Genomic DNA, 55,017 nt, shown 5'->3' on the forward strand with positions numbered 1-55,017 from the left:
GCGGGCTCGAGCAGGCCGGCGTCGTGGTAGCGGCGCAGCGTGCGCACGCTCAGGTGGCTCAGCCGGGAGAACTCGCCGATCGCCAGCACGGGCGCACTCTGCACCCTCCCCCCGGGGGAGGGTCCAGCGCTGGACCCTCCCGGGCGGGGACGCCGCACCGTGGCGGCATGAGCGCACCGACCGTCATCGACCCCGCCGAGCTCCCCGCCCCCGTCCGCGGCTACCTCGCCGCGCACACCGCCCGCGACGTCGGGACCGCCGTCCGGGCCTTCACCCCCGACGCCGTCGTCACCGACGAGGGCCGCACCCACCGCGGCACCGAGGAGGTCCGCCGGTGGCTGACCGAGGCCGGCACCGCCTTCTCGTACACGACCGAGCTGGTCGGCGCCCGGCGCGTCGACGCGACACGGTGGATCGCCGTCCAGCGGCTGGAGGGCGACTTCCCCGGCGGCGTCGCCGAGCTCCAGTACCGCTTCAGGATGGCCGGCGACCTGGTCGCCGAGCTCGTCATCGCCCCCTGACGCCCGGTCGCCGGGGGTCACGGCCCCTCGCTCGGCAGGCTGTGCCAGGTGTCGTAGGCGACGCCGGCGGCGCCCTCGGCGTCACCGGTGGCGCACAGCCGGATCAGCTCGTCGTGCCGGGTGACCGACGTCCGCCCGCGCAGTGAGCCGAAGCGCAGCCGCTCCGCGCGGCGGACGGTGGGCGTGAACTGCTCGAGGACCGTCGCGAGCGCGCGGTTGCCGCAGACGCGCACCGGCACGTCGTGGAGCTCGTCGTCGATCCGGAGGGCGGCCTCGACGTCGCCGGCCGCGACGGCGTCGGCGAACCTGCGGTTGGCGTCGCGCATGGCCGCCAGGTCGGCCTCGGTGAGGACCGGCACGGCCTCCCGGACGGCGACCTCGTGCATCGCGGCGACGACGTCGCGGGCGTCACGCACGTCCCGGGCGTCGAGCGTGCTGACCACGGTGGACCGTCCCGGCTGCGCGGAGACCAGGCCCGCGTGCGCGAGGCGCAGCAGCGCCTCGCGCACCGGCGTCCGGCTGACGCCGAGCCAGGCCGCGAGCTCGAGGTCCCGCAGCTGCTCGCCGGGGGCGAACGTGCCGTCGACGATGGCGTCGCGGAGGCGGCGGTAGACGTCGTCGCGCAGCAGGCTGCGGTCGACGCCGGGGGACGTCGGGGGGATCGGCACGGGCGGACCTCGTCAGCGGCACGGGCACCGGGTGGTGCGGGACTCTGGACGACGGGGGCTTCCCGGCCCGCATCGCATCATGCAATATATCGCATATCGGGGGCGTTGGTCGGTGGACGACGGACGGGTGACAGAGGTCGCCCGCGTGATCGAGAGGGAGAACCGATGACCGAGAGCACGCAGCAGACCCGCACCGACGCCACCCCCACGGTGGTGCTGGTGCACGGTGCCTTCGCCGACTCGTCGAGCTGGAACGGCGTCGTCGCCCGGCTCCGCCGCGACGGCCACCCGGTGCTGGCGGTGGCCAACCCGCTGCGCTCGCTGTCCGGCGACGCCGAGCTCCTGCGGGCCGTCCTCGACGGTGTGGACGGTCCGGTGGTCCTCGCCGGCCACTCCTACGGCGGCAGTGTCATGAGCGAGGCGGCCGAGGGGCACCCGCGGGTGCGGGCGCTGGTGTACGTCGCCAGCTTCCTGCTGGAGGAGGGCGAGAGCACCGGCGAGCTGGCCGGCCGCTTCCCGGGCAACGAGCTCGGGTCGGCGCTGCGCCCGGTGCCCGTCCCCGGGCCCGACGGGCAGCCCGTCGACGACCTCTACATCGAGCAGGAGCGCTTCGGGCCGGTCTTCGCCGCGGACGTGCCGGCCGACGTCGCCGAGCTGATGGCCGTCACGCAGCGGCCGATCATCGGCGACGCGCTGGCCGACAAGGCGACGCGGGCGGCCTGGCGGACCATCCCGTCGTGGACCCTCGTCACGCGCCAGGACCTCGCGGTGCCGGCCGAGGCCCAGCGGTTCATGGCCGAGCGGGCCGGGTCGCACGTCGTCGAGGTCGACGCGTCGCACGCCGTGACCGTGTCCCAGCCCGACGCCGTCGCCGAGCTGATCGAGGAGGCCGTGCGCGCCACCGCCGGCTGACGGCGGCACACCGGTCAGGCCGCCCCGGCGGCGTACCAGGCGGCCAGGCGGGCGAAGCCCTCCTCCAGGCGCACCCGCGGGGCCCAGCCCAGGGCCTCGCGGGTGCGGCGCTGGTCGAACCAGTGCGCGGTGGCGAGCTGCTCGGCGAGGAAGCGGGTCACCGGCGGGGTCGAGCGGCGGCCGGTGACCGCCCACGCCCCCTCGACGACGGCCCCGGCGAGCCACGCCGCCCGGAAGGGGACCCGCCGCCGCGGGCCGGGCGTGCCGGCCGCCCGGCACAGCCGGTCGATGACCTCGCCGACGGGGCGCGGCTCGCCGTTGGACACGACCAGCGCCTCGCCGTGCACGGGCCCGCACGCGTCCACCGCGGCGACGAGCGCGGCCGCGGCGTTGTCGACGTAGGTGGTGTCGACCAGGGCCGCGCCGGAGCCGATGGTGGGCAGCCGCCCCGCGCGGGCGCGCGCGACGATCCGCCCGACGAGCTGGGTGTCGCCCGGGCCCCACACGAGGTGCGGGCGGACGGCGAGCACCGCGAGGGACGCGGAGTCGGCGGACAGCGCGTCGAGCTCGGCGACGGCCTTGGTCCGCGAGTAGTGCCCGCGGGCGTGCACCGGGTCGGCCGGCTCGGCGCCGACCCCGGCCAGCGCCGCCCCGGCGTGGGCGACCGACGGCGACGAGACGTGCACCAGCCGGCCGACGCCCGCCGCGCGGCAGGCGCCGACGACCGCGCGGGTGCCCGCGACGTTGGCCCGCTCGTACTCGGCCCGGGGGCCGGTGACGTCGACCTTGGCCGCCAGGTGCACCACGGCGTCCTGCCCGCGGGCGGCCCGCGCGACGGCGTCCGGGTCGGCGACGTCGCCCAGCACCTCGGCGCAGGGCAGGCCCGACGGCCGGCGCTGCAGCACGGTGACGTCGTCCCCGCGGGCGAGCAGGGCCTCCGCCGTCGCGCGCCCGAGCATGCCGCTGGCCCCGGTGACCAGGACCCTCACGACCGGCGCCCGCCCGCCCGCCCCGCGAGGAACCGGGCCGCACGGGCGGCCACCTGCCGGCGGTCGACCTTGGACTGGTGGCGGATGTCGACGGGGAGCCGGGGAGCGGTGAGCACCGCGGCCACGTCGACGCCGGCCGCGGCCCGGACGGCGTCGGCCAGGTCCGGCCCCGCCACCCGCAGGCGCCGCGACCGGCGCCCGGCGGCCGCCTCCGGGACGACGACCACGACGACGACCTGCCCGCCGGCCGGCCCGACGCCGACGGCCGCGGCGGCCGCCACGCCGGGCAGCCGCTCGGCCCGCTGCTCGATGCCGACCGGCGTGACCGGCCCGGCCGCGGTGGTGACCACGTGCGGCAGCCGGCCCTCGATCCACAGCCGCCCCTCGGCGTCGAGGTGCCCGACGTCGCCGGTCCGGTGCCAGCCGGGCGGGCGGGAGGCCGCGCGGTCGGTGGCCCAGAGGGCGTCGTAGCGGTCCCGGACGTGGGCGGCGCGCACGCACACCTCGCCGGTCACGCCGGGGGCGCCGGTCAGGTCGCCGTCGGCGGTGCCGTCCGCGCGCAGCGGGGCGACCCGCACGTCCACCCCGGGCAGCGGCCGTCCCACGCAGACGCCCTCGCCCTCGCCGGCGGCGGCCACCTCGGCGGCCGAGACGTCGGTGACCGGGAGCGCCTCGGTCATGCCGTAGGGCGTGTGGGCCTCCGCCGACGGCAGGACCTCGCGCAGCGACTCGAGCAGCGCGGCGGGCACGGGGGCGCCGGCCGACATGAGCAGCCGGACGCCGCCGAGCGCGGCTCGCTGTCCGTCGGCCAGGCCGGACGCGGTGGCCACCACCCGGCGCAGCGCGGCGGGGGAGGCGAACACCACCGTGGCACCGACGGCGGAGACCGCCTCCGCCAGGTCCCGCGCCGTGAGCGAGCCGGGGGCGGTGATGTCGATGTCGGGGACGGCCGTGCCGATGCCCAGCGCCGGGCCGAGCAGCGCGAAGGGAGCGAACGCGGCGACCAGCCGGTCCCCGGGGGTGAGCCGGTAGGTGGCGCGCACCAGCGCGAGCTGGGCGGCGGCCTGGCGCCGGGTGTAGACGACCCCCTTCGCCGGGCCGGTGGCGCCGGAGGTGAACAGGACCGCGCAGTCGGCGTCGCCGGGCGGGACCCGCGGCGCAGGGGCGTCGCGGCCGGCGTCCTCGACCTCGGCGAGCGTGCGGACGGCGCCCAGTGCCCGCCGGGGGAGCGCCGGCACCGACCCCGTGGCGATGCGGGAGGCGGGCAGCCCCATGAGGCGCGCGGCGGCGAGCCCGGCGGTGCTGCAGACGACGTGGTCGACGGCGGCGCTGCGCAGTGCGCGCCGCATGCCGCGCAGGCCCAGGCCCTTGTCGGCGACGACGATGACCGCGCCCGCTCGCCAGACGGCGTAGACGGCGGCCGTGAGGTCGGCGGAGGGCTCGACGAGCAGGCCGACCCGCTGGCCCGGCCGCACGCCGGACGCCGCGAGGCCCGCGGCCAGGCGCTCGACCCGCCGGTGCAGCTGCGCCCAGCTCACCGTCGTCCCGCCGACCTCCACCACGGCGGGGGAGTCGTCGCCGGCGCGCTCGGTGAGCGACGCCCACAGCGGCGGCGGGTCGTCGTCGGCGAGATCCGGCGCGGGCTCCGGCGGGGTGGCGCCGGAGCCGGGCAGCTCGGTCACCCACTCCGCGACGGCGTCGGCGTACTGCGGGGCGTCCTCGGGGAGCAGGTGCGAGGCGCCCTCGTAGCGGTGCAGCGAGGCCTGCGGCAGCCGCTCGCGCAGGTCGGCGAGGTACCGCTCCCCGAACACCGGGTCCCGGGGCCCCCACAGCAGCAGCGCCGGGACGTCGAGCGTGCGGATGCCCTCCGCGATCGCCTCCTGCGCCGGCCGCGAGGGGTGGCCGGGGGAGAAGGGGATGTCGGCGACGAAGTCGCCGACCGAGCGGCGGCGCGCCGCCGTGGCATAGGGGGCGGCGAAGGCGTCGCGCACCGCGCGGGGCAGCGGCGGGCGCGAGAGCGCCGTCGTCGCCCGCACGAAGACCGGGGTGCCCACGGTGACGGCCGTGCGGACGCCGGGGGCGTCGGCGGCGCGGATGAGCACCGGGCCCCAGTCGCCCTCGGGCATGGCGACGGCGGTGTTGCACAGCACGACCCCGCGCAGGTCCGCCCGGTGCCGCAGCGCCCAGCCCAGGGAGATGACGCCGCCCCAGTCGTGGCCCACGGTCACGACCGGGCCGGTGACGCCCAGCGCCGCGGTCAGGTCGCCGAGGTCGGCGACCCGCTGCTCCAGCGTGCGCGGCGCGTCCAGCCGCTGCGACCAGCCCATGCCGAGCTGGTCGGGGGCGATCACCCGCCAGCCCGGCGGCGCGGCGGCGACCAGCCGGCGCCACAGGTAGGACCACGTGGGGTTGCCGTGGACGCACAGCAGCGTGCCGACGGGGTCGGCGACGCCGTTGTCGAGGACGTGCCACTCGTGCTGCGCGCCGGTGGAGTCGGTGACGATGAGGGTGCGCGACCACGCCGGGTCCAGGCCGGGGAACGCCGGCCCGGCCGCCGCGCCGGTCGCCGTGCCGGTCGCCGTGTGGTCGGCGGTGCCCGGGGCCTCGTCGAGCGCGGTCACCAGGCGATCTCGAGGCACGAGACGTTCAGGCCGGAGCCGATGCCCATGAGCAGGACCCGGTCGCCGTCGGCGAGGGTGTCCTGCTGGCCGGCGAGGGTGAACGGGACCGACGCCGGCCCCAGGTTGCCGCGGGTCGGGAAGGTCGTCGGCACCAGGGCGGGGTCGATCGAGAAGCGGTCGCACATCGCCTTGGTGTGGACCTTGGACACCTGGTGGACGATGTAGCGGTCCATGCCGCCGGCCCAGTCGAACTCCTCGGCGGCGTCGGCCCACATGTCCTCCGACAGGGCGAGGCCCGCGTCCAGGAGGCCCTTGAGGTCGGTGCGCATCATGTCGTTGTCGCCGACGCACAGCTCGTGGTGCTCGGAGCCCGAGCGGCTCACCGACCCGACGAGGCGGTGGCCCTCCGGGTGCAGGTCGGTGCGGCCCAGCACCATCGCGACGGCGCCGGACCCCAGGGTCAGCGTGGCGAACTGCGCGAGCACGTCCTTCGATCCCGTCTCGGGCCGGTTGAGCTGGTCGATCGTCCGCTCCTGGACGATCCGGGAGTCCTCCCCGTTGACGACCAGGGCGTGGTCGACCATCCCCGAGTCGATCATCGCGGCGGCCAGCTCCATGCCGTTGACGAAGCCCAGGCAGGCGTTGGTCACGTCGAAGTTCTGGCAGGACCGCGGCAGGCCGAGCTCGTGGTGCACCGCCACCGCGGTCGAGGGCTCCAGGTAGCGGCGGCTGACCGAGGTGTTGATCATGACGCCGATGCGCGCGGGGTCGACCCCGCTCTCGCTGATCGCCTTGGCCCCGGCGGTGGCGGCGCCGTTGACGAACGTCGTCCCCTCGGCCCACCAGCGGCGCTCGCGGATGCCGGCGAGCCGCTCGAGCAGGCCGGTGCGCAGGCCCACCCGCTGGTAGGTCTCGCGCAGCCGCTCGTCGATCTCGTCGGAGGTGACGACCTGGGACGCGTCCGCCGTCTCGACGGCCAGCACGGACGTGTTGGCGAAGCGGTGTGTGGTGTTGCCCGTCATGTGCGCCGTACCCAGCCGTGAGTCGGGCCGACGCTCCACTGGCCGCCCGGTTCCGGTCGCCCTACCCCGGACCCGCGTCGCCCTACCCATGCGTGACGGGCGGCACCTCCCGGGGCGCGGCCGGGGAGGCGCTGGCAGGGTGGGGGCATGGCCGCATCTCCTCCCGTCGTCGTGGTGACCGGTGCCAACGGGCTGGTGGGCGCCGCGGTCTGCCGGGCGCTCGCCGAGCGCGCGGCGCGGGTGCGCGCCGTCGTCCGCCGGGCCGGCAGCGCGCCCGCGCTCGACGGGGTCACCGAGCACGTCGGCGGGTTCGGCGAGGAGCCCCTCGCCCGCGAGGTCACCGCCGGCGCCGACGCGGTGGTGACCACGGTCCACCCGATGGGCTCGCCGCGCGAGGCCCAGCTCCGGGTGGCCGTCGAGGAGACCCCGGCCCTCGCCCGCGCCGCGCGCGACGCCGGCGTCGCCCGGTTCGTGCACCTGTCCACGGCCGGGGTCTACGACCGCTCGCCCGGCGTCGGGGACATCGCCGAGGACGGCGCCCTCCTGCCCGAGGGCAGCGGCGCCTACCCCGACACCAAGAACGCCGCCGACGCCGCGCTGGCCGAGGTCGGCGGGCTCACGACCGTGCTGGTCCGCCCGCCGGCGGTCCTGGGCGCCGGGGAGACCTCGGTCTGGAACACGCTGCGTCCCCGCGCGATCCGGGACGGCGACCGCGCGGCCAACCCCGCGCAGACCTGGGCCTGGGTGCACGTCGACGACCTGGCGGCCTTCGTGGCCGACGTCGCCACCGGCGCGTTCGCGACCGCCGACGACCCGGAGCGGGGTCCCGTCCCCGGCCGCGCGACCCCGGTCAACGTGGCCGGCGAGCCGGCGACGTTGCGGGACTACCTCGGCACGGTCACCGGCGCGCTGGGCGTCGAGCCGGAGTGGACCGACGAGCCCGTGTGGACCGGCCGGCTGCTCACCGACCGCGCGCGCCGGTGGGGCTGGACGCCGCGGGTGGGCCTGGCGCAGGCGCTCGAGGAGCTCCGGGCGGGCCTGGCCCCGCGCGCCTGACCCGCCGCCGGCCTCACACCTGCAGGACCCGCGCGGCGGACAGGTGGGCCGCGGCGACCGCGGCCCGGAAGCGGGCGAGCAGCAGGTCCCGCGCCAGGTGGGGCACGTCGGCGGCCGGGCCCGCGACGGCCGTGGTCCGTCCGGTCCCGGCGGTCCCGCTCCCGGTCGGCACGCGCGGACCCGCGGTCCCGCCGCGCCGCGACCCGGTCCCGCTCGGCCGCGAGCCGGTCGGCGGCGTCGGCCTCGCTCAGCAGCCCGAGCGCGTCCTCCAGGCGCCCCTCCTGCAGCGCCCGCTCGGCCAGGGTCAGGTGCGTGGCCGCGACGCCGCTCCCCGTGCCGGCCACCGCCTCGGCGTCCCGGCCCAGCCGGCGCCGGAGGTGCGCGACGCTGCGCCGCAGCCGCTCGGAGGTCCGCTCGGCGCGGCGGCGCTGGAGCCGGCGCAGCGACCCACCGGCCGGGGCACCACCGCCGGCGTCCTGGTCACCGGTCCGGTCCGTGCGGCGAGCGTCCCGCCGGCGGGACCGGCGGACGAGGGCCGTCCGGCCGCCGCGGGGACCGTGTCCGCGCCGTGCCGGTCCGGGGCGCCGCGCGCCGTGGTGCCCCGGACCGGACCGCCGTCAGAAGGGCGGCTCCTCGTCACGGCCGCCGACGGCGGCCGCCGCCCACGGGTCGGGCGCGGCGTCCCGCCCCGCGCCGGCGGGACCGCTCCGGCTCCCGGAGCCGTTCGCGGAGCCGGAGCCGCCGGACCCGTTCCCCGCGCGGGAGACCTTCGCGACCGTCGCGGTCGCGTAGCGCAGCGACGCCCCGATCTCGTCGACGTCCAGCTCGACGACGGTGCGCTTCTCGCCCTCCTTCGTCTCGAAGGAACGCTGCTTGAGGCGGCCCTGCGCCACCACCCGCGAGCCCCGCGTCAGCGACTCCGCGACGTTCTCCGCCGCCTCCCGCCAGACGCTGCAGCGCAGGAACAGCGACTCGCCGTCCTTCCACTCCTGGGTCTGGCGGTCCAGCGTGCGCGGCGTGGACGCGATGGTGAAGGTGGCAACCGCAGCGCCCGAGGGCGTCCAGCGCAGCTCGGGCTCGCTGGTCAGGTTGCCGATGACGGTGATGACAGTGTCGCCGGCCATGATCCGGTCCTCCGTGTTGTCGGTGCATCGCTCAGGTGAGCACCCGGAGGCTAGGGAGACCCGCCGACAGTTCCCGGGTCCGCGGCCGGGAACGGCGGACTGTCCCCGGCGGCTGGGACGCTCGGTCGTCGGAGGACCGACGACGGGCGAGCGGGGGGACGGCAGGTGGGGGAGACCCGGGCGGGGCAGGTCCTGGAGGCCACGCTGGAGCGGATCACCTACGCCAACCCGCAGACCGGCTACACGGTGGCCCGCGTGGACACCGGCCGGGGCGGCGACCTGGTCACGGTCGTCGGACCGCTGGTCGGCGCCCAGCCGGGGGAGACGCTGCGGCTGCGCGGGCGCTGGGGCGCGCACCCGCAGCACGGCCGGCAGTTCCACGTCGAGGACCACACGACCGTGCTCCCGGCGACGGTGCAGGGCATCCGCCGCTACCTCGGCTCGGGCCTGGTGCGGGGGATCGGCCCGCGCCTGGCCGAGCGGATCGTCGACCACTTCGGCGCCGACACGCTGCGGGTCGTCGACGAGGAGCCGGGGCGGCTGACCGAGGTGCCGGGCCTCGGGCGGCAGCGGGCCGCTCTGGTCACCGCCGCCTGGGAGGAGCAGCGGGCGGTCCAGGAGGTGGTGGTCCTCCTGCAGGAGCTGGGCGTCTCGACCTCGCTGGCGGTGCGCGTCCACCGCGAGTACGGCGACGCCTCGACCGGCGTCGTCCGCTCCGAGCCGTACCGCCTGGCCGCCGAGGTCCGGGGCATCGGGTTCCGGACGGCCGACGCCATCGCCGCCGCCGTCGGCATCCCGCACGACAGCACCGAACGGGTCGAGGCCGGCCTGCTGCACGTCCTGTCCGAGGCCACCGGGCAGGGCCACTGCTTCCTGCCCGAGGCCGACCTCGTGGCCCGGGCCGTCGAGCTGCTGGAGGTCCCCGCCCGGCTGGTCACCATCTGCCTCACGCTGCTGGTCGCCGACGGCAACGTGGTGCGGGAGGAGTACCCCGCCGCGGACGGCGGGCCGCGCACGGTGGGCTACCACCTCGTGCCCCTGCACCGCGCGGAGGTCTCGCTCGCCGCGGGCGTACGGAGGCTCGCGGATGCCGACACCGACCGGCTCCCGGCCTTCGCCGACGCCGACTGGGACGACGCGATGTCCTGGCTGCAGCGGCACACCGGGATGGCGCTCGCGCCCGGCCAGCGCGAGGCCGTCCGCCTGGCGCTGACCGAGAAGGTCGCCGTCCTCACCGGCGGCCCGGGGTGCGGCAAGAGCTCCACCGTCCGCTCGATCGTCGCGCTGGCCGCGTCGCAGGGCGCCCGCGTCGTCCTGGCCGCACCCACCGGCCGGGCGGCCAAGCGGCTCACCGAGCTGACCGGCGCCCAGGCGGTCACCGTGCACCGCCTCCTGCAGCTGCGGCCCGGCGGCGACGCCGCCTTCGACCGCGAGCGGCCGCTGGACGCCGACCTGGTCGTCGTCGACGAGGCGTCGATGCTGGACCTGCTGCTGGCCAACAAGCTGGTGCGCGCGGTGCCGCCGGGCGCGCACCTGCTGCTGGTGGGTGACGCCGACCAGCTGCCGTCGGTCGGCCCGGGCGAGGTGCTGCGCGACCTGCTCGCCGAGGGCTCCCCGGTGCCCTCCGTGCGCCTGACCCAGGTCTTCCGCCAGGCCGGCGCGTCGGGCGTCGTGAGCAACGCCCACCGGATCAACGCCGGCACGCCGCCGCAGCTGCAGGGCCTCGACGACTTCTTCCTCTTCGCCACCGAGGACGCCGAGGAGACCGCGCGGCTCACCGTCGACGTCGTCGCCCGCCGGATCCCCGCCCGGTTCGGGCTCGACCCCCGCCGCGACGTCCAGGTGCTCACGCCCGTGCACCGCGGGCCGGCCGGCGCCGCCGCGCTCAACGAGCTGCTGCAGGAGGCGCTCACGCCGGCCCGTCCCGATCGCGCGGAGAAGCGGTACGGCGGCCGGGTGTTCCGCGTCGGGGACAGGGTCAGCCAGGTCCGCAACGACTACGACAAGGGCCGCGCCGGCGTCTTCAACGGCACCCAGGGCGTCGTCACCGCCGTCGACCCGGCCGGGCAGGTGCTCACCGTGGTCACCGAGGAGGACGAGACCATCGCCTACGACTTCGGCGAGCTCGACGAGCTCGTGCACGCCTACGCCGTCACCGTGCACCGCTCCCAGGGCAGCGAGTACCCCTGCGTCGTCGTCCCGCTGACCACCGGGGCCTGGTCGATGCTGCAGCGGAACCTGCTCTACACCGCGGTCACCCGCGCCGAGCGGCTCGTCGTCCTCGTCGGATCCCCGCGGGCGCTGGGCCAGGCCGTGCGCACCACGGGGTCCGGACGGCGGCACACGGGCCTCGCCGCCCGGCTCCGCGGCCGGCCGGCCCAGCGGGACGGTTACGCCGACGGCGAACACCGACACGCCGAACCGGCCGCCTGACCTGCGCTCTCCCACCGAGTGGGTGGAGGGCTTGCAGAACGGCCCCGGATGTGTCAGACCCCGCTCGTAGCGTCCGGGTCGACATCTTCCCCGTGTCGGCAAGGAGCACACCATGGCCATCTCCGGCCTCCCCACCCGCAAGCCCACCGGCCGCGTCCCGTGGCCGTGCGTCCTCCTCGAGGGCGAGGAGAAGGCGGGCAAGAGCTGGGCGCTGGCCCAGCTGAGCACCAGCGACCGGATCGGTCCGCTGTACTGGATCGACCTCAACGAGGGCGCCGGCGACGAGTACGGCGCCATCCCCGGCGCCCGCTACGAGCTCGTCGAGCACGACGGGTCCTACGCCCAGGTGCTGGCCGCCGTCCAGGCGGTCAAGGCCGAGGCCCGCCGCGCGGCCGACGCCGGCGAGAAGCCCGTCGTCCTCGGCATCGACACCGGCTCGGCGATCTGGGACGGGCTCAAGGACTGGGCGAGCGCGCGCGCCGCGCGGTCCGCCCGCAACCGCGAGCTGCTCAAGCGCGACCCCAACGCCGAGATCACCATCAGCCAGAACCTGTGGAACGACGCCGGCTCCCGCTGGCGCAAGCTGCAGACCGAGCTGCTGACCTTCCCGGGCATCGTCGTGGTGACCGCCCGCGGCAAGGAGGTCACCGAGGTCGACGCCAACGGCCGTCCCATCGAGGGCCAGAAGACCTGGTCGGTGCAGATGCACCGCGAGTTCCCCTACGCCGCCAGCGTGTGGGTGCGGCTGCGGCGCGGGCGCCGCCCGCTGATCGTCGGCGCGCGCAGCGTGCACGTGGGCATCAAGCCCAACGACGACCCGGCCCGCGAGGTCACCGACGAGAGGGCCGACGGGCGGCTGCTCGAGTGGCTGGTCTTCGACGCCCTCCGGTGCGACCCGGGCACCGCGCACGTCCGCGATCTCGTCGCCTTCCACGGCGGCGGGCTGCTCGAGCACGAGCGGGAGGACGAGGCGCGCACCGCGCGGGCCGAGCGCCGCACCGAGCACGACGCCGCCACGCCCGACGTCGCCGCGCTGGTGTCCCGGATCGAGGACGCCGAGGACGACGACGCCCTGCGCGACGTGTGGGGCGAGGCCAACCGGGGCGCCCTGCTCGGCGTCGAGGTCCCGACCCCCGGCGGCTCCTACACCGTCGCCGAGCTGATCCAGGCCCGTCACGAGCAGTTCCTCGAGGCGTCGGTGGCCAAGCACCCCGCCGGTCGCCGCCGGGCCGCCGCCCAGGCGCCCACGACGCCGGCCCCCACGACGCCGGCCGCGGTGGTCGAGGCCGCCCGCGCCGCCGCCGCGGCGGCGGCGCCGCGCACCGAGGAGGCCCCCGCCCCGGTCAACCCGCTGCTCGAGCCCTCGCCGACCCCCGACGAGCCGGGCGAGCGCCGGCTCACCGCCGCCCGCCGCGGCGTGCTCGCCAGCCTGGAGAGCCTGGGCGTCACCGACGCGCAGATCGCCGAGCGGTTCGGCCGGCCGGTCGAGCACGTGGCCACCAAGCGGCTGACCGCGCTGGTCCGCGACGTCATCGCCACCCAGCGCAGCGGCCGGTCGGTGGGGCAGCAGGAGATCCCCGCGTGACGGCGGTCCTGCCCGCCCGCCCGAGCGCGGCCGAGCGGCGGGCGGCCCCGAGCCTGGCGGCGGCGGTCCGCGACCTCGACCGCCGCCGGGCCCGGTCCCGGCAGCGGATGATCGGCGCCTCCGAGCTCGGCGAGTGCCGGCGCCGGGCGGCCTACCGGGTCGCCCGGCGCCGGCCCACCAACACCCGCACGGGCCTGCAGGCGTTCCTCGGCACCGAGCTGCACCGCGGGGTGCTGCGGGCGCTGCGCCGCCAGTACGGCGGGCTCACGGAGGTCGCGCTGCGCGGCGAGCAGGTCAAGGGCCGCTGCGACTGGTGGCACGCCCCGGTGGTCGAGGACCTCAAGACCACGTCCCGCTTCGGCTTCGAGCGGGTGCTCACCCGGGGCGTGCCGGCCAAGCACTGGTTCCAGGTCGCCGTCTACGCCTGGCTGCTGCGCACCGGCCAGACCGCCGACAAGCGGCTCGAGGCCGGCACGGCGCAGGACGTCGACGGGCTGCGCGTGCGGTACCTGTCCCGCGACTCGGGCGAGGACGTCGTCTTCGAGGCCGAGCACGACCCGACGCTCACCGCCGAGGCGATCGTGTGGCTCAGCGACGTCTACGCCACCGTCGAGGAGGAGGGCGTCGAGGCGGTCCCGCGCGACGGGTTCGGCCCGGGCGTGGACACCATGTGCGACTGGTGCCCGTTCCTCGACCTCTGCTGGGGCCCGCCGGTGGACCCGGAGACCGAGGGCGAGGTCTCCCGCCAGTCCCGCCTGACGGTCACCGACCGGGACTACGTCGAGGCCGTGCACGACTACGACGCCTGGCGCGCGGCCGAGAACGAGGCCCGCCGCCACAAGGAGTACGCGCGCGAGCGGCTGCGGGGCCGCTCCGGCCCGGCCGACGACCTGCACTGCGAGTGGTCCGGTGGCGTCCTGCGCGAGCAGGTCGACAAGGACGCCGCGGTCGAGCGGCTGGCCGAGCTCGGCGAGGTCGTGCCCACGCGGCGGGTCCGCAGCCCGCGGACGATCCGCGTCACCCGCGACCCCGCCCGGCCGGACTGAGCCCGCACCCGGTCCCCGATCCCCCCGGCCGGTCGCGCGACCGGCCCAGTCCCGGAGGCACCCCGTGACCACCGTCCCGACGAACGCCCTCGCCGCCGGCGAGGCGGTCCTCACCGGCGACGTCGTCGGCACCGACTTCGGCCTGCCCCTCGTCCGGCCGTCCCGGACCGGCCGCGACGGCCGCGTCCGCGTCGTGCGGGCGCGCTGCCGCACCTCCGGCGGCGTCGTCGTCTGGTTCACCGACGGCACCAAGACACCGCCGCTGCACGGCCGCACCGGCTGGCACACGGCCGGACCAGGAGCCGGCCCGGCCGCCGGCACCCGCCCCGGCGCGTGACCCCGCCGGGTCAGGACGCCCCGCGGCGCTCCTGCCGGTCCTCCTCGGCCACGGCGCGGAGGACCTCCTCCGCCGCCTGGGCCTCCATGTCCAGCCCGTCGAGCGTCGCCTCGACCTCCTCCAGCCGCTCCCACCAGACGCGCACCGCGTCGAGGTCGGCCAGGTCCGGCGGCTCCAGGGCCAGCAGCCCCCGGATCGACACGTCGGCCGCCTGCAGCACTCCCGAGTCGTCGTCGGGCGAGCGGGCCCGCGACGCCCAGAAGACCTCGGCCCACAGCGAGGCGATGCCGGAGGCGCCGGACGGCGGCACCTGGAGCGGGAACGCCCGGCGCCGGGCCCGCGCGACGGCGACCAGGCGCAGGGTGAGCAGCTGCCGCATCGGCCGCAGGAACCCGGGCGCGAGGGCCACCCGGTCCCGCGCCGAGCGGGCGGCGACCAGGCGCTCGCCGGCCGCGGTCACCTCCTGACCCGCGCGCCGGGTGCGCTCCCACAGGTCGTACGCCGTCAGCCGCTCCGGAGCGCGCGGCGGATCCTCCGCGTCGAACCCGTCGCTCACGCTGCCGGAGCCTAGAGCGTCCCGCCGACAGGTCCCGGCTGCCCCGCGGGCGCGGGCACGCGGCTGCGACCGGGGACGCCCGCGCGCCGCACCCCTTGCCGCGGACCGCGGACGGCCCCACCATGCTCTCCCGGACCTCGGACGAGATCGAGTCGGAATGGACCTGCACCGCACGGTCGTCCACGGAAGGCACCGCCGGAGGCGCACCCGCCTCCGGGGCGCCGCGGTCGGACTCGGCCTCGCGCTCCTCGCCGGGGTCGTCGTCGCCGTGTTCCTGTGGCCCGGCGGGTCCGCCTCGCCGGGACAGGCGGACGCGGCCCCCGCGTCGGCCGGTACGGAGGACGCCGCGCACGAGGGGCACACCCCCTCCGCGCCGAGCCGGGCCGCGCCGGCCGGCGCCCCGTCGTCGGCGCCGAGCGTCGCGGTCCCCGGTACGGGTCCCGCGGTCGCCGTCGGCCGGGCGCCGCACCACATGGCGCTCGCGCCCGACGGCCGCTCCGCCTACATCGCGGACCCCGTCGCCGGTGCGGTCATCCGGTTCGACCCCGCCCGGGGCGAGGCCGTGCGGACGATCCCCGTCCCGGAGGCGCCGCCGCAGCTGGTGACGTTCTCCCCGGACGGCACGCGGGCCTACGTCTCCGCCTACGACGAGGGCTTCACCGTCAACGTCCTCGTCACCCTCGACACCGCCAGCGACACCAGGATCGCCGCCGTGCCGGTCGGGCGGGGCCCGTACGCCGCGGCCACCACCCTCGACGGGCGCCTCCTGTACGTGCCCTACTTCGACGAGGACCACCTCGACGTGTTCGACACGACGTCGGGCGCGCTCGTCGACCGGGTCGAGGTCCCGCCGTCGCCGCACTGGGTCGCCTTCACGCCGGACCGGCGGTCCGTCTACGTCACCAACCACTTCTCCGACGTGGTGACGGTCCTGGAGCTCGAGGGCAACCGGGTGGAGGCGACGATCCCGGTGGGGGACGGCCCGCACAGCCTGGAGGTCTCGCCGGACGGGACGCGGATCGCGCTGGTCGACTACATCAGCGACGACGTCGTGCTGATCGACCCCACCACGAACACCGTGGTCGGCACCGTCCCGGGGGTGGGCGCCGGGCCGCAGGACGTCACCTGGTCCCCGGACGGCCGCCACCTCTACACGGCCAACGTGGACGACGGGACCGTCGCGGTGGTCGACGTGCGGTCCGGCGCCGTCACGGCGCGGATCCCCACCGGTGTCGACCCGACGAGCGTGTCGGTCACCCCCGACGGGCGCCGGCTGCTCGTCACCAACTTCGGCGACGGGACCGTCCGGCTGCTCGACGCGGCGGGCTGACCCGGGCGCCGTGCCCGCGCCGCGCGCCTACGCGGGACCGCCCCGGCCGAACACCGGGTCGCGCTTCTCGACGAACGCCCGCGCGGCCTCCGCGTGGTCGGCGGTGGCGAACGTGGCGAGGTGGTGGGTCACCTCGACGTCCATGTACTCGTCAAGCGGGGCGGTCAGCGCCAGCGCGACGTTCTCCTTCATCGACGCCAGCGCCGCGCGCGGCCCGTCGGCCAGCCGGCGCGCCACCGCCAGCGCCTCGCGCTCGAGCGCCTCCGACGGGAGGACCGCCGTGACCAGCCCGAGCCGCAGCGCCTCGTCGGCCGACAGCCGCGGCGAGAGGTACAGCAGCTCGCGGGCGCGCGCCGGGCCCACGAGGCGCACGAGGAACCACGCGCTGCCGTAGTCGCCGGCCAGCGCGACCCTGGCGAAGGCCGTGGTGAGCACGGCCGACGACGCCGCGTAGCGCAGGTCGCAGGCCAGCGCGAGCGACAGGCCCGCCCCCGCGGCGGGCCCGGGCAGCACCGCCACGGTGGGCTTGGGCATCCGCCACAGGCGCCCGCTGGTGGCGCGCTGGCTGGTCCGCTGCCGCCGCTCCGCGGCCGCGCCGGGCGCCCCGGGGGTCCGCTCGGCGAAGCCCTTGACGTCGCCGCCCGCGCAGAACGCGCCGCCCGCACCGGTCAGCACCACCGCGCCGACCGCGTCGTCCTCCTCGACCCGCGCGAGCGTCGCGCCCAGGGCGGTGAGCATCTCCTCGGACAGCGCGTTCCGGCGCTCGGGCCGGTTGAGCGTGAGCACGGCGACGCCGTCCTCGACGCGGGCCAGCAGCTGCTCGGTGCCGGTCTCGAGCTCGGTCACGTCTCCTCCTCCAGCGGGACGACCTCGAGGCGGACGCCGCCGAGGTCGGTGGTGCGGCGCGCGGCGCCCGGCAGCGCCAGCCGCGCGGCCGTCACGGCGGCGACGTCGCCCGTCCCGGCGGCGAAGGCCAGGTGCTGCCGGCCGCCGTCGAGCAGGAGCCGGGTCCCGTCGTCCTGCACCGGCACGTCCAGCACCGCGGCCCAGCGCCGGGCCACCGGGCCCGGGTCGGGGACGGCGACGGTGACCGCGCGCAACCCGCCGGCGCAGTCCGGGGCGCGCCCGGTCCAGGCGGGGCCCGCCCACCGCCACGAGCCGGCCGGGTCGACGGTGTCGAGGGCGAGCAGCACGCCGCCGGTGTCGCGCGGGTGCAGGTGCACGTCGACGACGTCGGGCAGCTCGACGCGGTGCACCTCGCGCACGCCGAGCGCGGCCAGGCGCCCGGCGTCCGGCAGCTCCGGCGGGCCGTCGGCCATGAGCATGTAGCCGCCGTCGCCGCCGTGCCGTGCCAGCCATCGGCCGGCCGCCGTGCCGGGCTCCGCGGGTGACACCACCTCGACGAAGTCGCAGCCCGCGGCGAGGACGGCGTTGGTGAGCCCGAACCGGCCGACGTCGGGGTCGTGGTGCGGCGCGGGCGCGGCGAGGAGCTCGCGCAGCGCCCGCTCGACCGGTGCCCGCTCCTCCGCGGCGAGCACGAGCTGGCGAAGGCGGACCACGCGGCCAGTCCAGCACGTGGGCAGACGGGGGACAACGCGGCGACGGGCAGCGACGACGCGGAGGCCCCTCCCGGTGTGCCGGGTGGTTGGCTGGGCGCCCACCTGCCAGAAGGGTCCGCGATGTCGCTCCTGTCCAGCTTCGCCGAGGCACTGGCCTCCGGCTCCCTCGAGGTCGTCGACCTCACCGCGCCGCTGTCGTCGTCGACGCCGGTCATCCAGCTGCCGCCGCCGTTCGCCCAGACGGCGCGCTTCGAGCTGGAGGAGCTCAGCCGCTACGACGACCGGGGCCCGGCCTGGTACTGGAACAACTTCCGCACCGGCGAGCACACCGGCACCCACTTCGACGCGCCGAACCACTGGGTCACCGGCCGCGACGGCGACGACGTCGCCTCGGTGCCGGCGGGCCGGCTGGTGGCGCCCGCCGTCGTCCTCGACTTCTCCGCTCAGGTGGCGGAGGACCCCGACTTCCTCCTCGAGGTCGAGCACGTGCAGGAGTGGGAGGCGGCGCACGGGCCGCTGCCCGAGGGCGGCTGGCTGCTGTACCGGACGGGCTGGGACACCCGTGCGTTCTCCCAGGAGGACTTCCTCAACGCCGACGAGAACGGCCCGCACACCCCCGGGATCTCGCCCGCCTGCGCGCGGTGGCTGGCCGAGGAGGCTCCGGTGATCGGCCTGGGGGTGGAGACGGTGGGCACCGACGCCGGCGCCGCGCACTCCTTCGACCCGCCGTTCCCCTGCCACGCGGCGCTCATGGGCAGTGGCAAGTACGGGCTGACCCAGCTGCAGAACCTCGACCGGCTGCCCCCGACCGGGGCGCTGCTGGTGGCCGCGCCGCTGCCGATCGTGTCGGGGTCCGGCTCGCCGGCGCGGGTGCTGGCGCTGGTCGAGCGCGGGTGAACGTCGCGCAGGCGGTCGGCGGGGCGCTCGTCCGCTGCGGCGTCGGCACGGTCTTCGGCGTGGTGGGGTCGGGCAACTTCCACGCCACCAACGCGATGGTCGCCGCCGGCGCCCGCTTCGTCGCGGCCCGGCACGAGGGCGGCGCGGCCACGATGGCCGATGCCTACGCCCGCACGAGCGGGACCGTGGCGGCGCTGACCCTGCACCAGGGGTGCGGGCTCACCAACGCGCTGACCGGCATCACGGAGGCGGCCAAGAGCCGCACGCCGCTGGTGGTGGTGACGGCGGAGGCGACCTCGCCGCGGTCGAACTTCGCGGTCGACCAGGCCGCGCTCGCCGGGGCGGTCGGGGCGGTGCCGATGCGGGTGGCGTCGGCGCGGGACGCGGTGGCGGTCGCCACCCGGGCGTTCGCCACCGCGCGCGACGGCCGCCGCGTCGTCGTGCTCAACCTGCCGCTGGACGTGCAGGCGGAGGAGGCCCCGACCGCGGAGGTCACCGCGCCGGAGGCCCCGACCGCGCCCGCGCCGGCGCCGGCCGACGTCGCGGCCCTGACCGAGGCGCTCGGGCGGGCGCGGCGCCCGGTGTTCGTCGCCGGCCGCGGGGCGCGCGCGTACCGGGCGGAGCTGGTCGAGCTGGCCGACCGGTGCGGCGCCCTGCTGGCCACCTCCGCGGTGGCGCGGGGGCTGTTCCGCGGCGACCCCTGGGACCTCGACGTCTCCGGCGGGTTCGCCACGCCGCTGGCCGCCGAGCTGATCGCCGGCTCCGACCTCGTCGTCGGCTGGGGGTGCGCGCTGAACATGTGGACGATGCGCCACGGCCGGCTGATCGCCGACGGCGCCGTCGTCGTCCAGGTGGACCTCGAGGCCGGGGCGCTGGGGGCGCAGCGTCCCGTCGACCTCGGGGTCGTGGGCGACGTCGGGGCGGTGGCCCGGGCCGTGAGCGCCGCCGTCGACGGCGGGGCGACCGGGCACCGCACCGACGAGGTCCGCCGGGCGCTGGCCGCGCGCCGGCGGTGGCGCGACGAGCCCTACGACGACGCCGGGGGCGACGGCCTGGTCGACCCGCGGACGCTGACCGTCGCCCTGGACGACCTGCTGCCGGCCGAGCGCGTCGTGGCGGTCGACTCCGGCAACTTCATGGGGTACCCGAGCATGTTCCTCGACGTCCCGGACGAGTCCGGGTTCTGCTTCACCCAGGCGTTCCAGTCGGTGGGGCTGGGCCTGGCCACCGCGATCGGCGCGGCGCTGGCCCGGCCCGACCGGCTGCCGGTCGCCGCCCTCGGCGACGGCGGCGCGCTGATGGGCGCCTCGGAGCTGGAGACCGTCGTCCGGCTCGGCCTGCCCATGGTGGTCGTCGTCTACGACGACGCCGCCTACGGCGCCGAGGTGCACCACTTCGGCCCGGACGGGCACCCGCTGGACACCGTGCGGTTCCCGGAGACCGACTTCGCGGGGATCGCCCGCGGACACGGGTTCTCGGCGGTGACCGTCCGCGAGCCCGGCGAGCTCGCGGCGGTGGGGAAGTGGCTCGCCGGGCCGCGGGACACCCCGCTGCTGGTCGACGCGAAGGTGACCCGCGACCGGCCGTCGTGGTGGCTCGAGGAGGCCTTCCGCGGCCACTGACCCCGGCGGCGTCAGGCGGGGAGGGGCTCCGGCCGCGGCGCCCGCCGCGCCGCCGCGGCGGAGGCCAGCGCGCTGCCGAGGACGACGGCGGCGGCGAGGGCGGGCAGCGCCAGTGCGGCCTGCGCGCCGAACCGCTCGACGACGCCGCCGGTGAGCGCCGAGGCGGTGGCCTGCCCGACGACGACCGCGGACCCGAGCATCGTCATCGTGGTGGTCGACCGGCCGGCCGGGCTCAGCTGCGCGGCGAGGCTGTACTGGCTGACCAGGGTCGGGCCGACGCCGAGGCCGAGCACCGCCAGCGCGACGAGCAGCACGGGCACCGACCCGGCGGACGCGTAGAGCAGCGTCCCGGCCAGCAGCAGTCCGCCGAACACGATCCACCGGGCCCGCAGCGAGAAGAGCGCGGGGAGGGCGGCGGAGCCGAGGGCCAGCGCGGCCGAGCCGATGCCCATGACGCCGTAGAGCAGGCCGGCGCGGTCGCCGTCGCCGTCGGCGGCGAGGAAGCCGGTGAGCGAGGTGAGCGTCGCGCCGAAGAACAGGCCGATCCCGAGCGCACCGGCGACGACGGTGACCAGCGGGACCCGGGCCAGCTCGCGGGCGGGCGCCGGGGGGACGGCGGTCTCCCGCGCGGCGTCGTCGACCCGGCCCGTGGGGTGCAGCGCGAACCAGGTGACGAAGACGAGCGTCAGCACGGCGGCGGCGGTCACGGCCAGCGACGGCGCGACCGCGGTGGCCAGCAGCCCGACGACGAAGGGACCGACGATGAAGACCACCTCGTCGGCCGCGGACTCGTAGGCCATCGTGCCGGTGAGCACCTTCTCGCGGCGGCTCGCGGCGACGGCCCTCCGGATGATGGCGACCAGGCGGGTGCGGGACATCGGCGCGACCTGCGGAGCGGAGACGCCGATCAGCAGCGCGAGCGCGAGGACGGCGGCGTCCGGGGCGCTGCCGCCGACGACCGGCGGGAGGGCCGCGAGCAGGGCCGCGTTGACCACCCCGACCGGGACGAGCACCCGGCGCTGCCCGAGGCGGTCGGCGGCCGCGCCCAGCAGCGGGCCGGCCAGCGCGGTGCCGAGGCCGGCGACCGCGGAGGTGAGGCCGCCGAGGACGACGGAACCGCGCTCGGCGACGACCAGGGTGAGGACACCGACGGTGATCATCGCGAACGGCAGCCGGGCGGCGAACGCGACGGGGAAGTAGGAGACGCCGGCGTGCTGGAGGAGCGCGCTGCCGGGGCGGCGGGTGTGGAACATGACCTCTGCTGTCGTGATCGAGCGCGCCGCCTTGCTCGGAACAGCAGGTAGTTGCACGGGTTCCCCTGGGGAACCCGACCATGGTACCCGCCGGCCCCCGCGGGTCCCCGCCCGTCAGAAGACCGCGTACCCGCCGTCGACCAGGACCGTCGTGCCGGTCTGGTAGCTGGATGCGTCCGCGGCGAGGTACACGGCGATCCCGCCGAACTCCTCGGGCCGGCCCCAGCGGCCCATCGGCACGCGGCGGATGACCCGGTCGGTGAAGACCTGCGAGGACTGCGCGGCGGCGGTCATGTCGGTGGCGGTCCAGCCGGGCAGCACGCCGTTGACGCGGATGCCGTGCCGGGCCAGCTCCACGGCGGCCGAGCGCACGAACGCCGTCAGCCCCGCCTTGCTCGCGCCGTAGGCGTGGTTGCGGGCGGCGCCGCTCAGGGCCGCCAGGCTCGCCACCGCGATCACCGAGCCGCCGGTGCCCTGCTCGACGAGCACCCGGGCGGTCTCGCGCAGCGTCCAGAAGGCGCCGTCGAGGTTGGTGTCCATGACGGTCCGGTAGTCGGCGGCCGTCGTCTCGACCAGCGGCGTGAGGGGGACGCCGAGCCCGGCGTTGACCACGACGACGTCGAGGCCGCCGAGGAGCGCCACCGTCTCCCGCACGCCCTCGGCGACCGCCGCCTCGTCGGAGACGTCGACCTGCCGGGCGTGCGCCACCGCGCCGGCGGCGGTGAGCTCGCCGGCCGCGGCCCGCACCCGCTCGGCCCGCCGTCCCCACAACGCCACCGACGCCCCGTGGTCGGTGAGCGCCCGGGCCATGGCCAGCCCGATGCCGGACCCGCCGCCGGTGACCAGGGCGCGGCGGCCGGTCAGGTCGAACAGGGCACTCACGCCAGCCGCCGCCGGACGACCGCGACCTGCTCGGGCGAGCCGATGAGCGCGCCGATCTCGTCCTGCTCGGCCTGCAGCCCCTCGGCCAGCGGCACGCGCCCGGCGAGGTCGAGCAGCCGCTTGGTGGCGCGGGTGGCGCCGCGGCTGTGCCCGGCGATCTCCGCCGCGAGGGCCTGCGCCCCGGCGAGCGGGTCGGCCGCCTCGCGGGTGGCCAGGCCCAGCCGCGCCGCCTCGCTGCCGCTCACCCGGCGCCCGGTGAGCGCGAGCTCCTTGGCGACGTCGCGGCCGACCAGCTCGGGCAGCAGCTGGCTGCCGCACATGTCGGGCACCAGGCCCCACTGCACCTCCATCACCGACAGCTGCGCGTCGGGCGCGACCAGCCGGATGTCGGCACCGAGAGCGACCTGGAGGCCGCCCCCGAAGGCGAACCCGTGCACCGCGGCGATCACCGGGGCGGGCACCAGCGACCAGACGTGCACGGCCTGCTGGCCCAGCGCCCGCGCGGCACCGAGCGGCTCCCGGGGGACGACGACGCGGCTGCCGTCGGCCATCGCGGCGAAGGAGGCGAGGTCCAGGCCCGCGCAGAACGCCCGTCCGGCGCCGGTGAGCACCACCGCGCCGACGTCGTCGCGGTCGACGAGCGAGGTGCCGACGGCGACCAGCGCCTCGAACATCGCCGGGTCCAGGGCGTTGAGCTTGTCCGGCCGGTCCAGCCGGACGGTCGCCACGCCGTCGGCCACCTCGAGCGCCACCCGGCGCGAGACGTCGTCCACGTCGCCTGTCTAGGGTCCGGGTGACACGGGTGTCAACGCGACGGGCGCGGACACGGGGGCGGGCAAGGACACCGACCGCCGGGTCCCCGGGCGCCGGGACCCCGGGCGGGCGACCCGGGTGCGGTTCGCCGGGGTCCGAGGTCTCTGGTCGGCCGCATGGCTCCGGTGGACGCTGTCGGTCCTCGACGGCTCGTCCCGAGGAGGCAGGCATGCACGTGTCGGTGTTCGAGTACCGGCTCAGGGGGATCGCGCCCGAGGAGTGGGCCGCGACCTGCGTCGAGCAGCTCGCCCCCGCCTTCGCCGCGGTCCCGGGCCTGCTGAGCAAGATCTGGCTGACGTCGGCCGACGGCCATCTCGGCGGCGTCTAGGTGTGGGCCGACGAGGAGGACCACCGGACCTTCCTGGCGGGCGACCTCGCCGCCGCCCTGGCCGCGGACCCCCGCATCGAGGACCTGACCATGCGGGACTGGTCGGTCGACGCAGCTCCCACGGCCATCACGCTGGGCCGGCTGCAACCCGCCTGACGGCGACCGCGGGATCGGGGACGTCCCGGTGGCGGGCGCCTCGGTGGAGCGGTCCGCACCGAGGCGCCGCGCGTCCTCCCGAGCGGCCGCGCCGGCGGCACGTCGCCGCCGGGAGGCCTCCACCTGCACCCACGCGCTGCGGGCGATCCCCGCCGTGGGTGAGCCGGCGCGGTGCTGGGAGGGTGCGGTGCTGAGAGGGTGCGGAGCGGCGCGTCACCGTGGCGTCACCGGCGTGGCGGGCCACGCCTGCCCGGTACCCGCCTCCTGCGCCGGGGCCGTGCCGGCCAGCGAGCCGGGTGCGGAGGCGTCCTCGTCCGTCGCCCCGACCACGAGCGGCAGCACCGACCGGTAGACCTCCGGGAACACGAGCACGACCACGGTCGGTGCCTCGAGACCCGCCGCGGCCGAGTCCGACGGCAGCTCGTCGAGGTACCGGCGCGCCGCGTCGTCGTCGCCCCACACCTCGACGCCGTGCAGGTCGGACCCCGATGGCCACGTGCGGCGGTGCAGGCACGGCCCCCCGGGCGCCAGGCGGACCGGTGGCAGCAGCCGCCGCAGCCGGGCCAGGTGCTCGGGTCCGGCGTCGGTCCAGCGGAGGTGGATGACGAGCAGCGACATGACGTCCTCCCGGGGGACCGCATCCGGCGTCGGCGTCCGAGACGCTAGGGAGGGCCGGCGACGAGCGTCTGTACGTACTCCTCCCCACGGACGGCGCCCTGCCGGCCGTGGAGGCGGGCGGGACCGCTCGCGGGCCCCGGCGCGGGGGTGCGGTGGCCCCCACGGCGCGGGGAGGGGACCGGTGGCGGGGGACGGGTGGCCCCGGTCCGTCCGCCGGGCTCGGGGGGCGCGGCGAGCAGGCCGGCGTCGCGGGCCCGCTGGACCGCCATCAACCGGTCCCGCACGCCCAGCTTCCGGTACAGGTGCTCGAGGTGCTTGTGCACCGTGCGGGGCGAGGTGTGCAGGCGGTGGGCGATCGCCTGTGCGGTGAGGCCCGCCCCGAGCAGGCGCAGGACGGCGAACTCGCGTTCGGTCAGGCCCAGGTCGCGGCCGTGGGCGCGGTGCTCCTCCGCTGCGCCGTGGAGGGCCCGGTGCTGGGCGAGCAGGACGGCGAGGGCGGGGAGGACCAGGCCGGCCAGCTCGACGTCGGCGTCGCCGTAGTCGTCGTCGGGGCGGCTGACCACGTACGCCTCGATCCCGTCGCCCACCCGCACCGGCAACGAGAGCTGGTGGGTGATCCCGAAGTGACGGGCGAACTCCGACCACTCGGCCGCCATCCCGGCGGGCGCCACCTCGCGGGGTACCCGGCTCAGGACCTGCGCCGCGGAACCGCCCGTCACGCGGTACCAGCGGATGAGCGGGTGCGTGGTCGCGTCCGGGAGCAGGCCGAGCGCCGGGACCTCCGGCAGGTAGTCGGCGGGCCAGCCACCGACGACGTGGTCGACCCAGCGGGAGTCGACGACGTTCCGTGAGCAGCAGGCCGCGTCGAAGGACTCGCGGAGCAGGCCCGCCACCCGCGCGTGGGGGAACTCCCGGGCGCGGGGCTGGCCTTGCAGGAGCTCCCCGACGAGGGCGAGCCATGCGGCGTGACACGTGGTGGTCCGCGACACCTCGCTGAGCGTATTGCGGTGGTCGCCGATCGTGGAGGGACCTTCGGCACCGTTCCGCTCGGCGTGCCCAGGTGCCGGATCGGCGACTACGCACACCTGCGTACGGCCTCAGCGCCGCCCACCCCCGGCGCCGCGCTCTCACTAGCGTTGCCCACCCGCAGCTGTCGTGCGTGCGTCCAGGGGGAGTCATGCCGGTCGGAGTGGTACACCCGCGTGTCAGGACCGCCAGCACCGACGAGGACGACCGGGCCGGTCCGGCGCGTCTCCTGCGCGACGCCTGACCCACCGGTACGTCCTCGGCACCGGGGAGGCGGTTCCCCTCGCCGGGCGGCCACCCGCCCACCTGCCGGCGCGCGCCCGCGGGACGTCCGGGCCCGGGCCGGACCTGGACGTCCCGTTCCCCCCTCCGGCGGTCCCGGGGCGGCCGCGCCCGACCGCCGGCGCGGTCCCGCGACGCGGAGCCGCCGTGCCGCATGCCCGCGTCGTGCCCGTCGGCCGCCCCGTCGGTCCTCCCCGGAGGAAGGAGGCCCCGTGGACAGCCCGTCCACTCCCCGCGTCACGCTGCTCGACGGCTTCGGCCTGCACCCAGCCGGATCCGGACGGCGATCCGTCACCGACCTGCCCCGCGCCGTGCAGCGGCTGGTGGCCCACCTGTGCCTGCAGCGCCGGGGAACGCGGTCGGCGACGGCCGCCCGCCTGTGGCCGGACGTGCCCGAGGACCACGCGCAGGGCAGTCTGCGGTCGGCGCTGTGGCGGCTGAACGGCGCGGTGCCCGGCCTCGTCGCGGCGTCGGGGGGTTCCCTGCACCTGACGGCCGACGTCCGGGTCGACGTGCGCGACCTCGACGCATGGGCACGGCGGGTCCTCGTACCGGGCACGGAGGCCGAGGGCCCGGCCCTGCCCGACCCGGTCCTCCTCGGGGACCTCCTGCCCGGTTGGTACGACGACTGGGTGCTCCTCGAGCGGGAGCGGCTGCGCCAGCTCCGCCTCCGGGCGCTCGAGGCGGTGGCCGTCCGGCTGGCCTCCGCCGGCCGCCATGCCGAGGCGCTGCAGGCGGCCCACGCGGCCGTCCGGGACGAGCCGCTGCGGGAGAGCGCCCACCGCGTGGTGGTCGGGGTCCACCTCGCCGAGGGGAACGTGGCGGAGGCGGTCCGCGCCTACGAGTTCTTCCGGGCCATGCTGGCGGACGAGCTGGGCGTCGCCCCGACCGAGCAGATGACCAGGCTCGTCCAGCACGTGCCACGGGTCCGCTGCACCGCACGTCCGGGACCGGAACGGCCTGACGCGTCGCGGCCCGGCCCGTGGTGGTGCGAGGCCCGGGCACCGGGAGACGTCCGGGGTGGCGCACACCCGTCGACGCGAGCGGCGCACCGTGGCCACGGTCCCGCCGCGCACGCCGGCGCGACCCGGTCCGGTGAGCACAGGTGCCCGCCGTTGACGTCCCGGTGACGGGGACGTGCGAGCGTCCGGCGGAGGGAGCGGCCAGGACGCCGCCCCGGGCAGCCGTGAGGAGGCGCCGTGACGGACACCCGGCCACGCCAGGACGGGCCGGCCGCCGGGCGACGAGGAGTCCCGACCCCGGGAGGCTGCTCCGCGCTGCGGGGAGCGGGCGGCGTCGTGAGCGGGGACGGGGGTCCGCGGTCATGACCGCCCGTGGGCCGGGGGCGGCCCGCCGCTGGAACGCCCCGCGGCGCCGCGTCCGGCCGGCGGGGACGTCGACGGGCGACCGGAGCGCCGCACTCGTCGTCCGGGTGTGGCTGGAGGACGGTGCCCGGGTCTTCCGCGGCCGCCTGACGACCATGGAGACCTCTCCCGGCGGGCGAGGCGGCGAGGAGGTGGGGGTGGCCGTCGTCGCCACCCCACGGGACGCCGCCGACGCCGTGCGCGCATGGCTGGACCAGTTCGTCGGCGACCCGGCGTCGGACGACGGCGACGGGTGACGTGCCGGTGCTCGTGAGCCGGCGGCACGTCGACTCTCCCGCCCACCTTCCCGACGGATGTCCGAGGGGGGATGTCCCGTGACCCGCGCACCGACCGCCCGGGTGACCCTGCTCGACGGCTTCACGCTCCGGATCGGTGACGACTCGCGGCCTCCGGTGCGGGACCTGCCGCGGGCGATCCAGCGGCTCGTCGCCCACCTCGCGCTGTCGCGGTGCCCGCACCGTGACGTCGTCGCCGGCGCCCTCTGGCCCGACGTGCCGGAGGGGCACGCCCACGGCAGCCTGCGGTCGGCCCTGTGGCGCCTGCGGCGGCTGGCGCCCGGGATGGTCGAGGTGTCCGGCGACGCGCTGGCCCTCGGGGCGGGTGTGCGCGTCGACGTCCGTGACCTCGAGACCTGGGCGGCACGGGTCCTCGGCCCCCGGGTCCCGGGCGGCGACCTCGCGCTGCCCGGTGAGGCACTCCGGGGCGAGTTCCTGCCCGGATGGCACGAGGAGTGGGTGTCGCTCGAGCGGGAGCGCCTGCGTCAACTGCGGGTGCACGCGCTGGAGGCGCTGGCCGACGAGCTCCTCCGCACCGGGCGGCCCGGCGAGGCGGTCGAGGCCGCCCGCGTCGCGGTCCACGGGGAACCGCTCCGCGAGAGCGGGCACCGGGTCGTGGTCCGCGCCCACCTGGCGGTGGGGGACGTCGTCGGGGCGCGCCGCGCCTACGAGTCGTTCCGCCGGGCGCTCGCGGACACGCTGGGGATCGCGCCCAGCCCGTCGATGACAGCGCTGCTCCCCGACCTCCGGCTGCGCCCCGACGGCGTCCGGCCGACACCGATGCCCGGCGTCCTCCGCGAGACGCCCGGGACCCACGGGAGCGGCTGACCCCCCGACCGGACCGTGTCCTCGTGCCCTCGGTCCGGTATCAGCGCCGTCGGCGCGCACCTCCTCCGGTCGACGACCTCACTCGTGATCGGGGAACGCGGATGGACCGGACACCGCGCGCTGCCGCGGCAAGCGGATCGCACGTCACGCTGCTCGACGGGTTCGCCGTCCGGGCCGGCCGGGCCACCGGCGGACCGGTTCCGGACGAGCTGCCCCGGTCGGTGCAGCGCCTCGTGGCCCACCTGTGCCTGACCGGCCGGCCCTCCCGCGCCGCGGCCGCCGGTTCCCTGTGGCCCGACGTCCCGGAGGACCGGGCACAGGCCAGCCTGCGCTCCGCGCTGTGGCGATTGCGCCGGTCCGCCCCGGGGCTCGTCGACGCGACGCACGACACCCTCCGCCTGGCCGCCGGCGTCCGCGTCGACGTGCACGACCTGTCGGGGTGGGCCGACCGGGTGTGCGACCCCCGTACCGGGACGGATCGGGTCACCCTGCCGCCCCCGGCTCTCCTCGGCGACCTGCTCCCCGGGTGGTACGACGACTGGGTGCTCCTCGAGCGCGACCGGCTGCACCAGGTCCGGCTGCACGCCCTGGAGACCGTCGCGACGCGCCTGTGCACCGCCGGCCGGCACGCCGAGGCGATCCAGGCCGCGTACGTGGCGATCCGGGCCGAGCCGCTGCGGGAGAGCGCCCACCGCACCGTCGTCCGGGCCCACCTCGCCGAGGGCAACCTCGCCGAGGCCATGCGGGCCCACGCGGCCTTCCGGGACCTGCTGTGGCGGGAGCTCGCCGTCCCGCCGTCCCGCCGGATGCAGGAATTGGTGTCCCGGTGGCAGGTACCCGCCGCGGCCCGGGACCTGCGCACGAGGCGCGTCCCGCATCCTCGGCCGGTGGTCGCCGCCGGGGCCGTCGGGGCGCAGCGTGCGTGACCGGACTGCCGTGGCTCCGGAACCCGCCGCCCGTTCCCCGTTGACGGGGCGGTGACGCCGCCCGCCCTACCGTGCGCCGCGACCGCGGAGAGGTCGCGGCCCGCACCGGAGGAGGTCGTCATGCCGAAACGCCTGGTGCTCTGCTGCGACGGCACGTGGAACACGGCCGGTCAGGAGCGCGACGGCCGCCCGTGCCCCACGAACGTCGCCAAGGTCGCCCTGGGGGTCGACCGCCGGGGCGGGGACGGCGTCGAGCAGCGGGTGTACTACCAGCAGGGGGTCGGCACCCGGCCCGGTGAGCGCCTCCTGGGCGGGGCCTTCGGCGTGGGCCTGTCGCGGAACGTGCAGGACGCCTACCGCTTCGTCGTCGAGCACTACGACCCCGGCGACGAGATCTTTCTCTTCGGGTTCAGCCGCGGGGCGTACACCGCGCGCAGCACCGTCGGGCTCATCCGCAACTGCGGGGTCCTCCGGCGCGAGCACGCGGGCCGGCTGGGGGAGGCGTACGCCCTGTACCGGTCGCGGGCCACGGGTCCGCGCGACCTCGAGGCGCAGCTGTTCCAGCGCGCCTACAGCTCCACCCCGCGGATCCGCTTCCTGGGGGTCTGGGACACCGTGGGCTCGCTCGGCATCCCGTCGGTCGGGCTCGGGCTCTCGAGGCTGCTCAACCGTCGCTGGGAGTTCCACGACACCCGGCTCAGCAGCACCGTCGACGCCGCCTTCCAGGCGCTCGCCATCGACGAGCGACGCGGACCCTTCGCGCCGACGCTCTGGGACCGGCGCTCGGTCGCCGGGCGCCCGGACGTCGAGCAGGTCTGGTTCAGCGGCGACCACTGCGACGTCGGCGGAGGGCACGCCCGGTCGGAGCTGGCCGACATCGCGCTCCTGTGGATGGTGGACCGCGCCCGCTCCTGCGGACTGGCGTTCCGCGAGGACGCCTACCGCTCGCCGGCCGACGGCGCCCCACCGGTCTACGACGGCCGGACCTTCCCCGTGGACCCGGATCCCCTGGGCGTCCTGCACGACTCGCGGACGTGGATCTTCCGCCTGCTGCGGGCCCACTCGCGGCCGATCGGTGCGGAGGACGCGTCCTCCGAGTCGGTGGCCTCGACCGCGGTCCGGCGGCACGAGGACCCCCGGGCGCGGTACGCCCCGCGCCAGCTCGTCGCCTACCTCGAGGGCAGCCCGCAGGTCACGCCGGTCCTCAGCACCGGGGCGCGCCAGGGCGCGCCCGCACTCACCGGCTGACCGGCCCGGTGAGGGACCCCACCGGACGGACCCACGAGAGGGAGGGCACCGTGACCGCCCCGGACCACCCGGCCCCCGTCCCGGTGTCCTGTGCCGGACCCGCCGCCGACCGGTCCGCACCGCCATGACGAGGGACACCCGACCGCGCACGGGCCGGGTCGACGCCCTCGCCGCGCACCTCGAGCCGGCCTTCCGCCTGCTCGCCCCGGCCGGTGACGCCTCCGGGGCCGACGACCTGCCCCGGCGGCTGGCCCGGGTGCTCGAGCAGCGGCCCGCGGACGTCGACGCCCTCTACGACCGCTACCTCGGCACCGCACCGCACGACGCCGAGGCCGGGCAGCAGCCGCCGACCGAGCCGTCGACCGTCCACTGGGTCCGCGAGCACGTCTGGAACGCACCGGGTTCGGTCTTCCTGGTCGTCACGGGGCTGGCGACCGCGACCTACGTCGCCTTCCGGACCCACCCGTCCTGGCAGGTCCCCGCCGCCCAGGCGTTCGCCGTGCTGCTGCTGGGGTTGCTGCCAGGCTTCCTCTACCTGCGGTTCATCCGCTTCCGCATCGGGCCCCTGTGCGACGAGTACGTCCAGGTCCTGCACCGGCTCGGCGTCGACGAGCCACGCTTCCTGCCCGAGCCCTCACGCTCCTCAGCGGCGTGGCGTCGGTGGTACGAGTCGGGCGGACCGGGCTACCGGGGCCGGCCGAGCAGCTACCGGAGCAGGTTCGTCGGGCAGTACGGGCGCTGGCCCGCCTCCGACGACGACGTGCACCGGGACACCCTCAGCCGGCTCGCCTCGGTCTACCTCTGTGTCGCCACCCTCACCGTGTGCTGGGCGTTCGTCGTCTGGTCCGCCCCCGTGGCCGACACGCTCCCCCGGCTGGTCGACGCGCTGCGGGCCGGCTTCCTCGGGGCCTACTTCTTCCTCCTCTCGCTGCTCATCCGCCGCTACTTCCAGAACGACCTCCGTCCCGGTGCCTACCTCGCCGGCGTCGTCCGGGTGGTGACGGTGCTGGTCCTCGTGGCCGGCATCGACCAGGTCTTCGCCCTGAGCGGTGCCCCGGCCGGGGGGCCGGACCCCCGGGAGAACGTCGTGGCCTTCGCCGTCGGCGTCTTCCCGACGGTGGGTGTGCAGCTGCTGCGCCGTGTGGTGGGGAAGCTGACCGGGCGCTTCCGGGGCGGCCTGGAGCCCCCGTTCCCGCTGTCCCAGCTGGACGGCATGGACATCTGGAGCGAGTCCCGTCTGGCCGAGGTGAGCATCGAGGACGTCGAGCACCTGGCCACGGCCGACCTGGCCGACATCGCGCTCGGCGCACGCATCCCGATGCAACGCATCGTGGACTGGGTGGACCAGTCCCTGCTCCTGCTCCGGACGGGACGGCCCCGGATCGACAACCTCGACGACCCGTGCACCACCTACGCCGAGCTGCGCGCCCTCGGCGTCCGGACGAGCACGGACCTGCTCGAGCTGGTCGACGCGCTCGACCTCGACCTGCGGCCGGGCGGCTGCTGGCCCGGTCCCGACTCGCCGGTCGCCCCGCTCGCCCTCGTGGCCGGGTGCCCTCCGCGGCCGGCGGGCGTCACGGCCGCGCCCGGGACACCGGGGCTGCCCCTGCTCACCCGCATGGCGCTGGCCGCCGTGACGCTTCAGCACGAGCCGAACCTCCGCCTGCTGGTGAACTGGCACCGCACGGCTCCGGAGGGTCAGCCGCCCGGGGGACCCCTCGGTGACCCACCGCCGGATACCGGGGAGCCGGAGGGCCGGCCGCTCGTCGGGACGGGTGGGGCTCCGGTGACGTCCCGGTGACGGCCGCCGCGTGAGGTGGGGCCATGACCGACGTGCTGCCAGGGGCGACGCCCGACGAGATGGTGCCGGGGGCCGCGGACGACGTGGCGCCCGGGGCCGTGCGTGCGGAGGCCGGGCTCCCGGCCCGGCTGCGCAGGATCCGGGCCGGGCGGAACACGGCCTTCGACCGGCTGGTCCTCGACCTCGACGGTCCAGTCCCGGGCGTGCGGGTGCAGTACGTCGACGTGCTGCGCCACCAGGGGAGAGGGGACGGGATCCCGCTGCGCGGCCGCGCCGTCGTCCAGGTCGACGTCCACCCGGCGACCGCGCACACCGACGACGGGCGCCCGACCCTCGAGGGCCCGCTCCCGGGGCTCGCCGGGTCAGCCGCCTTCCGGGACCTCGCGGACGCCGGGGACCTCGAGGCGCAGCTCACCTGGGGGATCGGCGTCGCGGCCCGCACGGGCATCCGGGCATCCACGCTCACCGGCCCGACCCGGGTCGTCGTCGACGTGTGGCACGCCGAACCGGGCACCGGCACCCGGCTGCTGCGCCGCGGGGACAGCGGCGCAGCCGTCGCCACCTGGCAGTGGCGGCTGGTGCTGGCGCTGAGCCGGGCTCTCGACGTCGATGAGCACTTCGGCCCCCGCACGGAGGCGTCGACCCGTGACTTCCAGCGGGCGCACGGCCTCGCCGCCGACGGCGTGGTCGGGCCCGCCTCCCGGGCGGCCATGCGGCACGCCCTCGGGCTCTGAGCCCTCGGCGCAGCACCCAGGACGGCCCGCGCCGCGGTGGCGACGGGCACCACGAACAGGAGGACCAGCCGTGGCCGACCACGAGACCCACCTCGCGCGCGCCGACGCCGGGCGCGCCCGGGCACTCGCGAAGACCGACTCCCCGTTCACCATCGAGGTCCGCTTCGTCGGCGGGCTCACCGACGCCCAGCGGGACGCGTTCGCCGCGGCGGCCGACCGCTGGGCGCGGGTCATCGTCGGTGACCTGCCCGACGTGCTGGTGGACGGCGAGGTGGTCGACGACCTGCTCGTCCTGGCGCAGGGCGTGCCGATCGACGGCCCGGGCCGGATCCTCGGGCAGGCCGGCCCCACGCACGTCCGCCCGGAGGCCGCCGGTGACGCGGCGTTCCTCCCGGTGAAGGGGATCATGTCCTTCGACACGGCCGACCTGGCCCGCATGGAGTCCGACGGCACGCTGCACGACGTCATCGCCCACGAGATGGGCCACGTGCTCGGCATCGGCACCATCTGGGACCTCAAGGGCCTCCTGCAGGGCGGCGGCACGGCCGACCCGACGTTCACCGGGCCGGGCGCCCAGGCGGAGTTCGGCGCGCTGCTGGGCAGCGGCCCGCAGCCGGTGCCCGTGGAGAACACCGGGGGCCCGGGCACGCGCGACGGCCACTGGCGGGAGAGCGTGTTCCGCGACGAGCTCATGACCGGCTTCGTCGGCGCCGCGGGCAACCCGCTCAGCCGCCTGACCGTGGCGAGCTTCGGCGACCTCGGCTACCAGGTCGACGTCGACGCCGCCGAGGCCTACGAGCTCCCGGACCTGATGGCCCTGGCCGTCAGCGGCGGGCTGGTGCCGCACGCCGCACCGATCGACGACGGGATCGTGCTGCCGTCGATCCCGGTCGTGCTGCCCGGCGGCAGCCTGCAGCCGGCCGGCTGACCGGACGGGGCGCGGTGAGCGACGGCGGGAGCCACGGGCGCGGGCGACCGGGGGACGGCGCCCGCGAGGAGCCCGCCGTCCGCCGGCCCGGGTTCGTCGTGCTCGGGGCGGAGGCGCTGCCCCCGGCCAGCAACGTCGTCCGGCCGGTGCCCGGGCGGCTGACCCACGAGCTGCTCGCCGAGCAGCCGTACCACCTCGACCGGCCCGGACGGGACCGCCCGCCCGACGGTGTGCTGCCCGCGGGGACGCGGGTCGCCCTGCTGCCGGGCGGGCGCGGGAACGACCCGTGCCGGGTCGTCACCGCCGGCGGCCTGGCCGTCGACGTGCCCCGTGCCGCCCTGCGGCAGCTACCCGAGGGGACCTGACGGCAGCCGCCTGCCGGGCCCGGCTCGTCGACGCGGAGGAGATCCCGGTGACCACGGACACGACCGGTGTGAGCGGGAACGGCAGCGGCGAGGTGGCGCGCCCGCCGACCCGGGGACTGCTCGGCGCGCTCGGGCGGTTCCTCCGGGCCGGCGAGCCGGCGTCCCTGGCCGACCTGGACGTGCGCTCCGTCGGGATCCAGTACGGGACCCTCGGCGGCCGGCAGGTGCCGGAGGTCTCCCTGCGGTTCGTCCTCGACCAGGGGCCCGAGGGGCTCGAGGGCCTCGCCTCGCGGGGGGACGGGCCCCGACCGGGCACCGCCGGCGGCTACGACCCCTCCTTCCTCGGCGTGGAGGTCCCGGCCCCCGTGCCGGGTGCCGCGCTCCTCGCGGACGTGGCGCCCACGTCCGACGGCGGCACCGTCGTCGCGCACGTGCACTTCTCCCTGCAGATGAGCGTGTCCCGCCGGTTCGCGCTCTGGGTCGCCTGGAACGTCGACGGCGGCGCGCTGAAGGCGCTGAGCCGGAGGGGCCTGCGGTTCGTCCGGGACCCGCAGGTCGCCGAGCACCTCCAGGTGGGCGACGAGCTGTACGCGGGCAACCGCCTGGACCGGGGGCACATCGCGCGCCGGGCCGACCTGGTCTGGGGGGACCTGCCCGTCGCCGAGGCGGCGAACCGCGACTCGTTCTACTTCACCAACGTCGCACCGCAGCTCGACGACTTCAACCAGAGCCGGCGGGACGGCGTCTGGGGCCGGCTCGAGGACGCCGTCTTCGCCGACGCCGACGTCGAGGACCTGCGGGTCAGCGTGTTCGGCGGGCCGGTGCTCGCCGCCGACGACCGCGTGTACCGGGGGGTGCGGGTGCCTCGGGAGTACTGGAAGGTGCTGGCCTTCCGCGAGGCCGGTGCGCTGCGGGCGCGGGCCTTCCTGCTGACCCAGGCACTCGACCACCTCGAGCTGCTCGACCTCGACGAGTTCCGGGTCTTCCAGGTGGCGCTCCCGGAGGTCGAGGACCGCACCGGCCTGCGCTTCCCGGACGTGCTGCGGGCGGCCGACACGGTCGTGCCGCCCGGCCTGGTGGGGGGACGCGAGCCGCTCCGGTCCCTCTCCGACATCCGGTGGTGACCGGCTGCCCGCGGCCGGCCCGGCGGTATCACCGGACCCCCGGCCGCCTCCTCCTGACGTCACCCGCCCCGGCCCGGGAGGACCGCGCGGGTGGGACCACGGTGCGACCAGTGTCCGGAGGCGGTCATGACCACGAGCGAGCACGGCCCGTCGACGCCGCTCCTGCGCGCCCTGGAGGTGGCCCTGGCCCTGGGGCGTGCCGACGGCCGCCTGGCGGCCGCGTTCGAGCCGGCCGACGAGCCGGCCGCCCTGGGCCCGTGGTGCCGTGGCCTCGACCCGGAGCGGTTCGCCGCCCTCGTGTGGGACGCGGCGTCGGGCGCCGCACCCGCGGGGGTCGTGCTCAACGCACCCCGCTGGTACGAGCAGGGCTTCCGCGAGGCCCTGGCACACGTCCGGAGCCCGCAGGACGACCGCGTGCCCGGACAGCCGGACGCCGCGGAGGCCGCGGAGGCCGCGGGGTCCCGGGCCGCCGGCCGGCCCTCCCGGGGGTCCTCGTGCCGGGCCCTGCCACCACGGCGGTCCCGGCCCGCGTGAGGGTCGAACCCCGTCCGGGGCGGGCTCGTCCCGCGGGATCAGCCCCGCTCGCCGCGGGCCCGCTGCTCGAGCGCGTCGACCAGCGGGACGAGCTCGGGTGGCAGCTCCAGCTCGCCGACGCGGAGGGAGACGACCTCCTCCTCGCCGCGGCGGACCGTGAGGTCGTAGCGGTAGCCGTCGGCCGTCCCGCCCGTCGCCGGAGGGACGAACGGGTGGGGACCGGCGAGCAGCCGGTCCAGCGCCGCGACTCCGGCCGGGCCGAGGTCCTCCCGGCCGGCGTCGACCTCGAGCCGGGCGCCTGCGAACAGGCCCCCGGTACGGCGCAGGTGCACGCGCACCGCCTCAGAGCCGGACCCCGACGCCATCCCAGGCCTCCTCGACCGCCGACACCTGCGGGCTGCCGGCGCCGAAGACGGTGGAGGCCACGGTGCGCGTGATGCGGGCGAACTGGCGGAACGTGGCGGTGGGCAGCAGCCGTTCGTGTCCCAGCGAGGCATACCAGATCCGCCCGGCGTCCTCCCAGGCCCGGCCGCCCAGCCGCTGGGCGAGGAGGACGAACGCGCGGTTGGGGATGCCCGAGTTGACGTGCACCCCACCGTTGTCCTCGTCGGTCTCGACGTAGTCGTCCATGTGGCCCGGCTGCGGGTCCCGGCCGAGCAGGTCGTCGTCGTAGGCGGTGCCCGGTTCCACGAGTGAGCGCAGCGCCTTGCCGGTGACCCCCGGGGCGAGGATCTCGCGGCCGACGAGCCAGTCCGCCTGCTCGACGGGCTGCCCGAGCGACCACTGCTCCACGAGGACGCCGAGCACGTCGGCCATGGACTCGTTGAGCGCACCGGACTGGCCCTGGTAGACGAGCGGGCCGTCGTACTGCACGACCCCGTGGCCGAGCTCGTGGGCGCACACCGTCAGCGAGTGGGCGAGTCGCGTGAACAGCCGCCCACTGCCGTCGCCGAAGATCATCTGCGAGCCGTTCCACAGCGCGTTGTCGTAGTCGCGTCGGTAGTGGACGACGCCCTCGATGGGCATCCCGGCCTTGTCGATCGAGTTGCGCCCGAAGACCTCGGAGAAGAAGTCCCAGGTGGCGCCGAGGCGCTCGAACGCCGCCTCGGCCGTCTCGTCGGCGCTCGCCGGGCCGGCCTCGGTGCGGATGATCGGGCCCCGCAGGTCCGGCGTGCTCCGGGCGTCCCGGATGAGCCGTTCCTTCGTCGGCGGCGCCAGCGCGGTGGTGATCTCCGGCATCGCGGACCGCGGGAGGACCGACCGGCGCGCCTCGGCCTGGGTGCGCAGGGAGCGCATCGTCCCCGAGGTGGCCAGGGCCCGGAGCGCCTCGCGGCGCTGCTCGGGACTCCCGCGCTCGGCGACGGAGCGGAGGACGTGGTCGGGGATGAACGAGCAGACGGCGGCCGGCGCCGCGGGCGTGCGAGTCATCGGGATCGGACTCCGGCGGAAGTGGTGGGCGACCCGCTCCGGGTCGCCGGTGAGCGTCGCCGGGGCACCGTCACCGGCCCGTCACCCGCGCGTCGTCGGCGCGGGCGTATCAGCGGCGGCGTCCCCGGCCTCTGGTCCGGAGAGCACGGATCGCCCGTCGACGCGGCCTCCCGGTTCCCGGCGGGCCGCCATCCCGAGGAGCCGCCATGGGCGCGCACCGGACCGCACCCGCCGCGCGGGTGCTCGCCACCGCGGAGGAGACCGCCGACCGGCCGGGGGAGGAAGGCCGTGGCCCGCTGTCGGCCGATCGCGGCTTCCTGCCCACCCGTGCGCCGCTCCTGGCCCTACCGGGCAGCCACGCCGCCTGGGACGAGGCGGCGGCGCGGTTGCCGGACCTCTTCCACGACCTCGCCGTCCGCGAGGTGCTGGACCGGATGCCGGTCCTGCCCGCCGGCCCGGACGCCCTGCCCGCCGCCGCCCTGCAGCGCGCGGCCACGGTGCTCGGCCTCCTCGGCCACAGCTACTGGCACTGCCGGGCACCCCGGCCCGCCGCGCTCCCCGCGGGCATCGCCGGGCCCTGGGCGGAGGTCCGCCGCCGCCTGGGGCGCGCACCGGACCCCGTCCTGGCCTATCCCGACCTCATCGTGCACAACTGGCGCTTCGCCGACGGCCGGGACGCCCTCCCGCTCGTGTCGGACGACCTCCGCCTGCTCGTCCCCGTCGCGGGCAACGAGGAGGAGCGCGTCTTCTACCTCGCGCAGGTGGAGATCCTGGCCCGCTGCGCGCCGGTGGTCGGGGCGGTGGCCGACGCCCAGCAGGCGGTGCTCGACGACGACGCCGAGGCGCTCCGCGACGCGCTGGACCGGGTGACCGCCGCCGTCCGCGCCGCGACCCGGTCGCTGCGGCTCATCGACCCGCGCCCGGACGGCCGCACCGCCGTCGACCCGGTCGTCTGGGCCAAGACGGTGGCCCCGCTGGCGGTGCCGCTCGCCCCCGGCGTCCTCGGGCCGAGCGGCACGGCGTCCCCGGTCTTCGCCCTGCTCGACGCGCTCCTCGGCAGGCGGCGCCACGACAGCCAGCTCGGCCGGGAGATCCTGCTCCACCGCCGGAGCTCCCCGCCGCGCTGGCGCACGTTCCTCGACGCCGTCGAGGAGGTGCCGGTGTCCGGGTACGTCGCCTCCCGCCCGACGCCGGACCTCGTGGCCTCGTTCGAGGCGGCGCGGGAGGCCTACGCCGGAGCGGACGGCTTCCTCGGCCGGCACCGGCGCCGGGTGTCGGGCTACCTCGCCGTCGCCTTCATGGTGGGGCGCGGCCTGACCATCGGCGGGTTCGCCGGGTCACCGCGGGAGCTGACCTGGCAGACCGTCGACGACGCCCTCACCGCGTCCCGTGGCGAGCGGGACCCGCGACCGGGAGCACGTCCGGTCGACGGGTCCCTGCGGGCGGAGGGCCGGGCGGTCTCGGTCGCGGATCTCGCCGAGCACAACGACGACGGGCACGGCTGGTGGCTCGCGGTCGGCGGCCGCGTGCACGACGTCACCGGCTTCGTACGGCGCCACCCGGGCGGCGCGGCGGTGCTGCGCGGTCATGCCGGCCTCGACGCCACCGCCGCCTTCGACCGGGCCCACGCCGGCCGCCCGGGGCTAACGCACCTGCTCGCGGCCACCGACGTCGGACCGCTCGTCCGTCCCGCCGTCCCCCGGGTCCGCGCACTCCACGACGCCTGGCTCGGCGCCCTCGCCGAGGTGGTCCACCTGCAGAACGCCTTCCGGCTCGACCGGTCGTTCGGGCGGGGCACCGACCTGTGCGGTGCCGGCGGCGGGCGGCCCTCCGCTCTCCAGGAGGACCGGGCCGCGGACACCGCGTCGCGCTTCGCGGACGAATACCTGCCCCGGTTCGCCGCCGAGGTCCTCGCGCCGCTGGCCGGCCGGGTCCTGCGTGAGCGGCGGATGCCCCTCGGCGGGATCAGGACGGCCCCGGCCCCTCGGGTGCTCCCACCCGCTCGACCGACCCGGCACCTGCTGGACCTGGTCGAGCAGCGGATCGCCGCCACGAAGGCGCTGCTCGTCGCCGGCGCCCGGGCCTTCGACGCCTGGGGGGACGCCGTCCTCGACCGGGGTGACCTGTGGTGCCTGGTGGCGGAGGCGGTCCCCCGGTGCGCCGGCGGGACGACCGTCGCCGTGCACCGGGTGCGGCCGGCGTGCTGAGGACCGGCCCCCGGGAGGTCCCCCGGGGGCCGGTCCTCCGGGAGCTCAGACCGGCAGGATCCGCAGCGGGACGCCGAATCCCTGGAGGATGGGCGTCCCGTTCGCCTTCTCGGAGTGCTCGCGCGCCTCGTCGAGGAGCACGTCGAGCGCCGCCCGGGCGGTGTCGGCCTTCCCGTCACGCACCATGCGGACGGCGGCTGCGGCCACCTGGGGGGCGGCGAAGGAGGTCCCGCTCCAGGTGGCCCACGAGTTGGGCCCGAAGGTGTCGGGGTCCAGCTCGTCCGACGCCGGCGACTCCCGGCCGACGACGTACGTGGACACGACCCCCTGGCCCAGGGTGGAGCAGGTCACCCAGTCGCCGTGCGTGGACCACTCCGCGCCCACGACCTGCTGCTCGTCCGTCCCGTCGAGGCGCAGCGCCGCCACGGAGACCACGTGCCGCTCGAACTCGGGGACGGCGGAGAACGCGGCGGGCCAGCACCGCCGTTGGTCGCCGTAGTTGCCGGCGGCGCAGACGACGACGAGGTGACGGTCCTGCGCGTCGGCGACCGCGATCGCCGTGCGGAGCGCCTCCTCGATCGCGAGCGGAGGGCGATCGCCCGCGGTGAGGAAGCCGAGGGAGAGGTTGATGACCTCCGCGCCGTCCTGGGCCGCGCGCACGATCTCCCGGGCGATGTCCACCTCGTCGCCGTCACCCTCGCTGTTGAGTGCCCGCACCACGACCACGTCGGCGCCGGGCGCGACCTGCTGCACGATCCCGGCGGCGAAGGTGCCGTGTCCGGCTGCGCGGTCGAGGTAGTCGTCCGCCGGGACGACGTCCAGCGGGTCCAGGTTGTCGGTGCGAGCGAGCCCCGTCAGCCAGCCGTCGGCGCGCTGCTCGCCGCTGACCCCGTTGTCGATGACCGCGATCCGTGGGCCGGCCCGTTCCGCCTCGGCGGGCAGGAGGTCCCACAGACCGGTTCCGCCGGGACCAGAGGGCTCCGGGCCGCCGACGGCCTTCCGGATGGCGCCGAGGAGCGAGACGTGACTGGGTGCCGCGCGGTCGCCCGCCACGGCCCGGGCCACGGCTCCCGACGCACGCAGGCTGCGTGCGCCCGCCCCGACGGTCGTGAGCACGCGGAGCCCGTCGAGCCCCGGGACGGACACCGTCTGCGGCGCGTAGTAGCGGTCCCGGAGCTCGGCGACGACCGCGGGTGCGTCGTCACGGCGCACGACCAACCGGTTCGGCGTGACGGCGATCCCGTCGTCGTCGAGCTGGATCCGTGCCGGCCGGAGGCCGCTGCTGCGCACCTGTAGATCGGTCAGCGCGCCCACCCGGTCGGCCCGGCGTGCGTCCTCGGTGGCCGTCTCGGCCAACCAGGCCGAGATCTGCGCCTCGACCGCGGTCCGCTGGGCGTCGATCTGTTCCGGGGAACGTCGTTCCGGGGGAGGCGGCTGGAACTGGTGGGCGTCCGCCATGGGGGATCTCCTCCTCACTCGGCCGGGTCCGGAGCAGAATCGTCCCGGTGACCGGCGTCACACGGGAAGAGCCGGGCGGCTCCCTCCTGATACGCGCAGAGCAGGCCTACGACGGCGTCGTCGGGGACCCGCGTCGCTTCGACCGGGCCGCGGCCGACGTCGTCGAGGCCGCCCGCCGCACCGCCGACGGCGAGGCGCTGGTGGTCGGCCTGCGGGCGCTCGCCTGGGCGGCCCGCGCCCGGCGGGAGAACCGGCGGGCGCTGCAGCTGCTCGACGAGGCCGTCCGGCTGGCCCGGCGGACCGGGCTCGCCCACCGGCTCCCCGGCCTGCTCGTCAGCCGCGCGGCGGTCGTCCTCGAGCTCGGCCAGGTCGCCGTCGCCCTGCGCGACCTGGACCGGGCCGTGGCCGGGGCGGACCGGTCGGTCCCCGAGGCGGAGTTCATGCGCGCCGTGCTGCTGCACAACCTCGGGCGCCTGGAGCCGGCGGCCGCGTCCTACCGCCGTGTCGTGGCCGACCCGGCCGCGACGCTGGACAACCGGGGCAGCGCGGCCAACAACCTCGCTCTGGTGGCCGCCTCCCGGGGACGGTTCGACGAGAGCCTGCGCCACCTCGACCGCGCCGAGGAGCTGGCCGCCGGCATCGGGCCCTCGATGTACGCGTTCGTGGCGCACAACCGCGGCCTCGTCCTGGCCCAGAGCGGACGGCTCGCGGAGGCGCTGTCCCAGCTCGACCGTGCCACGGAGCTGTTCACGGAGACCGGCGTGCCGCTGGGCGAGTACCACATGGAGTACGCCGACGTCCTCGCCGAGCTGCGGCTGCTGCCGGAGGCGCGGGAGCTGGCCGGGCGCGCCGCCGCGGACCTCGACGCCCAGGGCGTCCTGCTCCTCGCCGCCGAGGCCCGGCTGACCGTGGCGCAGACGGCGCTGCTCGCCGGGGACGCCGGGGTCGCGCGGGCGGCCGCCGACGAGGCCGAGCGGCAGTTCCGCCGGCAGCGCCGCACCGCCTGGGCCGCCCGGGCCACCGTCCTCGCCGCCGAGGCCGCCCTCCTCGACGGGACCGCCGACGTGCAGGTGGTGCGCCGCGCCGCCCGGGCCGCCGGGTACCTCGACCGGGCGGGCATGCCGTCGGCCGCGGCGGCCGCGCACCTGGCCGCCGGCCGGCTGGCCGCGCGGCTGGGACGGCCGCGGGTCGCCCGGCGCTGCCTGCAGACGGCGCGGGACCGCAGCCGGCGGGGTCCGGTGCTGTTGCGCCTGCGGGGGCACCTCGCCGCCGCCTCCGCCGAGCGGCTGGCCGGCCGGGACGACGCCGTCCTGCGGCACTGCCGGGCCGGGCTCGCCGACCTCGCCCGGCACCGCGCCGCGCTCGGGTCCACGGAGCTGCGGGCGCTCGCCTCCGGTCACGGGGTCGAGCTCGGGCGCCTCGGGCTGGAGGCGCTGCTGCACACCGGCTCACCGCTGCGCGTGCTGGGCTGGATGGAGCGGACCCGCGCCGCGGCCCTGCTCGGCGTCGAGCCGCCGGCACCGGACGGGCTGCAGGACGAGCTCGCCGAGCTCCGGCTCGTCCACGCCGAGCTGGCACAGGCGCTGCGCGACACCGGCGAGGAGCCGGCGGAGCTCCGCGCCCGACAGGCCGCCGCGGAGGCCCGGGTGCGGCGCGGCGCCTGGCAGCGGTCCGGCTCCGGAGCCGGGCGGGCGACCGTCTGCACGCCCGGCGAGCTGCGCCGGCGGCTCGACGGCCGCGCGCTGGCGTCGTTCGCCACGGTGGGGGAGGAGCTGGTCGCCGTCGTGCTGCACGACCGCCGCGGCCACCTGGTCCACCTCGGGCCGGCCCGCGCCGTGCGGGCCGAGTGCGACGGCCTGCTGTTCGCGCTGCGGCGCCTCGTCCGCCCCGGCCGGCCGGCCGCGGTCGCTGCCGCGCGGGCGAGCGCCGACCAGGGGCTGCGGCGGCTGGCGGCCCTGCTGCTGCACCCGCTGGAGGTGCCCGCGGACGTCCCGCTGGTCGTCGTCCCCGACGGGCGGACCCACCGCGTGCCCTGGGCGGCGCTGCACGGCGCCCCGGTGACCACCGCGCCCTCGGCCGCCCTGTGGGCGCGCACCCGGGCGGCCGCGCCGCCGGACGCCGGCGCGGTGGTGCTCGTCGCCGGCCCCCGGCTGCCCGGCGCGGTCGCCGAGGTGGAGGCCGTGCGCCGGTGCCACGAGCGGCCCGCCGTCCTCACCGGGGAGGCCGCCACGGTGGCCGCGACCACCGACGCGCTGGCCGGCGCAGGGCTGGCCCACCTGGCCTGCCACGGCCGGCTGCGCGCGGACAACCCGACCTTCTCGGCCCTGGAGCTGGCCGACGGCCGGCTGACCGTGCACGAGCTGGACCGCCGGGGGATCGCGCCCCGGCGCGTCGTCCTCGCCGCCTGCGACTCCGCCGCCGACGTCGCCTACGCCGGCGACGAGCTGCTCGGGTTCGTCAGCGCACTCCTGGCCCGGGGGACGACGGGTGTCCTGGCGAGCACGGTCGCCGTCGGCGACGTCGAGTCGGTGGACCTCATGCGCCAGGTCCACCGCGGGCTGGCCGGGGGGCGGACCGTGGCGGACGCGCTGCACGCCGCCCGCGCACGGCTGGACACCGCCGACCCGCGGCAGTTCGTCCACTGGTGCGCCTTCGGTGCCTACGGGGCGGGCTGAGTCCGGCCGGACCGGTATCAGGAGCGCGGGTCCGGCCTCTGACGAGGAGCGGCACGGCCGCGGCCGGTGCTGGCCGCCCGCCGCGCTGCGGGGCACCATGCCCCTGCGGGACCACCGCGGGAGCGAGGGGAGGTGGGGAGATGGCGGCACCGGGACCGGACGGGGACGACGACCTGCTCGACGAGCTGCGCGCGGCGGTCCGCGGCGCGGGCACCCCCACGGCGGCGATGACCGAGGCCGCCCGCGCCGCCTTCTCGTGGCGGACCGTCGACGCCGAGCTCGCCGCCCTGACCTCCGACTCGCTCGTCGACGAGCCGGCCGGCGTGCGCGGGAGCCCCACCGGCCCCCGCGACCTGGTCTTCGAGGGGCGGACGGCGTCCGTCGAGGTGGCGCGGGACGAGGACTGCCTGGTCGGGCAACTGGTCCCGGCCGGTCCCGGGCGGGTGTCGCTGCTGCACCCCGGCGGCGAGGTGGACCGCACCGAGGCCGACGAGCTCGGCCGGTTCCGCTTCGACCGGACGGTGACCGGCCCGGCGCGGCTGCGCTGCTCCACGCCGGCGGGGGAGGTCGTCACCGAGTGGGTGCGCTTCTGAGCGGGCGCCTCAGACCTCGAGCAACCCCCGGACCGCGCCGTGGGACCGGATCCGCGCGATCGCGCGGGCCCGCGTCGGCCCGATGCTGCCGATCGGCATGCCGAGGCGCCGGCTGATCTCCTCGTAGGGGAGGGGCGGGTCCTCGATCAGGAGCAGCAGCAGCCGTCGTTGCCGCTCGGGGAGCTCGGCGAGCGCGGCGAGCAGGGCCTCGTGCCGCTCGCCCTCGAGCAGAGCCCGGTCCGGGCCCGGGGAACCGTCGACCGGCCCGTGGGCGTCGAGGTCGGCGGAGGGGACCGCCGGCCGACCGCGGCTGACGTGGTGGCACTCGTTGCGGGTGGTGGTCGCGATCCACCCGGGCAGCGCCCGGGGCTCCCGGACGGCGCCGAGGTGCTCGACCAGGCGCAGCCACACCGTCTGGACGACGTCCTGTGCCTCCGCGTCCTGCAGCCGGTTGCGGCGCACGATCGACAGCACCAGGGGCGTGAACCGCTCCACGAGGCGGTCCCACGCGGGGGACTCGCCGGCCAGTGCCCGGGCGACGAGCGCGGCGACGGCGTCCTCGTCCCCATCGGCCTCCACGGACGTCCCCCCTCACTGCCGGGTGCCACGGGCCCGGCTCAGCGTAGTGACGCGGGCCCGGGCCGCGGGACGAGCCGGCCGGCGGAGGCGGACGGCGCCCGTGACGGGGCGGTGACGGGCGCCGGGCGACCCTCGGCCGGTCCGCACGGCTCACGAGGAGGAAGACATGGCCGGTGACCTGCCCCTGGAGGAGCGACTCGTCGTCGTCGACGGAGACCAGCCCGGTGCCGCGGCAGCCGCAGTACCGACCGGGCGCGTCCTGCACGAGTACGGCGACCGCATCCGCGTCGAGACGCCGTCCCTCGATCCCGGCGCGGACGCGGGGGCGGGCGCGCCGACGGCGGAGGTGCCCGCCGAGCTCCTGGACCGGCTCACCGAGACCGAGACGCTCGGGCTGAGCGCGCTCCGGCTCCGCCTGTCGGACGGGTACGCCTCGGCGAAGGCGCAGCGGCCGCGGCAGGGTGAGCCCTGGGACATGGACTACAGCTGCACCGACGAGGGCGAGGCGGCCGCGCCGGAGGACGCCGGCGCCCCGATCCCGCCCGGCGCCCCGACCAGCGCCTACCTGGAGGGACGGGTCGCCGTCGGCGTGATCGTGGTCGAGGGCCCGAGCGCCGACCTCCAGTTCAGCGCCGACGAGCGCGCCAAGGTCGTGGCCGAGGTGCAGAACGGGCTCAGCTACCTCGCCACGGCCAACCCCGCCGCCGGCGTCAGCTTCGTCCACGACATCCGGGTCGTCCGGGTGAGCGTGGCCGCGGACCCTGCCGACCCCGACCTGGAGGGACGCTGGCGCAACCCGGCGATGGCGGCCCTGGGCTTCGCCGCGGACTTCGGCGGCGTCGGCGCCTACGTCCGCGACCTCCGCACCCGGCTGGCCAGCCGGTGGGCCTACTGCGCGTTCTTCGTGAAGTACCCGGTGCGGCACTTCGCCTACGCGTCCATCGGTGGTCCGCGCGTGGTCATGCACTACGACAACGACGGCTGGGGCCCGGACAACATCGACCGCGTGTTCGCCCACGAGACCGGCCACGTGTTCGGGTGTCCCGACGAGTACGCCGGCAGCGGCTGCGACTGCGGCGGGGCCTGGGGCCGGTTCGGCGAGCCCAACCTCAACTGTGAGCGGTGCGCTCCCGGCGGCGGGATCCCGTGCCTGATGAAGGGCAACGACTTCACGATGTGCCCGGTCACCCCGGCGCACCTCGGCTGGATGCCGTCCCGGATCGTCGCCAAGCACAGCGTCAAGGTGGCCGACGTCAACGGGGCGTCGACCGCGAACGGCGCGCTGGTCATCCAGTGGCCGTACCACGGTGGGGAGAACCAGGCGTTCCGCGCCGACCACCTCGGGGGCGGCTGGTACCGGCTGGTCGCCCTGCACAGCTCGAAGGTGCTCGACGTCGAGGGGGGGTCGACGGCGAACGGGGCGCGGCTCCTGCAGTGGCCGTGGCACGGCGGGAACAACCAGCAGTTCCGGATCGAGGGCCTCGGGGACGGCTACGCCCGGATCGTCGCCCGGCACAGCGGCCGGGCGGTCGACGTCACCGGGGCCTCCACCGGCAACGGTGCGCAGCTCGTCCAGTGGGACTTCCACGGCGGTGACAACCAGCGCTGGCTGCTGACCTCCGCGGTCCCCGCGGCGCACAGCGGCCAGGTGTTCGACGTCGCCGGCGCGTCCACCGCCCGGGGCGCGCTGCTGGTCCAGTGGCCGTACCACGGCGGGGCGAACCAGGCCTTCCGGTTCGAGCGGCTCGCGGGCGGCTGGTACCGGATCGTGGCCCAGCACAGCGGCCTGGTGCTGGACGTCGAGGGGGGCTCGAGGGCGAACGGGGCGCGGCTGCTGCAGTGGCCGTGGCACGGCGGGCCCAACCAGCAGTTCGCCGTGAACGCGCTCGGTGACGGCAACGTCCGGATCACCGCCCGGCACAGCGGGCGGGCCCTCGACGTGGCCGGGGCGGGGCAGGGCAACGGCGCACAGGTCCTGCAGTGGGACTGGCACGGCGGGCCGAACCAGCGCTGGCTCGTGCCGCAGGTCGTCACCGTGGCGGGCGCGCCCGAACCGGCCGGGGCCGAGCCCGGGGCGGAGCCGGCCGGGATCCCGCAGCCGCGCGCCGACGAGGAGACCCTCACCGGTGCCGACTCTCCTGCTGGTCGCGGATGACGTGGGGCGGGTGCTGAACCGGCTGGGCCGGGCGGTCACGCTGGTCCAGCACCTGCCTCCGCGGCTCGCGGTCGTCGAGGTCGGCGAGGACGCCCGGGCGGCCCTCCTGACCGCGCCGGGCGTCCTCGGCGTCGGGGAACCGGAGCTGCCCGACGACGTCCGGGACCGGCTGACCGGGACCGAGCGGCTCTTCGCCGACGCGTGGGTCCTGGGCCGCCGGCCGAAGACGCGCCCCGGTGACGGGCTGGCCTGGGACGCACCGGGCTTCGAGCCGCCGGACGCGCCGCGCTGACGGACCCGGCGGGTGGCCGGCGCCGGGCTGGCAGCCTGGAGCGGTGCGCGCCATCGTCGTCGACTCGGTCCGAGCCCAGCCCCAGGTGCGGGAGGTGCCCGAGCCCGCGGCTCCCGCCGGCGGGGTGGTGCTGCGGGTGACGGCCACGGGCGTGTGCCGCAGCGACTGGCACGCCTGGGCGGGGCACGACGACGACGTCGTCTTCCCGCACGTGCCCGGTCACGAGCTCGCCGGGGTGGTGGCCGAGGTCGGTGCGGGTGTCACCCGCTGGCGCGCCGGCGACCGGGTGACCGTCCCCTTCGTCTGCGGCTGCGGGCGCTGCGAGTGGTGCCGGGCGGGAGAGGCCCAGGTCTGCCCGGACCAGCAGCAGCCGGGCTTCACGCACTGGGGGTCCTTCGCCGAGTACGTGGCGCTGCACGCGGCCGACGCGAACCTGGTGCGCATCCCGGACGGGGTCGACGACACCGCCGCTGCCGCGCTGGGGTGCCGGTTCGCCACCGCCTACCGCGCCCTGGTCGGCCGCGCGCGGGTCGCCGCGGGGGAGTGGGTCACCGTGGTGGGTGCCGGCGGCGTGGGGTTGAGCGCGGTCATGGTCGCCCGCTCGCTGGGCGCCCGGGTGGTGGCGGTGGACCGCAACCCGGAGGCCCTCGCCGTGGCCGCCGGCCTCGGCGCCGAGCACACGGTGCCCGCCGACGGCCGCGACGTCCCGGCGGCGGTCGCGGACCTGACCGGCGGCGGCAGCTCCGTCGCCGTCGACGCGGTGGGCAGCGAGCAGACCTGCGCCGACTCGGTCCTGAGCCTGCGCCGGCGGGGGCGGCACGTGCAGGTCGGGCTGCTGCCGCCGGTCGACGGCCACCCGCGGGTCCCCATGGCGCGGGCGATCGGCTGGGAGCTGGACCTGCTGGGCAGCCACGGGATGGCCGCAGCCGACTACCCGGAGATGATGGCGCTCGTCGAGCGCGGCGCGTTGCAGCCGCAGCGGCTGGTGGAGCGCACCATCGGCCTCGAGGAGGCGGCCGCGCTGCTGCCCGTGTTCGACCGGGCGACGGTCGCCGGGATGACCGTGGTCGACCCCGCCGCTGACGCCGGCCGGCCCGGGAACGGCATGGTCGGCACGTAGCCCGACACTGCGACAACGGGGATCGTCGTCCTCGGGCGGACCGCTGCAATCGTCAGGCGTGTGGTCCGCGCTGGTGGCGCGGAGGGCAGGTCACACGGGAGCGACGGTCGCCTCCGGTGACGCCGGCGCGGGAGCGGGCCGGTGGAGGTCGGTGGCCATGCGGTCGGCCAGGCCGGCGGCGTCGGCGCCGACGAAGCCCAGCAGCGCCGATCCGCGGCAGGTCTGCCACGGCAGGCCCAGGAAGTACAGGCCGGGCACCTCGGTGACCCCGGCGGTGTGGCGGACCTGGCCGTCGACGGCCACGCCGGGCATGTCCAGCCACGAGTGGTCGCTGCGGTAGCCGGTGGCCCACACGACCGCGTCGACGTCGGTCGTGCTGCCGTCGGCGAATCGTGCGGTGCGGCCCGTGAACCCGGTCAGCCGCGGCCGCAGGTCGATCCCGCGACGGCGGAGGTCGCCGCGCCGGCTGCCGATCACCAGGTCGCCGCGGGCGCGCAGCCGGCGGGCGATGCGCGACTCGGCGGGGACGGTGAAGAACCCGGCCCGTGTCAGCCAGGTGAACAGGTCCCGGCCGGCGATGCGCTGGGGCAGCTGCAGCGGGGTCGAGCCGACCGCGACGGTGACCTCCTGGGTGGCGGCCAGCTCTGCGGCGATCTGGAGGCCGGAGTTGGCGGCGCCGACGACCAGCACACGGCCGCCGCCCGGGAGCTGCGTCGGGTTGCGGTACGCGGCGCTGTGGAGCTGCGGCACGGACGGGTCGAGCTGAGCCGCGACGGCGGGGACGCGCGGGGTCTGGAACGGGCCGGTGGCGACCACGACCTGGTTGGCGCGCACGGTGCCGGTGGGGGTCATCGCCGCGAAGGTCCCGTCGGGCTCGCGGGACAGGCGCAGCACCGGTGAGCTGGACCGGACCGGTAGGTCGAAGCGGGCGGCGTAGGCGGCGAGGTAGTCGGCGACGTCGTCCTTGCCGGGGTGGGTGTCGGCGGGCGCGGGGAACGGCATGCCCGGCAGGGAGTCGTACTGGGCGGGGCTGAACAACCGCAGGGAGTCCCACCGGGTGCGCCAGCTGTGCCCGATCTCCGGGGCGGCGTCCAGCAGCAGGAAGTCGGCGCCGCGCCGCGCGAGGAAGTGGCCCAGCGCGAGGCCGGCCTGGCCGGCGCCGATCACGAGGACGTCGTGGTGCCGGTGGTCGGAGGTGCGGGGGGAGCGGGACACGGGGATCTCCTTCGTCGGTGCCGGGGTCTGCGCCGGACGCTAGGAGGGACGCGGGTGCCTCACGCCGGGAGAACCGCCGGGTTCGTCGACGGCGCCGGCGTGGCGGCCCCGGCCTCAGAGGTCGAGCGGGAGGGCGGTGAGCTCGGCGCGGGAGGCCACCCCGAGCTTGGCGAAGACGTTGCGCAGGTGGAAGTCGATCGTGCGGGGACTGACGAACAGCTGGGCGGCGGCGTCCCGGTTGGACAGGCCCTGCCGGACCAGCGCGGCGACCTGGCGCTCCTGCGCGGTGAGCTCCGTGGCGGTGGAGACGTCGCGGCGGCGGGCGGTCTCGCCGGAGGCGCGCAGCTCGGTCGCGGCCCGCTCGGCCCAGGGCGCGGCTCCGAGGTCCTCGGCCAGCGCCAGGGCCGCGCGCAGGTGCTCGCGGGCGTCGACCCGGCGCCGCGCCCGGCGCAGGTGCTCGCCGAGTGCCAGGTGGGTGCGGGCCCGGTCGGGCAGGCGCAGGGACCGCTCGTGCGCCGCGAGTGCGCGCCGGAAGTGCTCCTCGGCCGTGGCGCCCTCGGCCAGCACCGCTCGGCCGTGCTCGAGGACGGCGACGGCAGCGGGGGCGCCGGTGCCGTCGGCGAAGGCCTCCAGTTCGGCCAGCCAGTCGCGGGCCAGGTCGTCGCGGCCCGCGCGGACGGCCGCCTCGAGGCGATCGAGGGCGGCCATGCGCTGCAGCCCCGGGACCGAGATCTGCTCGAGGTGGTGCAGCGCGGTCGCCGGCGGGCCGCCGGCGCGGAGCCCCCGCGCCCAGTGGACGAGGTCGGCCACCATCCCGTCGACCAGTCCCACGGGATGCGCCTGCCGGATGGCCGTCGCCTCCGCGGCGTGCCGGTCGGCGGTGCCGGCGTCGCCGCGCAGGGCGGCGACCACGGCGAGCTCGGCGGTGGACAGGGCGGTCATCCCGGGGTGCCCGGTGCCGGCGCTCAGTGACAGCGCCTCGGCGGCGCCGGCGGCGGCCGCCGCCCACGCCCCGGTCGCGATCTGGAAGTGGGCGGCCCGGGTGAGGGCGTGCTCCACCATGGGGAGGGCGCCGGCGCCCCGTGCCGCCGTCAGCTGCTCGGCGTGCAGCCGCAGTCCGTGCTCGTCGTCGTCGACCACCATGGCGGCGACGCCGAGGTTGGGCTGCAGCACGTGGTCGTCGACCGGGTCGTCGTCGGTCAGGGCGAAGGCGCACCGGAAGCTCTCGGCCGCGGCCGCCCAGTCGGCACGGCCGGCGGCGAGGAACCCGGACAGCAGGGCCGCCGCGGCCCGGGTGCGGTTCGGTGCCCCGGGCGCGGGCGGGGGGACCAGCGCGCCCAGGTCGACGGCGCGGGGTGACCGGGCGCCGAACGCCGCCAGCGCCGCGCCCAGCATCGCCAGGTGTCCGGCCACGGCCTCGTCCACCCGGGCCGCGGCCTGGGCGGCCTGCAGGACGAGGTCGTAGCCGTCGTCCAGCGAGCGGGTGTTCCACTCGATCTGCCCCTGCAGGGTCAGCAGCTGGGCCCGCAGCAGCGGGTCGGTGACGTCGGCCGCGGCGGCCCGGGCCAGCGCCGCCGCCTGGCCCGGGCGCGCGCCGAGCCAGGCGGAGGACGCGGCCCGGTACAGCCGCCGTCCGCGCGCCTCGCCGCCGCCGGCGAGTTCCGCCGCCCGGGCCCAGGCGGCGGCCGCCGCCTCGTGCCCGCCGCGGGTAGCGGCGCGCTCGGCGACGCCGTCCAGCGCGGCGACGACGTCGTCGTCGGGCCGGTCGGTGGCAGCGGCCAGGTGCCAGGCCCGGCGGTCGGCGTCCGCGTGCAGGGCCTCGGCGAGCGCCCGGTGGGCGGATCGGCGCTGAGCGCTCGTGGCCGCGCGGTAGACGCCGGACCGTACGAGCGGGTGGAAGAGGACGACGGTGTCCCCGTCGACCCGGAGGAGCCCGGCGCGCTCGGCCTCGTCGAGGGCCTCGTCGTCGGCGCCCAGCCGGTCGGCGGCGTCCCGGACGACGGGGAGCCGGGCCGTGTCGTCGGCCGCGGCGGTCAGCAGCAGGCGCTGGGCCGGCTCGGACAGCCTCCGGTAGCGGTCGAGGAACGACCGCTCGACACCGTCGGTCAGCGGGAGCTGGGCGGGCAGCGGGGCCCGGCCGGCGAGCTGGTCGGCGCCGAGCGCAGCGGCGAGCTCGCCCAGGGCGAGCGGGTTGCCGCCGGTGGCGGCCACGAGCCGGTCACGGACCGCCGGGTCGATCTCACCGCCGGCGCGTGCGGTCAGCAGCGCGCCGGCGTCCTCCCCGGTGACCCCGCCCAGCGCCAGGCCGGGCAGGTCGGGGGCGTCGAAGCGGCGCGCGTCGCCGTCGCGCGCGGCGAACAGCAGCGCCACCCGCTCGGCCTGCACCCGGCGGGCCGCGAACTGCAGCGCCGCCGCCGACGCGTCGTCGAGCCAGTGCGCGTCGTCCACGACCGCGAGCAGCGGGGTCTGCTCGGCGGCCTCGGCGAGCAGGCTCAGCGTGCCGAGGAACGCCAGGAAGCGGTCGCCCTCGCCCTCGGCCTCGCCCATCGCCGCGCGCAGCGCGGCCTGCTGCGGTCCGGGCAGGGCACCGATCCGGGTCCGCAGCGGCCAGAGCAGCCGCTGCAGGGCCGCGAACGCCAGCGGGGACTCGGACTCCACCCCGGAGGTGCGCAGCACCCGCATGCCCGCCGCGGCGCCAACGGCGTCGGCGAGCAGCGTCGACTTCCCGGACCCGGCGACGCCGTGCACGACCAGCGCGCCACCCGACCCGGTCCGGGCGGCGTCGAGGAGGGCGGCTATCGCCGCGCGTTCGCTCTCCCGTCCGGCCAGCACGGCCGCGACCGTACCGAGCGCGGAGGACGGGCCGGGCGCGCGGGAACCCGGCGGTTTCCCCGGCGTGAGCGACCACAGCGGCCGGCGAGCGTGGGGCTCCACCCGAACGACCTCGAGGAGGAGCCATGTCGCCCCACACCGCCGCCCAACCGGTGACCCCCGCGCACCACCACCGCCACGGTCCGCAGCCGACCGCGGCGACCGGGACACCCGCGGACGGCCCGCGACGGCCGTGGACGGTCTTCGCGCTGATGATCGTCGCCCAGGTGATGGTCGTCCTGGACGTGTCGGTGGTGAACGTCGCGCTGCCGTCCATCAGCGAGGGCCTGCACCTGACCGCCGGGGAGTACCAGTGGGCGGTCTCGGTGTACGTGCTGCTCTCGGGCGGGCTGCTGCTGCTCGGGGGGCGCGTCGCCGACCTGTTCGACCGCAGGCGGGCGTTCCTCGCCGGCATCGGCGTGTTCACCGTCGCCTCGCTGGCCAGCGGGCTGGCGCAGACGCCGCTGGTGCTGGTCGTGGCGCGGGCGGGTCAGGGCGCGGGCGCGGCGTTGCTGACCCCGGCCGCGCTGTCGATCGTCATGACCGCCTATGCGGGCCGGCAGCGGCGGACCGCCCTGGCCGTGTGGGGGACCGTCGGCAGCCTCGGCATCGCCGCCGGCGTGCTCTTCGGAGGAGTGCTGACCAGCGCGCTGGACTGGCGCGCGGTGTTCTTCGTCAACGTGCCGATCGGGTTCGCCGTCGTGGTCGGCACGCTGGTCGCCGTGCCCCGCGGCGACGCCCGGCCCGGCGGGTTCCGCCGCCTCGACGTGCCGGGCGCCCTGGCGCTGGTCGGTGGGCTCCTGGCCCTGGTCTTCGGCATCGAGGCCACCCGCTCGGTCGGCTGGACCGCGCTCCCCACCCTGGGAGCCCTCGCCGCCGCCGCGGTGCTGCTGACCGCCTTCGCCCGGATCGAGCGCCGCGCCGCCGACCCGCTGGTGCCGCCGTCGACCTGGCGGATCCGCGCGCTGGTCTCGGCGTCGGCCGTCATGGCCGGCGTGACCGGCGTCGTGGTCGGCGTGATCTTCCTGAGCTCGCTGTACCTGCAGGCCGTCGCCGGCTCCTCGCCGGTCGTCACCGGGCTGCAGTTCCTGCCCCTGGCCGGCGCCATCACCCTGGCCGCGGCCCTCGCGTCGCACGCCATCGGGCACGTCGGCGCCCGCGCCCTGATGCTGGCCGGCCTGCCGGTCCTGGCCGCCGGCGTGCTGCTGCTCGCCGCGAACGCCGGCGGGACCTCCTACGCCGCCGACGTCCTGCCCGGGTTCCTGCTGGTGGGCACCGGGGTCGGACCCATGTTCGTGGCCATCTCGGTCGCCGCGATGGGCGACGTGCCGGCCGAGCGGTCGGGCCTCGCCTCCGGGCTGGTGATGACCGGCCACGAGACCGGCGCGGCCCTCGGCGTCGCGGCCCTCACCGCCGTCGCCGGAGACCTGGCCACCTCAGCCGGCCTGGTCGACGGCTACGCCCGCGCCCTCACCGCCACCGCCGGCGTCCTCGCCGCCCTGTTCGTCCTCACCCTGCTCGCCGTGCCCGCCGGCCGGCCCGCGGCCGGCGCCTCGACCCACGGTCACGGCCACTGACCCGGCGCCGATCCCGGCGATTCCACCGGTGAGAGCACACCGGTCCCCCGCCGACGCTCGTCCCCGACCACAGCACCGCCCACCCACCACCAGAGGAGTCCCCATGCTGTCCAGCACGCCCCGCACCTTCGTCGGCTCGACCACCTTCACCGTCACCGGCATGACGTGCGGGCACTGCCGGCGCGCCGTCACCGAGGAGATCGCCGCCGTCGACGGCGTCGAGTCCGTCGCCGTCGACCTGGCCGGCGGCACCGTCACCGTCACCGCCACCCACCCCGTCGACCGCGCCGACATCGCCGCCGCCGTCGACGAGGCCGGCTACGCCCTCGTCCCGTGACCCCGTCCACCCCGACCCGTGACCGGAGACCAGCCGTGACCACCACGACCCCCACCCCCGCGCCGGCCGAGACCCCGCACACCGCGCACCGGCTGACCGCGAAGCGGTTCACCGTCCACTTCCTCGAGATGGTCGTCGCGATGGCCGTCGGGATGGTGGCCCTGCACCCGGTCTGGACCTGGGCCCTCGACGTCGTCGACGCCCCCGACCTGATGGAGAACCCCTACACGGGCGCGCTGATCATGGCGACGAACATGACCGTCGCCATGTCCGCGTGGATGCGGGTGCGCGGTCACCGCTGGCGGCCCGTCGCCGAGATGGGCGCGGCCATGTACCTGCCCTTCCTGCTGCTCTTCGTCCCGCTCGGCCTCGGGCTCATCGGCGAGGGCGCCCTGGTGCTCTGGGGCCACGTGCTGATGCTCCCGGCCATGGCCGCCGCGATGCTGCTGCGCCCCTCCGAGTACGCCCACTGCTGACGCCCGTGGGGGGGGGGGGGGGGGGGGGGCCCGCCCCCCCCCCCCCCCCCCCCCCCCCCCCCCCCCACCCCCCCCCCCCCCCCCCCCCCCCCCCGCCCCCCCCCCCCCCGCCCCCCCCCGCGGCGCCCCCCCCCCCCCCCCCCCCCCCCCCCCCCCCCCCCCCGCGCACCGAGGAGGCCCCCGCCCCGGTCAACCCGCTGCTCGAGCCCTCGCCGACCCCCGACGAGCCGGGCGAGCGCCGGCTCACCGC

General features: G+C 77.3%; 53 protein-coding genes (1 of these 53 cut by a window edge). 32 read left to right on the plus strand and 21 right to left on the minus strand.

All coding sequences use genetic code 11. The features are described 5' to 3' along the window. Positions 1-104 carry the 5' portion of a MerR family transcriptional regulator gene (locus ACI79X_RS03515; protein ID WP_457024025.1) on the minus strand. Its footprint begins 709 nt before the window's first position, so 104 of the gene's 813 nt are visible here — the first part of the coding sequence; its start codon is at positions 102-104; the stop codon falls past the left edge of the window. Between the two features lie 63 nt (positions 105-167). Between ACI79X_RS03515 and ACI79X_RS03520 the strand changes: the two genes are divergently transcribed. After that, entirely contained in the window at positions 168-521 is a 354-nt protein-coding gene (locus ACI79X_RS03520) for a nuclear transport factor 2 family protein (protein WP_457024026.1), read from the plus strand. A gap of 17 nt (positions 522-538) precedes the next feature. On the opposite strand, the gene ACI79X_RS03525 is transcribed toward ACI79X_RS03520, so the two are convergent. Then, entirely contained in the window at positions 539-1,189 is a 651-nt protein-coding gene (locus ACI79X_RS03525) for a GntR family transcriptional regulator (protein ID WP_457024027.1), read from the minus strand. A gap of 165 nt (positions 1,190-1,354) precedes the next feature. Between ACI79X_RS03525 and ACI79X_RS03530 the strand changes: the two genes are divergently transcribed. Then, positions 1,355-2,101 carry an alpha/beta fold hydrolase gene (locus ACI79X_RS03530; protein WP_457024028.1) on the plus strand — a complete coding sequence of 249 codons (747 nt, stop codon included), beginning with the start codon at positions 1,355-1,357 and terminating at the stop codon, positions 2,099-2,101. Between the two features lie 14 nt (positions 2,102-2,115). Here the strand turns inward: ACI79X_RS03530 and ACI79X_RS03535 are convergent, their stop codons facing one another. The 3 genes from ACI79X_RS03535 to ACI79X_RS03545 are packed head-to-tail and all read right to left on the minus strand — an operon-like array spanning position 2,116 to position 6,733. Continuing rightward, positions 2,116-3,090: an NAD-dependent epimerase/dehydratase family protein gene (locus ACI79X_RS03535; protein WP_457024029.1), complete on the minus strand. Its 975-nt coding sequence runs from the start codon at positions 3,088-3,090 to the stop codon at positions 2,116-2,118. Further along, positions 3,087-5,711 carry an alpha/beta fold hydrolase gene (locus tag ACI79X_RS03540; protein WP_457024030.1) on the minus strand — a complete coding sequence of 875 codons (2,625 nt, stop codon included), beginning with the start codon at positions 5,709-5,711 and terminating at the stop codon, positions 3,087-3,089. Before ACI79X_RS03540 ends, ACI79X_RS03535 begins: the two co-directional genes overlap by 4 nt. Then, positions 5,708-6,733: a 3-oxoacyl-ACP synthase III gene (locus ACI79X_RS03545; RefSeq protein WP_457024031.1), complete on the minus strand. Its 1,026-nt coding sequence runs from the start codon at positions 6,731-6,733 to the stop codon at positions 5,708-5,710. The genes ACI79X_RS03540 and ACI79X_RS03545 overlap by 4 nt, the downstream gene beginning before the upstream one ends. A gap of 147 nt (positions 6,734-6,880) precedes the next feature. Here ACI79X_RS03545 and ACI79X_RS03550 point away from each other — a divergent pair, with 147 nt between their 5' ends. Continuing rightward, positions 6,881-7,789, plus strand: a complete 909-nt coding sequence (locus ACI79X_RS03550) for an NAD-dependent epimerase/dehydratase family protein (protein ID WP_457024032.1) — start codon at positions 6,881-6,883, stop codon at positions 7,787-7,789. Positions 7,790-7,802: 13 nt separating this feature from the next. Here the strand turns inward: ACI79X_RS03550 and ACI79X_RS03555 are convergent, their stop codons facing one another. Continuing rightward, on the minus strand, positions 7,803-7,961 hold the full coding sequence (locus ACI79X_RS03555; RefSeq protein WP_457024033.1) for a hypothetical protein: 159 nt from the start codon (positions 7,959-7,961) through the stop codon (positions 7,803-7,805). Between the two features lie 445 nt (positions 7,962-8,406). Then, positions 8,407-8,913 carry a single-stranded DNA-binding protein gene (locus ACI79X_RS03560; protein WP_457024034.1) on the minus strand — a complete coding sequence of 169 codons (507 nt, stop codon included), beginning with the start codon at positions 8,911-8,913 and terminating at the stop codon, positions 8,407-8,409. A gap of 165 nt (positions 8,914-9,078) precedes the next feature. Between ACI79X_RS03560 and recD2 the strand changes: the two genes are divergently transcribed. The 4 genes from recD2 to ACI79X_RS03580 all read left to right on the plus strand — a co-directional run bounded on the left by recD2 (position 9,079) and on the right by ACI79X_RS03580 (position 14,314). Then, the gene (gene recD2 / locus ACI79X_RS03565) at positions 9,079-11,346 is read left to right on the plus strand and encodes an SF1B family DNA helicase RecD2 (RefSeq protein WP_457024035.1); all 2,268 of its coding nucleotides are present in this window, start codon (positions 9,079-9,081) and stop codon (positions 11,344-11,346) included. A 112-nt stretch (positions 11,347-11,458) separates the two neighbouring features. Then, positions 11,459-12,931 carry a hypothetical protein gene (locus tag ACI79X_RS03570; RefSeq protein WP_457024036.1) on the plus strand — a complete coding sequence of 491 codons (1,473 nt, stop codon included), beginning with the start codon at positions 11,459-11,461 and terminating at the stop codon, positions 12,929-12,931. Further along, complete coding sequence (locus tag ACI79X_RS03575) at positions 12,928-13,977, plus strand: PD-(D/E)XK nuclease family protein (protein ID WP_457024037.1); 1,050 nt, start codon at positions 12,928-12,930, stop codon at positions 13,975-13,977. The genes ACI79X_RS03570 and ACI79X_RS03575 overlap by 4 nt, the downstream gene beginning before the upstream one ends. A 64-nt stretch (positions 13,978-14,041) precedes the next feature. After that, complete coding sequence (locus ACI79X_RS03580; protein ID WP_457024038.1) at positions 14,042-14,314, plus strand: hypothetical protein; 273 nt, start codon at positions 14,042-14,044, stop codon at positions 14,312-14,314. 10 nt (positions 14,315-14,324) lie between these two features. On the opposite strand, the gene ACI79X_RS03585 is transcribed toward ACI79X_RS03580, so the two are convergent. After that, positions 14,325-14,870 carry a hypothetical protein gene (locus ACI79X_RS03585; RefSeq protein ID WP_457024039.1) on the minus strand — a complete coding sequence of 182 codons (546 nt, stop codon included), beginning with the start codon at positions 14,868-14,870 and terminating at the stop codon, positions 14,325-14,327. Positions 14,871-15,027: 157 nt separating this feature from the next. Between ACI79X_RS03585 and ACI79X_RS03590 the strand changes: the two genes are divergently transcribed. Continuing rightward, positions 15,028-16,200: a YncE family protein gene (locus ACI79X_RS03590; protein ID WP_457024040.1), complete on the plus strand. Its 1,173-nt coding sequence runs from the start codon at positions 15,028-15,030 to the stop codon at positions 16,198-16,200. 27 nt (positions 16,201-16,227) lie between these two features. Here ACI79X_RS03590 and ACI79X_RS03595 read toward each other — a convergent pair whose 3' ends face one another. After that, complete coding sequence (locus ACI79X_RS03595) at positions 16,228-17,046, minus strand: enoyl-CoA hydratase-related protein (RefSeq protein WP_457024041.1); 819 nt, start codon at positions 17,044-17,046, stop codon at positions 16,228-16,230. Next, the gene (locus tag ACI79X_RS03600; RefSeq protein ID WP_457024042.1) at positions 17,043-17,759 is read right to left on the minus strand and encodes a hypothetical protein; all 717 of its coding nucleotides are present in this window, start codon (positions 17,757-17,759) and stop codon (positions 17,043-17,045) included. Before ACI79X_RS03600 ends, ACI79X_RS03595 begins: the two co-directional genes overlap by 4 nt. Positions 17,760-17,879: 120 nt before the next feature. Here ACI79X_RS03600 and ACI79X_RS03605 point away from each other — a divergent pair, with 120 nt between their 5' ends. Both ACI79X_RS03605 and ACI79X_RS03610 read left to right on the plus strand, forming a co-directional pair. Next, positions 17,880-18,656, plus strand: a complete 777-nt coding sequence (locus ACI79X_RS03605; protein WP_457024043.1) for a cyclase family protein — start codon at positions 17,880-17,882, stop codon at positions 18,654-18,656. After that, on the plus strand, positions 18,653-20,278 hold the full coding sequence (locus ACI79X_RS03610) for a thiamine pyrophosphate-binding protein (protein WP_457024044.1): 1,626 nt from the start codon (positions 18,653-18,655) through the stop codon (positions 20,276-20,278). Before ACI79X_RS03605 ends, ACI79X_RS03610 begins: the two co-directional genes overlap by 4 nt. An 11-nt stretch (positions 20,279-20,289) precedes the next feature. On the opposite strand, the gene ACI79X_RS03615 is transcribed toward ACI79X_RS03610, so the two are convergent. The 3 genes from ACI79X_RS03615 to ACI79X_RS03625 all read right to left on the minus strand — a co-directional run bounded on the left by ACI79X_RS03615 (position 20,290) and on the right by ACI79X_RS03625 (position 23,186). Then, on the minus strand, positions 20,290-21,531 hold the full coding sequence (locus ACI79X_RS03615) for an MFS transporter (RefSeq protein ID WP_457024045.1): 1,242 nt from the start codon (positions 21,529-21,531) through the stop codon (positions 20,290-20,292). Between the two features lie 114 nt (positions 21,532-21,645). Then, entirely contained in the window at positions 21,646-22,413 is a 768-nt protein-coding gene (locus ACI79X_RS03620) for an SDR family NAD(P)-dependent oxidoreductase (protein WP_457024046.1), read from the minus strand. Beyond that, positions 22,410-23,186 carry a crotonase/enoyl-CoA hydratase family protein gene (locus ACI79X_RS03625; protein ID WP_457024047.1) on the minus strand — a complete coding sequence of 259 codons (777 nt, stop codon included), beginning with the start codon at positions 23,184-23,186 and terminating at the stop codon, positions 22,410-22,412. Before ACI79X_RS03625 ends, ACI79X_RS03620 begins: the two co-directional genes overlap by 4 nt. A gap of 209 nt (positions 23,187-23,395) precedes the next feature. On the opposite strand from ACI79X_RS03625, the gene ACI79X_RS03630 reads away from it, so the two are divergent. Both ACI79X_RS03630 and ACI79X_RS03635 read left to right on the plus strand, forming a co-directional pair. Further along, positions 23,396-23,554 carry a hypothetical protein gene (locus ACI79X_RS03630; protein WP_457024048.1) on the plus strand — a complete coding sequence of 53 codons (159 nt, stop codon included), beginning with the start codon at positions 23,396-23,398 and terminating at the stop codon, positions 23,552-23,554. Continuing rightward, positions 23,555-23,710: a hypothetical protein gene (locus tag ACI79X_RS03635; RefSeq protein ID WP_457024049.1), complete on the plus strand. Its 156-nt coding sequence runs from the start codon at positions 23,555-23,557 to the stop codon at positions 23,708-23,710. It abuts the gene before it with no gap. Between the two features lie 213 nt (positions 23,711-23,923). On the opposite strand, the gene ACI79X_RS03640 is transcribed toward ACI79X_RS03635, so the two are convergent. Together ACI79X_RS03640 and ACI79X_RS03645 are read right to left on the minus strand one after the other, a co-directional pair. Further along, positions 23,924-24,328, minus strand: a complete 405-nt coding sequence (locus tag ACI79X_RS03640; RefSeq protein WP_457024050.1) for a hypothetical protein — start codon at positions 24,326-24,328, stop codon at positions 23,924-23,926. A gap of 44 nt (positions 24,329-24,372) precedes the next feature. Then, positions 24,373-25,317 carry a response regulator transcription factor gene (locus ACI79X_RS03645; RefSeq protein ID WP_457024051.1) on the minus strand — a complete coding sequence of 315 codons (945 nt, stop codon included), beginning with the start codon at positions 25,315-25,317 and terminating at the stop codon, positions 24,373-24,375. Positions 25,318-25,848: 531 nt separating this feature from the next. On the opposite strand from ACI79X_RS03645, the gene ACI79X_RS03650 reads away from it, so the two are divergent. The 11 genes from ACI79X_RS03650 to ACI79X_RS03700 all read left to right on the plus strand — a co-directional run bounded on the left by ACI79X_RS03650 (position 25,849) and on the right by ACI79X_RS03700 (position 35,784). Then, on the plus strand, positions 25,849-26,766 hold the full coding sequence (locus tag ACI79X_RS03650) for an AfsR/SARP family transcriptional regulator (RefSeq protein WP_457024052.1): 918 nt from the start codon (positions 25,849-25,851) through the stop codon (positions 26,764-26,766). Positions 26,767-26,960: 194 nt separating this feature from the next. After that, the gene (locus ACI79X_RS03655; RefSeq protein ID WP_457024053.1) at positions 26,961-27,257 is read left to right on the plus strand and encodes a hypothetical protein; all 297 of its coding nucleotides are present in this window, start codon (positions 26,961-26,963) and stop codon (positions 27,255-27,257) included. 78 nt (positions 27,258-27,335) lie between these two features. Further along, on the plus strand, positions 27,336-28,124 hold the full coding sequence (locus ACI79X_RS03660; RefSeq protein ID WP_457024054.1) for an AfsR/SARP family transcriptional regulator: 789 nt from the start codon (positions 27,336-27,338) through the stop codon (positions 28,122-28,124). Between the two features lie 101 nt (positions 28,125-28,225). Continuing rightward, positions 28,226-29,050 (plus strand): AfsR/SARP family transcriptional regulator, encoded by an 825-nt coding sequence (locus ACI79X_RS03665; RefSeq protein WP_457024055.1) that lies wholly within the window; start codon positions 28,226-28,228, stop codon positions 29,048-29,050. Positions 29,051-29,170: 120 nt separating this feature from the next. Beyond that, positions 29,171-30,298, plus strand: a complete 1,128-nt coding sequence (locus ACI79X_RS03670; RefSeq protein WP_457024056.1) for a DUF2235 domain-containing protein — start codon at positions 29,171-29,173, stop codon at positions 30,296-30,298. A gap of 124 nt (positions 30,299-30,422) precedes the next feature. Beyond that, a complete protein-coding gene (locus ACI79X_RS03675; RefSeq protein ID WP_457024057.1) occupies positions 30,423-32,099 on the plus strand; it encodes a hypothetical protein in 1,677 nt (558 codons plus the stop codon). 23 nt (positions 32,100-32,122) lie between these two features. Beyond that, the gene (locus tag ACI79X_RS03680) at positions 32,123-32,833 is read left to right on the plus strand and encodes a peptidoglycan-binding domain-containing protein (protein ID WP_457024058.1); all 711 of its coding nucleotides are present in this window, start codon (positions 32,123-32,125) and stop codon (positions 32,831-32,833) included. 70 nt (positions 32,834-32,903) lie between these two features. Further along, positions 32,904-33,761 carry a leishmanolysin-related zinc metalloendopeptidase gene (locus tag ACI79X_RS03685; RefSeq protein ID WP_457024059.1) on the plus strand — a complete coding sequence of 286 codons (858 nt, stop codon included), beginning with the start codon at positions 32,904-32,906 and terminating at the stop codon, positions 33,759-33,761. A 14-nt stretch (positions 33,762-33,775) separates the two neighbouring features. Further along, positions 33,776-34,126: a hypothetical protein gene (locus tag ACI79X_RS03690; RefSeq protein ID WP_457024060.1), complete on the plus strand. Its 351-nt coding sequence runs from the start codon at positions 33,776-33,778 to the stop codon at positions 34,124-34,126. A 47-nt stretch (positions 34,127-34,173) separates the two neighbouring features. After that, positions 34,174-35,250, plus strand: coding sequence for a DNA/RNA non-specific endonuclease (locus ACI79X_RS03695; protein WP_457024061.1), 1,077 nt, complete (start codon positions 34,174-34,176; stop codon positions 35,248-35,250). Positions 35,251-35,376: 126 nt separating this feature from the next. Further along, entirely contained in the window at positions 35,377-35,784 is a 408-nt protein-coding gene (locus tag ACI79X_RS03700; RefSeq protein ID WP_457024062.1) for a hypothetical protein, read from the plus strand. Positions 35,785-35,822: 38 nt separating this feature from the next. Here ACI79X_RS03700 and ACI79X_RS03705 read toward each other — a convergent pair whose 3' ends face one another. Together ACI79X_RS03705 and ACI79X_RS03710 are read right to left on the minus strand one after the other, a co-directional pair. Then, entirely contained in the window at positions 35,823-36,149 is a 327-nt protein-coding gene (locus tag ACI79X_RS03705) for a protealysin inhibitor emfourin (protein WP_457024063.1), read from the minus strand. After that, on the minus strand, positions 36,127-37,212 hold the full coding sequence (locus ACI79X_RS03710) for a M4 family metallopeptidase (RefSeq protein ID WP_457024064.1): 1,086 nt from the start codon (positions 37,210-37,212) through the stop codon (positions 36,127-36,129). Before ACI79X_RS03710 ends, ACI79X_RS03705 begins: the two co-directional genes overlap by 23 nt. Positions 37,213-37,418: 206 nt before the next feature. On the opposite strand from ACI79X_RS03710, the gene ACI79X_RS03715 reads away from it, so the two are divergent. Further along, a complete protein-coding gene (locus tag ACI79X_RS03715; RefSeq protein WP_457024065.1) occupies positions 37,419-39,419 on the plus strand; it encodes a cytochrome b5 domain-containing protein in 2,001 nt (666 codons plus the stop codon). A gap of 45 nt (positions 39,420-39,464) precedes the next feature. On the opposite strand, the gene ACI79X_RS03720 is transcribed toward ACI79X_RS03715, so the two are convergent. Next, positions 39,465-40,877 carry a S8 family serine peptidase gene (locus ACI79X_RS03720; RefSeq protein ID WP_457024066.1) on the minus strand — a complete coding sequence of 471 codons (1,413 nt, stop codon included), beginning with the start codon at positions 40,875-40,877 and terminating at the stop codon, positions 39,465-39,467. A 47-nt stretch (positions 40,878-40,924) separates the two neighbouring features. Here ACI79X_RS03720 and ACI79X_RS03725 point away from each other — a divergent pair, with 47 nt between their 5' ends. Continuing rightward, on the plus strand, positions 40,925-43,552 hold the full coding sequence (locus ACI79X_RS03725) for a CHAT domain-containing protein (RefSeq protein WP_457024067.1): 2,628 nt from the start codon (positions 40,925-40,927) through the stop codon (positions 43,550-43,552). Between the two features lie 140 nt (positions 43,553-43,692). After that, the gene (locus ACI79X_RS03730) at positions 43,693-44,145 is read left to right on the plus strand and encodes a hypothetical protein (protein ID WP_457024068.1); all 453 of its coding nucleotides are present in this window, start codon (positions 43,693-43,695) and stop codon (positions 44,143-44,145) included. Positions 44,146-44,154: 9 nt separating this feature from the next. Here ACI79X_RS03730 and ACI79X_RS03735 read toward each other — a convergent pair whose 3' ends face one another. Beyond that, the gene (locus ACI79X_RS03735) at positions 44,155-44,724 is read right to left on the minus strand and encodes an RNA polymerase sigma factor (RefSeq protein ID WP_457024069.1); all 570 of its coding nucleotides are present in this window, start codon (positions 44,722-44,724) and stop codon (positions 44,155-44,157) included. 166 nt (positions 44,725-44,890) lie between these two features. Here ACI79X_RS03735 and ACI79X_RS03740 point away from each other — a divergent pair, with 166 nt between their 5' ends. The 3 genes from ACI79X_RS03740 to ACI79X_RS03750 are packed head-to-tail and all read left to right on the plus strand — an operon-like array spanning position 44,891 to position 48,291. Further along, complete coding sequence (locus ACI79X_RS03740) at positions 44,891-46,879, plus strand: RICIN domain-containing protein (protein ID WP_457024070.1); 1,989 nt, start codon at positions 44,891-44,893, stop codon at positions 46,877-46,879. Then, positions 46,851-47,171 carry a hypothetical protein gene (locus ACI79X_RS03745; protein ID WP_457024071.1) on the plus strand — a complete coding sequence of 107 codons (321 nt, stop codon included), beginning with the start codon at positions 46,851-46,853 and terminating at the stop codon, positions 47,169-47,171. The genes ACI79X_RS03740 and ACI79X_RS03745 overlap by 29 nt, the downstream gene beginning before the upstream one ends. Positions 47,172-47,214: 43 nt before the next feature. After that, positions 47,215-48,291: an alcohol dehydrogenase catalytic domain-containing protein gene (locus ACI79X_RS03750; RefSeq protein WP_457024072.1), complete on the plus strand. Its 1,077-nt coding sequence runs from the start codon at positions 47,215-47,217 to the stop codon at positions 48,289-48,291. Between the two features lie 90 nt (positions 48,292-48,381). On the opposite strand, the gene ACI79X_RS03755 is transcribed toward ACI79X_RS03750, so the two are convergent. Together ACI79X_RS03755 and ACI79X_RS03760 are read right to left on the minus strand one after the other, a co-directional pair. Then, a complete protein-coding gene (locus ACI79X_RS03755) occupies positions 48,382-49,506 on the minus strand; it encodes a flavin-containing monooxygenase (protein ID WP_457024073.1) in 1,125 nt (374 codons plus the stop codon). 114 nt (positions 49,507-49,620) lie between these two features. Further along, the gene (locus tag ACI79X_RS03760) at positions 49,621-52,338 is read right to left on the minus strand and encodes an ATP-binding protein (protein WP_457024074.1); all 2,718 of its coding nucleotides are present in this window, start codon (positions 52,336-52,338) and stop codon (positions 49,621-49,623) included. A gap of 125 nt (positions 52,339-52,463) precedes the next feature. Between ACI79X_RS03760 and ACI79X_RS03765 the strand changes: the two genes are divergently transcribed. The 3 genes from ACI79X_RS03765 (at position 52,464) to ACI79X_RS03775 (ending at position 54,767) form a co-directional block, all read left to right on the plus strand. After that, positions 52,464-53,954 carry an MFS transporter gene (locus ACI79X_RS03765; RefSeq protein WP_457024075.1) on the plus strand — a complete coding sequence of 497 codons (1,491 nt, stop codon included), beginning with the start codon at positions 52,464-52,466 and terminating at the stop codon, positions 53,952-53,954. A gap of 103 nt (positions 53,955-54,057) precedes the next feature. Beyond that, positions 54,058-54,291, plus strand: a complete 234-nt coding sequence (locus tag ACI79X_RS03770) for a heavy-metal-associated domain-containing protein (RefSeq protein WP_457024076.1) — start codon at positions 54,058-54,060, stop codon at positions 54,289-54,291. Positions 54,292-54,326: 35 nt separating this feature from the next. After that, complete coding sequence (locus tag ACI79X_RS03775) at positions 54,327-54,767, plus strand: hypothetical protein (RefSeq protein ID WP_457024077.1); 441 nt, start codon at positions 54,327-54,329, stop codon at positions 54,765-54,767. The last annotated feature ends 250 nt before the right edge of the window (positions 54,768-55,017 follow it).

The sequence above is a fragment of the Geodermatophilus sp. SYSU D01119 genome (assembly GCF_054049975.1).

What these genes read in the sequence shown, in the direction of transcription:
- ACI79X_RS03655 (WP_457024053.1), top strand. Translation starts at nt 26,961, where the DNA reads ATGACCGCCCGTGGGCCGGGGGCGGCCCGCCGCTGGAACGCCCCGCGG.
- ACI79X_RS03570 (WP_457024036.1), top strand. Translation starts at nt 11,459, where the DNA reads ATGGCCATCTCCGGCCTCCCCACCCGCAAGCCCACCGGCCGCGTCCCG.
- ACI79X_RS03520 (WP_457024026.1), top strand. Translation starts at nt 168, where the DNA reads ATGAGCGCACCGACCGTCATCGACCCCGCCGAGCTCCCCGCCCCCGTC.
- ACI79X_RS03605 (WP_457024043.1), top strand. Translation starts at nt 17,880, where the DNA reads ATGTCGCTCCTGTCCAGCTTCGCCGAGGCACTGGCCTCCGGCTCCCTC.
- ACI79X_RS03680 (WP_457024058.1), top strand. Translation starts at nt 32,123, where the DNA reads ATGACCGACGTGCTGCCAGGGGCGACGCCCGACGAGATGGTGCCGGGG.
- ACI79X_RS03545 (WP_457024031.1), bottom strand. Translation starts at nt 6,733, where the DNA reads ATGACGGGCAACACCACACACCGCTTCGCCAACACGTCCGTGCTGGCC.
- ACI79X_RS03720 (WP_457024066.1), bottom strand. Translation starts at nt 40,877, where the DNA reads ATGGCGGACGCCCACCAGTTCCAGCCGCCTCCCCCGGAACGACGTTCC.
- ACI79X_RS03710 (WP_457024064.1), bottom strand. Translation starts at nt 37,212, where the DNA reads ATGACTCGCACGCCCGCGGCGCCGGCCGCCGTCTGCTCGTTCATCCCC.
- ACI79X_RS03770 (WP_457024076.1), top strand. Translation starts at nt 54,058, where the DNA reads ATGCTGTCCAGCACGCCCCGCACCTTCGTCGGCTCGACCACCTTCACC.
- ACI79X_RS03670 (WP_457024056.1), top strand. Translation starts at nt 29,171, where the DNA reads ATGCCGAAACGCCTGGTGCTCTGCTGCGACGGCACGTGGAACACGGCC.
- ACI79X_RS03700 (WP_457024062.1), top strand. Translation starts at nt 35,377, where the DNA reads ATGACCACGAGCGAGCACGGCCCGTCGACGCCGCTCCTGCGCGCCCTG.
- ACI79X_RS03765 (WP_457024075.1), top strand. Translation starts at nt 52,464, where the DNA reads ATGTCGCCCCACACCGCCGCCCAACCGGTGACCCCCGCGCACCACCAC.
- ACI79X_RS03740 (WP_457024070.1), top strand. Translation starts at nt 44,891, where the DNA reads ATGGCCGGTGACCTGCCCCTGGAGGAGCGACTCGTCGTCGTCGACGGA.
- ACI79X_RS03630 (WP_457024048.1), top strand. Translation starts at nt 23,396, where the DNA reads ATGCACGTGTCGGTGTTCGAGTACCGGCTCAGGGGGATCGCGCCCGAG.
- ACI79X_RS03640 (WP_457024050.1), bottom strand. Translation starts at nt 24,328, where the DNA reads ATGTCGCTGCTCGTCATCCACCTCCGCTGGACCGACGCCGGACCCGAG.
- ACI79X_RS03675 (WP_457024057.1), top strand. Translation starts at nt 30,423, where the DNA reads ATGACGAGGGACACCCGACCGCGCACGGGCCGGGTCGACGCCCTCGCC.
- ACI79X_RS03665 (WP_457024055.1), top strand. Translation starts at nt 28,226, where the DNA reads ATGGACCGGACACCGCGCGCTGCCGCGGCAAGCGGATCGCACGTCACG.
- ACI79X_RS03560 (WP_457024034.1), bottom strand. Translation starts at nt 8,913, where the DNA reads ATGGCCGGCGACACTGTCATCACCGTCATCGGCAACCTGACCAGCGAG.
- ACI79X_RS03730 (WP_457024068.1), top strand. Translation starts at nt 43,693, where the DNA reads ATGGCGGCACCGGGACCGGACGGGGACGACGACCTGCTCGACGAGCTG.
- ACI79X_RS03705 (WP_457024063.1), bottom strand. Translation starts at nt 36,149, where the DNA reads ATGGCGTCGGGGTCCGGCTCTGAGGCGGTGCGCGTGCACCTGCGCCGT.
- ACI79X_RS03590 (WP_457024040.1), top strand. Translation starts at nt 15,028, where the DNA reads ATGGACCTGCACCGCACGGTCGTCCACGGAAGGCACCGCCGGAGGCGC.
- ACI79X_RS03530 (WP_457024028.1), top strand. Translation starts at nt 1,355, where the DNA reads ATGACCGAGAGCACGCAGCAGACCCGCACCGACGCCACCCCCACGGTG.
- ACI79X_RS03550 (WP_457024032.1), top strand. Translation starts at nt 6,881, where the DNA reads ATGGCCGCATCTCCTCCCGTCGTCGTGGTGACCGGTGCCAACGGGCTG.
- ACI79X_RS03615 (WP_457024045.1), bottom strand. Translation starts at nt 21,531, where the DNA reads ATGTTCCACACCCGCCGCCCCGGCAGCGCGCTCCTCCAGCACGCCGGC.
- ACI79X_RS03715 (WP_457024065.1), top strand. Translation starts at nt 37,419, where the DNA reads ATGGGCGCGCACCGGACCGCACCCGCCGCGCGGGTGCTCGCCACCGCG.